Genomic DNA, 55,295 nt, shown 5'->3' on the forward strand with positions numbered 1-55,295 from the left:
GGCGAAGGGCGGGACTTTCACCACACGCCCCACAGCCTCTCGTTCGGATCATGCCGGGCCCGCATGCCGACAGCAGAGGGCCCCGCCGCGTGCCGGGGGGACATCGGCGGGGCCGACGGCTCCAGGCACCAGGGGGGAGGGCGCCCACGAGCGGTCTGAGGTTCTGCTGCCCGGCTTCCCGGGAAGTATGCGTGGCCGATTTCCGCGTCTTGTGTCACCCATCCGTGAGGGCTGGGTGTAGGCGGAGGTTTAGGGGGTACTCGGGGGCGAACTCGCTGTCGGGTGCCACTCCGGCAGCGAGATGTTGATCACCTCCGGAGCGCGGGTCGCGGTGCATCTGTTGTCCGCCCCGGGGTAGGCGAGCCCCGCCACGCCGTACGGATGGGAGGACATTGTGTCGGCTGAGCAGACCCCGCTCTCCATCGATGTGACGATGCCCCGGGAGGATGTCGCGCTGGTCACTGTGAAGGGTTTCCTGGACGTCGACACAGCGACGGAGTTGCACCACCACCTGGCCAACCAGATGCACCACGGCCGGCAGCACCTGTTGCTCGACCTGTCGGAGGTGCCGTTCATGGACTCGTCGGGCATCAACATCATTCTCAACGCCTACAAGGAGACCCGTCAGGTGGGCGGCTCGATCGGCCTCATCGACCCTGCCCCGGCCGTCCAGCGGATCCTCGACCTGACGGGTGTGAGCCTGACCGTCCCGTCCTACAAGACCGTTCAGGACGCACTGGACGACACGGGCGACGCGTTGAGCCGGCCCTAGGCTCGTGGGCGGGGCGTCGCTCTCAGGCGCGGGCCGGACCGCGGGTGTGCCGACGAGGCCGGTCACCGGCTGGGTGTGCTGACGGCCGGTCAACCGGGGCGCCTCCGTCGGGGAATGTCGTCCGCCCGAGTGGTCTCCGTGTTCGTCGTCGCCCGCCTCCAACGGTCCGACGCCGTGCATGCGGACGGCAGTTGGCCGGGTCCCCCGCTCGTCGGATGATCTCCGGGGCGCCCTCGGGTGCCGGGGGGAATCTCCCATGATTACAGTGGTCGCGCGACAAGGAACCGCGCTCTCCGGGCAGGCTCCCCAGCCGTCGGGGGAGGGTACGTACGAAGGAGACAGGGACGTGACGGACCAGGAGTCGGCAACGAACCCAGGAGCGTCGACACGGGTCGTGGGGGACTTCCTGCTACGCCGTCGGGAGCAGATCTCTCAGCGCTGGGCCGACCAGACGCTCTTCCGTACGGTGTTCACGGTGTCGCGCGACGAGGCCGTGGAAGCCGCGGGCTCTCTGGTGGAGGCGCTCGCCGCGGTGGCCGCCTCCGGACGGATCGAGGATCTTCGGGCCCCGGGCTTCGCGGGGATGCGCGAACAACTCACGCGCATGGCGGCCTCGCGGTCCCGCGCGGGCGCGACGCCGTCGCAGATCGCCGACGAGGTGGCGGCCCTGGGTCCCTCGATCAGGGAACTGCTGGGCGCCGAACTGTCCGGGGCGGACGGCGAGGCGAGCGGATGGCACGCCGTCGCGCTCACCGCCCTGATGGGCACGTTGCGGGTGCTGGTCATGGAGACCGCCCTGAGCACGGGCGAGGAGATCATCGAGCGGCAGCGCATGCAACTGCTCGAAGTGGCCACGCCCGTCATCAAACTGTGGAACGGCATCGTCGCCGTACCGCTCATCGGCACCCTGGACAGCGCCCGCAGCCAGGTCGTGATGGAGAGCTTGCTGGACGCCGTCGTCGCCCAGCAGGCCCGGTTCGCCATCCTGGACATCACCGGAGTGCCCACCGTGGACTCCCTGGTGGCGCAGCACCTGATGAAGACGGTCGCGGCGGCCCGCCTCATGGGCGCGGAGTGCATCGTCTCCGGTATCCGGCCGGCGATCGCCCAGACCATCGTGCATCTGGGGATCGACCTGGGCTCGGTCCTCACCCGGGCGAGCCTGGCCGACGCCCTCGCCTACGCCCTCCACGAGCTGGGCGCCGTGATCGTCGACCGGGCGGGCCACGGAGGAGGCCAGCGGTGACCGGCGGTGTCAGGGACCCGGCGGGTGCTTCCGTCCCCGTACTCAAGCTCGGTGACGTGCTCCTCGTCACCCTCCAGGGCGAACTGGAGGACAAGGCCGCCGAACAGTTGCAGCAGGACATCAGCGAGGCCATCGCGGGCAGTTCCGCCACCGGAGTGGTCATCGACGTCTCCGGTGTCGAGATCGTCGATTCCTTCCTGGGGCGTGTGTTCGCGGAGATCGCGGCGAGCGCCAGGCTGCTCGCCGCGGAGACCGTGGTGGCCGGCATGCGACCCGCGGTGGCCATCACCCTGGTCGAACTCGGCCTCACGCTGCCGGGTCTGCGCACCGCGCTCGACACCGACGAGGCACTGAGGATGCTGACACAGGCGTCCACGCCCCTGTCCCACGGTCCAGCACGCCAGGAGAACGTGTGACGGAGACATCGGGCCGCGTCACCACATGCCTGCCCATCCGCACGGACATGGATCTGGCGTGGGTGCGGCAGCATGTGCGGCAGGCGGCTGCCGAGATCGGTTTCGGGCTGGTGGAGCAGACCAAACTGATCACCGCGGCCAGCGAGCTCGCACGCAACACACTCGTCCACGGCGGAGGCGGGCAGGTGGAGTTCGCCTTCCTGGACAACGGCCGCGCCCGTGGACTGCGCCTGTCCTTCGTCGACGAGGGGCCGGGCATCCCCGACATAGAGCGGGCCCTCACCGACGGCTACACCTCGGGCGGCGGTCTCGGCCTCGGGCTCGGCGGAGCCCGGCGGCTGGTCCACGAGTTCTCGATCGACTCCCGTCCCGGCGAAGGCACCCGGGTCACCGTCGTCTGCTGGGCCGCCGGACCGCCGCGGCCCCGCGAGGAGGTCCGTTGACCCACGTCTGGGACGTGCCCGTGTACGACTCGACCCGGGTTCGGGACGTCGCGGTGGCGGCGCATGAAGCCTGCGGCCACGGGGGGTTCGACGACGCCCGTACGGCCGCGGCCGTGCTCGTCGCCACCGAGCTCGCCACCAACCTGCTCAAGCACGCGGGCGGTGGTCGGGTCCTCATCGAGACGGTGGACGCGGACCTCACCTCGGAGGCGGCTGCTCGAGGGCCGGCGCTGCAGATCGTCGCGATGGATCACGGTCCGGGCATCCCCGACCTCGCGGCGGCCCTGGGCGATGGCTTCTCCACCACGTCCTCGCTGGGTGCCGGCCTCGGCACCTGCCGGCGCATAGCGGACGACTTCGACCTGCACAGCGCGCTCGGGAGGGGCACCATCGCCCTGGCCCGGATAAGGGCCGGGTCCGGTCGCCGGCGGCACGGGCACGCCCGGCAGGACCACGGCCCGGTGCGGGCCGGCGGCGTCAACATCGCCCTGGCGGAACCCCAATCCGGTGACGCCTGGGCGTGTGTGAGGTTCGGGGAGCGGGTCACGCTGCTCCTCGCCGACGGACTGGGGCACGGCCCGGCCGCCGCCGAGGCGTCCGACGCGGCGGTCCGGCAGCTGCGGGACAGCGCCCATCTGCCGCCGGCCGAGCTGCTCGGCGTCCTGCACACGGCGCTGCGCAGCACCCGGGGCGCCGCCGTCGCGGTCGCCCAGGTCGACCTCGCAGAAGGGAGTCTGGCCTTCTCCGGCATCGGCAACATCGGCGCCCGGTTCCGTTCCGACGGCGGCTGGCAGCACCTGCTGTCCCATCCCGGCATAGTCGGCGCCCACCGACCGGCGCGCATCCCCTGTCGGCGGCTGCCCTGGTCGCCCGACTGTCTTCTCGTCCTGCACAGCGACGGACTGCCCAGCCGGTGGTCCCTGCGTGAGGACGTGCCCTCCGCGGAGCTGGACCCCGGGGTGACGGCCGCTGTGATCGTGCGGGACGCCAGCAGTGCCGCCCGGCCCGTCCGCGACGACACCACGGTGACCGTGCTGTCCCCCACACCGCCGAGGCGTGAACCATGACCCACACCTGGCAGATCATCACCGTCGTCGATGCCGCCCGGGCCCGGATCGCCACCGCCCGGATCGCGGCCGATCTCGGTGTCTCCGTCGTCGACCGCACCCGCCTGGTCACCGCGCTCACCGAGCAGCTGCGCCAGTGCCTCACCAAGGGCGGCGCCTGGCGGCTGACCCTCGGGACCACTCCCCCGTCGGGTGGCGAGGAGCAGCCAAGGCTGTGGGTCACCGTCCGTCCCGACCCGGACGAGCGCCCCCACGAGGAACCGACGTGGCAGGCGCAGGTTGCGGCACCGGAGCGGGGTGGCCGGGCGGACACGGTGGCGTTGCGCGCCTCCCCGCCGGCCCCAGGGCCCCAACAGGCGACGTTCGCCCCATCGCGACGCCCGGCACTTCCCCAAGCTCTCGGCTTCGCTCGAGCAGGGGGGACCCCCACCCCCAATCTCTTCGAGCAGGGGGGACCCCCACTCACCGCACCGGCCGAAAGCCCAAGTACATCCAGTACGAGGACTTCCGTCCGGCACTCCCCCAAGCTCTCCGAGCAGGGGGCCCCAGAGAGCACGCACCGGACGCCGCTCCTTGACGTGCGAACGTTGCCTGCCGAGGCCCTTGCCGAGGCGCTGTTCAGCGCCGACGAGGACACCGCGCGCGTCCTGGACGCGCTGACGGAGCAGGAGGCGCTGGTCGCCTTCCACCGTGAGGAGCTGCACCAGACGAACCAGGGCGTCCTCGCGCTGCACGCCGAGCTCGACGCCGCCGGACAGGCGCAGCGCGAGCTGTTCGCCGCCGAGCGGGCCGCGCGCACGGAGGCCGAGGAGGCGCGCCGCCGGCTCACCTTCCTCGCCGACGCCAGCGCGGCACTGACGGCGTCCCTGAACCACGGCGAGATCGTCCGCCTGCTCCCCGAGCTGCTCACACCGACGTACGCGCGGACCGCCGACGTATGGCTGCTGGGCGACGACGAGGCGGAGCCGAGCCACGCGCCCCGCCCGGCCGCCGCCGTGCTCGCCGCACGCACGGGCCGCCCGCAGTACGCGGCGCCCCAACCGGGCGGTCTGCCCGGCGTGGACGACCGGCCGCCCTCCGCCCTGCACCCCACCCGGCCGCTGCTGTGCCTCCCGCTGTCGGCCCGGCAGGTGCCGCTCGGCGTGATCACCCTCACCCCGCCCGGCGACCGGTGGGATCCGGACGACGCCGTGATGCTGATCGAACTGGCCCGCAGGGCCGCCATCGCGATCGACAACGCCCAGCGCTTCGAGCACAGCCGCGACATCGCCGAGACCCTGCAGCGGGCGCTGCTCACCGAGCTGCCCGCCACCCCCGGGCTCCGGCTCGCCGCCCGCTATCTGCCGGCGACCCACGGTCTCAACATCGGCGGCGACTGGTACGACGCCTTCCGGCAGCCCGACGGGAGCCTGATCGCGGTCATCGGCGATGTCACCGGGCACGGGCTGCACGCGGCGGTGATGATGAGCCAGCTGCGGACGGCCCTGCGCGCGTACGCCGTCGACGGGGGCAGCCCGGGCCGGCTCCTCACCCGGCTGCACCTGTTCCTGCACCATCTGCAGCCGGATCTGTACGCCACCGCGGTGATCGCCCGTTTCCGGCCGGGCGAGCCGGTGCTGACCTGGGCCGCGGCCGGTCATCCGCCCCCGGTGCTGCGCACGCCCGACGGCCGGGTGCACACCCTCGACGCCAAGCCGGGCGCCATGCTGGGCGTTCCGGTGCAGCAGGAGATCGAGGACCACACCGCGCCCCTGCCGCCCGGCTCGACGCTGGCCCTCTACACGGACGGCCTGGTGGAGCGGAGGGCGTACGGCATCGACCCGGGCATCGAGCGTCTCACCGAGGCGATGTCCACGCTGGCCGTACCGGACCGGAACGGCGGCCTGGAGGGTGCCGCGGACCGGGTACTCGAGCCGATGCTGAGGGACTCGGAGGGCGAGGACGACGTGTGCCTCTTGTTGTGTCACGTGGACGGCGAGACCGCCGAGAACGCCGGTACGGCCGGGGAGCCGCCCGTACCGTGATCCTGGATGCGTATCCTCCGGCTTTCTGGCAACCGTCATAAGGGCGCCGGGCGACAGAGCGACGAACGACGAGAACCGGCCGGGGTGCCGGCCGGGGGAAGGACGGCATGGCAACCGAGCCGCGTTGGGACAAGGCCTGGCCGTTCGAGACGGTCGAGGCCCTGGTGGCGGATTTCGGCGGTGACCTGCCCGATGTCACCGGGGCACGGCTGGCCGCCGAGGAGTTTCTGCGACGGCTGGCGCGGGCTTCGCCTCCGACGAGTCCCGAGTACTGGAACGACATACTCCTGGTGGTCGACGAGCTGGCGGCGAACGCCGTCCAGTACGCGCCCGGGCCGTTCGGCCTGCGGATGCGTCCGACGTACGACGGTGTCCATGTGACGCTGCACGACACCAGTACGACGCCTCCGGCACCGCGTCCCTTCAAGCCGGGCCAGAGCGGAGGCATCGGCTGGCACCTGGTGCACACGCTGTGCCACCAGGTGAGCGTGGTCGTCCAGCCGGAGGGCAAGGACGTGCACGTGTTCCTGCCCTGGTAGGGCGGGGGCCCTTCAGGTCCGTGCCCTGCCGAGGCGGGAGCCCGCCGCGGTGCCGTCGGCCGGCCGACGGTGAGCGCGGGGCGCCTCGTGGGATCAGGCCGCCCGCCACCGCGACCCGGAGCCGTCCGGGGCGGTGCTGTCGGCGGCCCGCGTGTCTCCGGCCTTCTGCGCCGTGGGCTTCTCGCGGACCCGGGACCCGGTGTCGGCGCCGTCCGCGCCGTCCGGGGAGGAGCGGGGCACGGCGCGCAGCCGGCGGCGTCCCGCGCCGCGGGCCTTCCTGGTGCCGCCCGGGGTGAGCAGACGTTCCTCGTAGCTGCCGAGCGCGAGCACGAGGCACAGCATGGACACCGGCATGAGCAGGGCTACGGCGATCATGTGGGCTCCTTCACAGGGCGTCCTGTTCCGCGTTGCCCCGCTTCGCCCTTGGAAACACGATTCAGCCGAGTGGCACGAGCACGCTGACGGTCTTGCCGTCCACGCGGGGCTCGATGACGATGTCGCGCGCCAGCTTGATGATCAACGGCCAGCCGAACCCGCCCCGGTCGTGCCTGTTGGGAAGCTCGCCGGTACCGAACGCCACGGAGGGGATGTCCGGGCTGCGGTCGCGCACGACGAGGCGGACGCCCTCCCGCGTGGGGACGGCCTCGAAACCGGCGAGTCCGCCCCCGTGGCGGATGGCGTTGGACACCAGTTCCGAGGTGACGAGCAACAGGTCGGTGACGGCCTGCTCGGCCGGCCGCACGGGCGCGGCGTCCCAGTGGCTCCGGACGACCGCGAGCACGTGCGCGCGCGCCGTGGCCGCGCTGGTCACCGGGCCGCCGGGCGGGGACGGGCCGCTCTGCCGCACGCCGTCGGGCGTGTGCGCGCGCCGCGGGCGTACGGAGGCGCTGGTGTCACGCTCGTCGGCGGCTCCCGGGTTCCCGCCGTCCCGCGGGGGAAGGTCCACCGGTTTCATCGCGCGCGCAAGGAGTCCGGCAGGCCTGCGGGGCCCGTGGCGTCGCGGGGACGGCACCGGGCCCCGGAGCCTGTGTCGAGGGTCGGCGTGGCGTGGTGTGGTTCGTTCATCGCCCCACGCATACCCGTCCGTGGGCGAGCCATGAGTGCGAAAAAATGCTCGGCGCGGGATCTGCCGGCCTCGGCCGACCGGTTCGCAGGGTCGGCGAGCGTTCCGCAGCCCCTGGCGACCGGTCCGCAGGCCTCTGGTGACCGGTCCGATGCCTCACCCGGCCAGTGCGGCGGCGAGTTCGGCGGCGGCCTCGACCAGTTCGACGTCCTGCTCCGCGAGCAGTTGACGCAGTACCCCCCGGTCGGCGCGCACGGCACGGCGGGCCGCGCGCTCCCACCCCACGTAGTCCTGGGGGTAGTTGAGCAGTTTGGGGTAGGCGGAGGCGGTGCTCTCCCACTGGTGGGCGTCGGCGATGCTCCTCAGCAGGTGAAGGATCTCCACACGGCAGGTCACCTGGGGAAGCCGGGCCAGCTCCCACAGGAACGGGACCGTGGCCGCCGTGGCCTGGTCGACGACGAAGCCGTACTGGCAGATGCGCTCCCGCAGGTGGCCGAGCGCCGCCCGGGCGGTGGGCTCGTCACCCCGGGCGACGTCGTGGAGCAGGACCGGGATGGCCTCGGCGGAGCCGCTGGAGTCCTTGATGGAGTCCCACGGCACATGCCCCAGGTCCTTCAGTGATGTGGCCATTTCCACTCCCGCAGACAGTGTGGGGCCAAGAACGACACGGCATTGCTACGACACGGCACCGCTCTGATGGGACGTCAGCAGGCGGACGTCTGTGAAGCGGTGGACGCCGCCGCTATTATCCACGCAGTCAGTACCGTCGTGCAATTGCATGGGAAATTGCACGACGGAGAACGGAAGGAGACTGTGGTGCCTTCAGTGCCGAACGGAGTGCAGGCGGGCTCGTTGGACGCCCGCTGGATCAAGAGCGGGCACAGCAACGCCGAGGGCAACTGTGTCGAGCTGGCCCGCCTGGCCGACGGGGCCATCGCGGTGCGCAACTCGCGCGATCCGGAAGGACCAGCGCTCGTGTACACGCCCGCCGAGGTGGCCGCGTTCCTGGCCGGCGCCAAGGACGGGGAGTTCGATCATCTGGTGTGAGCCGGATCCCGTCGGTTGAGTCCTGCCGTCCCCTGCGACACGGCGCGACGGGGTGCGATAATGAGGGCCTGTTGTCCGTCGGCTGACCGGGAGTCAGGATGTCCGCCTCGTCGCACCGCGTCTCCCGTCTCGAACCGTATCTCACTCGGACCCAGCCCGCTCCGACTCTCCTGAAGATGCTGGTCGGCGTGCAGTTGGCGGGCATGCGCGAGGACGCCGGCCTCTCCCAGGAGCAGGCGGCGCGGGCTCTCGGGTTCAGTCCCGCGAAACTGTCGCGCATCGAGGCGGGCAAGGGACGCAGGCCGCCCACGGAAGACGACGTCCATGCGCTGCTGCGGCTGTACCAGGCCGACGACCACGAGGCCTCGGTGCTGGTCCAGTTGCTGCGGCGGGCCGGTGAGCCGGGCTGGTGGCAGCGCTACGACAAGCGGCTGATGCCCGAGTGGTTCGACCGCCTGGTCGGACTTCAGGAGGCGGCCACAGCGATCCGCACCTTCGAGATCCAGTACGTACCCGGGCTGTTGCAGACCCCTGCCTACACCAGGGCCGTGGTGGAGCGCGGTCTGCCGACGGCGTCGGCCGCCGAGGTGGAGCGCCGGGTGGAGCTGCGGATGCGGCGGCGGGAGCTGCTGTCGCGTCCGGACGCCCCTCGAGTGTGGGCCGTCGTCGACGAGTCGGTGTTGCTGCGGGTGCTGGGCGGCCGCGAGGTGATGCGCGAACAGCTCGAGCACCTGGTCGAGATGGCGCAGCGTCCGCATGTGACCGTGCAGGTCGTACTGTTGGACGTGACGAACGCGTCGGCCCCGGCGATCCCGGTCACGTATCTGCGCTTCGGTGGCGCGGACCTGCCGGACATCGTCTACCTGGAGCACATCAGGAGCGCCAACTTCCTGGAGGACCTGGACGAGACGGAGGAGTACCGGGTGGTACTGGACCGGCTCGCCGACGAGGCGCTCGACCCGCGTGAGTCACTGGCCCTGTTGCGCAGGACGCTTCGGGAGCGTTACCCGGCCGGGTGATGCTTCCCGGCCGGGTGACCGGGGGCGTGGGCGTCGGCGGACGCCCCCGGTATGGGTGGCCCGTCAGCGGATACGTCCCACTCCCCCGAACTCGATCCACTCCTGGGTGAGCTGGCGGGGGGCGACCTCGGAGTCCGGCCGCCAGGTGGAGACCTCCACGAGACCGGGCTCCAGGATGTCCATGCCGTCGAACCAGGCCTCCACGTCCTTCTCCTGGCGCACCCGCCCCCAGTGTCCCTGCGTGGCCTGGTCCATGAAGTCGGTGACGAAGTCGCGGACTTGGGCGTCCTCGCTGACGAGCTGGCACATCACCATGAAGCTGCCGGGCACGAGCCGCTCGGCCACCCGGCGGACCAGGGCGGGCGGTCCGTCGGCCTCACTGTCCGGGATGCAGTGCATCACCGAGTTGAAGAGCACGGCGACCGGCTGCGAGAAGTCGATCAGGCGTCGGGTCTCCGGGTGGTTGAAGATCGCCTCCGTGTCCCGCATGTCGGCCTGGATCACGACGGTGCGCTCGTCCTGCTCCAGCAGGGCACGGCCGTGCACCAGGACCATCGGGTCGCTGTCGACGTACACGACGTGCGACGTCGGGTCGATGCGCTGGGCGACCTGGTGGACGTTGTCCTGGGTGGGCAGTCCGGATCCGTGGTCGAGGAACTGGCGGATGCCGTGCTCCTCCGCCAGCGTCCGCACGACCCGTTGCAGGAACCGCCGGTTGTTCAACGCGAGCGCCCGCGTGCTGGGCGCGACCTTGTCGAGCTCTTCACACGCGGCCCGGTCGGCCGCGTAGTTGTCCTTGCCGCCCAGGTAGTAGTCGTACATACGGGCGGCCGTCGGCACCGTGGCGTCGATCGACGTGGACAACTGCCTGCCAGGCTGCATCGTTCCCCCAGATCCGGGCCGCGCCGTCGAACCGGCTCGGCGGGCACACCATCCTAGGGAACCGGTGTTCGCCGGTGCCAGTCCCCGAACGAAGGACACCGCGCCAACTCCGTTACCACTCCCCCGTGTTACGGAAGAGGGCCGGAGGGACTGCCGTGGCCAGTGCGCGGTATCCCTCCGGGTTGAGGTGCAGCCAGTCGCCGACCTCGAGACCCGGCCTGAGCCGCCGGGGGTTGTCGGGGTCACGCACGACGCTGCGTACGCTCGCGGCGTCGAGCGGGACCTCGCGTCCGAACCGGGCGCTGACCCGGTGGGCGATCGTCTCGAGGTCGCGGCTGCCGTCGATCGACGACGCGACCAGGCGGCTAGCTCTCCTGACGCGCCGCCATCAGGACGGACTGCGTCGTCCGCAGGAAGCGGCGGACGGCGTCCAGTTCGTTCTCGTCGAACTCCCCTTCCGCCGCGAGCAGCCGGCTGATCAGCGGACCGAAGAAGGACCAGCCGAGGTCGGTCGCCTGGTCGGTGACGGTGAGGAGGACCCGGCGCCGGTCGCGCGGGTCGTGTCCGCGGTCGACAAGGCGCCGCCGCTCCAGCCGGTCGATGACGGCCGTGACGGCCGAGGAATTCAGTCCCAGCTGCGCACCCAGCCGACCGGGCGTGGCGTCGGTCCCCGTCCGGTCGAAGTCGAGCAGGTGGATCAGTGCGCGCAGATCGGTGGGGTGCAAGCTGTTCCGCGCGGCGAACTCGGCACCGAGCAGGTCGAGTTCGACGGTGATGCCGCGCAGCAGGTGCACCAGCTGCAGACGCGGGTCCCGGTGGTCCACGTGGCGCCTTTCCGTCGGTTAATACCTCAGTGAGTGAGTATATCGTTCAGTGAGTTAGTCTCGAATGCCGCTTCGACCGGGGAGGTCCCATGTCCGGTGCGCCGCGTTTCCGCAGCTCGGAAGCCGAGGAACGCTTTCTGTCGGCGTACGACGCCGTGCTGGGGAGCTGGCCGGTGCCGGTCGAGTCCGCCGACGTACCCACCACGTACGGGACGACGCGCGTGAACTCCTGCGGCCCCCACGACGCACCGGCGCTGGTCCTGCTGCCCGGCGGAGGCGCCACGTCGACGGTCTGGCTCGCCGATGTCGAGAGGCTCAGCGCCCGGTACCGGGTCCACGCGGTGGACACCATCGGCCAGGCCGGGCGGAGCATCGCGGACGGCCGCGTGGCGCGCGGCACGGGCGATCTGATGGCATGGCTGGACGAGGTGCTGGGTGAGCTCGGGATCGAGCGGGCGGCGTTCTGCGGGCATTCCTACGGGGCCTGGCTGTCCCTCACCTACGCCCTGCACGCGCCGCAGCGGGTGAGCGGGGCTGTGCTGCTGGATCCCACGCGCTGCTTCGGCGGATACCGGGCGCAGTACCTGCTGCGGGCCGTGCCGCTGTTCCTGAAGCCCGGCGAGCGGGCGGCGCGCGGATTTCTGGAGTGGGAGACGGGTGGGACGCCGTTGGACGAGGGGTGGCTGGAAGTCACCGCTCGCGGCACGGCCGGGTACGTCCCGGAGATCGTCGACCCTCGCCCGCCCGGCCCGGAACTCCTGCGCCACTCCGCAGTGCCCCTGCTGGTGGTGCTGGCGGCCCGCAGCCGCGCGCACGACACCCGCACGATCGGTGAGCGCGTACGGGAACGAGCGCCGCACGCGCGGATCCATGTGCTGCCCACGGCGACCCATCACACGCTGCCTCTCGCCCATGCGCAGGAGATCGACCGACTGGTCCTCGACTTCCTCGCCTGAGCGCCGTCCGCCTTCGCCGAGTGGCACGGCGGCACGACCCGCTAGGGTGACGGGCCATGACGCATCCGCATCTGCCCACCACCGAGTCGGCCGTCACGGCGATACGTGAGATCGCGCGGGAGTACGACCTGGCGATGACCGTCACCCACGACATCGGTGCGGACCAGACCTCCCGCCGCGCCTCGGCCGGGGCGTTCGCGGTTCTCGATCCGGACGGTTCGCTGCCGCACGAGGCGTTCGTCGAGCTGGGAGGCTCACCGGCCGTCACGGCCCAGCTCTTCCCCGACGACGACGCGAAGATCACTGTCGACGACGTGGACTTCGAGGATCTCCCCCGGGACGTGGTCCCGGCGTTCCTGCGGTCCGTCTACGGCGGCCTTGCCTATGTGACGGGGCGATTCTTCCCGCCCGGTCAGTGGCTGATCGTGCCGCTGCCCGGGGACGAGACGTACAAGGAGCTGATCCTGCGCACCTCGCTCACGCCGTGGCTGGCCCGCGCCGTCCGAAGCTAGCGCCCCCCCACAGGCACCGGAACCTCCGGCGCTCAGTGCTGGCCGCGCTCCGCCTGCTCGCGCAGGAACGTGCTGATCTGGCCGGCCAGGGTCTCGGAGATGCCGTCGGCTCGGGTGGCCGTGCCCTGCGGGCCGTCCGGGACGGTCATGTCGCCGGACCACAGATACCGGTCCGTCCATTCGTCGTCCGCCTTCAGCTGGACCTGGATGTCCACGAGGCTCAGAGCGGGTTCCGGGGCGGCTGCGTACAGGACGGCGGTCGCACGGCGCAGCGGATAGACGTCGAAGCCCTCGATGAAGTGCGAGTTGCGCCAGTCGAGAAATGCGCTCTCGCCGTCGGGACCGGTCCTCACATCGAGTTGACCGTCTTCCAGATGGATGCCGACCGGTTCCGCCGACCGGTTTTCCACGGTCACCCGGAAGCGGAAATAGGTGAGGCCTTCGGCCGAATCGTCACGCCCACGCGGCGGCTCCGCCTTTTCCAGCCCGTGGACACGGACACGAAGACCGGCATGCTCGTCCCCGCATTCCTGCCAGTCGCCGATCACATGGGGCTCGTGCACGGTCCACCTCTCCACTTCCGGCCATGTTCCTATCCGCGCACGCAACAAAGTGTCAAATGCAAGCAAGATCGGACGGCCGATGGATTTGCCTGGCTAGATCACCGATCAAGCCGTGCCCAGCATGAATCGCTTCAGGGCCGCGGGAAAGGCGATCGCGTACGTGTCGCACATCACGCGCACGACAGGCCGGGCACCGGGCCCCCGCACCGCTGGCACACTGCACGTCATGGCCCCGATCACGCCCGCCCGCGCGCTTCTTCTGCTCGTCACCGGGCTGGTCTGTCTGACCACCGCGAGCGGTGCCCTGATCGGCGCCCTCTTCGGTGGCGCACGGGTCGCCCTCGTGGCCGGGGTGTGCGCGGGCGCGGCGGGCGCACTCGGCGCCCTGGTCTTCCGCCGGCGTGCGCTGGCGCACTTCGCCGCGGCCCGGCGGCACGCGGGAATGCGTGGTTACGCGGAGGGGATCGCGCACGGGGTGCTCGTGCACGTCGCCGCGTACGAGGCCGCGGTCTTCCCCCGTACGGGCCCCCTCGGGGTCACCCGAGAGGAGCGTGCCGCACGGCGCACCCTCGCCTATCGGATGGCCGCCCTGGACGAGGTGCCCCAGCGCGTCCGGGAGGTCGCGGCGGACGCGCTGGCGGTGCTCGACTCCGCCGACCGCACCCGCGCCGAGGAGGCCCTCGCCCAACTCGCTGCCGTCGTCCGGGAGGAGTACGCCCGCCCCTGACCGGGCACACGGCTCCGGAGGATCTTCGGCCGACCGCAACGCCCGTAAGTCAATTCGGCGACACACTGCGCAACAGGCCGCCGGGGCAATAACAGCCCATTGCCGCGAGGGAATCGGATCCTGGGCGTTCCGGCCCCCGGGCATTCGCGGCAAGGGAGCCGCCGCTTCCGTGATCCGCACGGTCAGCCCCGGCGGCGTGCGCGCATCCGCGTCCTTCCGAACACGACACGCGCGCGATTGAGCAAGGTCATGCCGTGTCGACGTAGCAAGGGTCATGGCAGCATGCAGGGGCACGGACGGCTCGGACGCGACGTACGACCTGGGGGCGCGGACGATGACGCACGACCAGCGGCCGCCCGCCACGTCCGACGGCGACGGGCCCCCGGAACCGGCCGGCACCCCCTCCCGGACGGACGCCGGAGGCTCGGGTCGCTGGGCGGCTCTGCGGCGGCACCGGCGGCCGCTGCTCGTGCTCGCGGTGTGCGCGCTGCTGGTCCAGATGGCGTTCGCCATGGCCACCACCGCGGTGCGGCAGACCCCTACCATCGACGAGCCCGTGTACGTCGGCACGGCCGTCGTGTACGTGCGGGAGCACAGTCTGCGCTTCAACCCCGAGCACCCGCCGCTCGGCAAGCTGATCATCGCGACCGGCACGGTCTTCGCACACCCGCACCTCGAACCGGGTTTCCGGGGCGATGAGGGGCAGTTGGGGCGGCGGCTGCTGTACGCGTCGGGCAACGACCCGTGGCGGGTGATGTTCTGGGCCCGGCTGCCGGTCATGGTGGTGACGCTGCTGTTCGGGCTGGCGGTGTTCGGTTTCGCCCGCGAACTGACCGGGTCGGTCGGCGGGTTGGTGGCGCTGGGCCTGTACGCGTTCTCGCCCGACCTGATCACGAACGGCTCCCTCGCCACCCTGGACGTGCCAGCGGCGGGGTTCGTGGTGACGGCGGCCTGGATGGTGTGGCGGGCGCGGCGGCGGCCGCTGACGTATCTGCCGCTCGCCGGCGTGGCGACCGGGGCGGCCGTGGCCACGAAGATGAGCACGCTGCCCGCGGTCCCGGTGCTGCTGGTGCTGGCCGGGTGGTCGTACTGGCAGGCACAGGGCGCCGGCGTGCCACGGCCGCGGCGTGCGACGCGTGCCGGGGCGGCGGCCGTGGGGGTCGCGCTGGTCCTCGTCGCCGTCGTGTGGTCCGTCTATCTCGTCGTCGACCCCCGGCTGCGGTGGACGACACCCGCGCACACGCCCGCGGTGCACGGTCCGGGTGCCCTGCTCGTCCACGCGTTGCCGTTCCCGGAGCCGTACCGCGACGGGATGCGGATCCAGTTCGGGTTGGAGAGCGCGCAGTGGCGCGGCTATCTGTTCGGCCGGCTCTACACCGGCAACCGGTGGTACTACCTGCCGGCCGCGCTGCTCGTGAAGACGCCGCTCGGCATGCTCGCGCTGTGGCTCGGCGGGGCGGTGGCCATGGCGGTGGTGCCCCGGCTGCGCCCGGCCGTCCCGTACGTGCTGCTGGTGCCGGGGGTACTGCTGGCCGCGGCCATGCAGGGCTCACGCGACCTCGGGGTGCGCTACGCGATCTTCGTCCCGGTGTTCCTGGCCGTCGCGGCGGCCTGTGTGCTCGCGCTGCGGCGGCGGTGGGTGTACGCGGTGACGGCGGCCCTGGTCGCGTTCGTGGCGGTCAGTTCGGTGCGGACGTACCCGTATTATCTGCCGTACTCCAACGAGGCGTTCGGCGGGCCGGCGAAGACGTATCTCAGGCTGCACGACTCGAACGTCGACTGGGGTCAGGACCTCGGACGGCTGGCGGACCGGCTGCGCGAGCGGTACCCGGACGAGAAGAGCGTCTGGCTCGTCTACAAGGGCAGCGGTGAGCCCTCCTGGTACGGCATCCACGGGCGCGACCCGCTGAAAGTGCCTCCGAACCGGGTCCACGGGCTGCTCGTCGTCTCCGACACGTCGATCGCCAAGGCCGATGCCCGGCTGAAGCAGCTGATCCGCGGCAGCAGGGCGATCGACGACGTCGGTCACTCCGTCACGATCTTCCGGCGGCCCTAGGGTCCTCACAGCCGACCCGATCCGGACAGCGGGGCCCCGTTCGGGGGAAAACGCAGGGCCGGGACGCGTGAGGGTGTGCGGCGGTGTCCACAACTGACCCGTGAGACTCCCGCTGATCGCCCCCATGCTCGCCTGCCCCGGCACGCTGCCGCCCGCCGGGCAGGACGCGCAGTGGGCGTACGAGACCAAACAGGACGGCCAGCGGGTGGTGGTCTATCTGCCGGGCGACGGCAGCCTGGAGCTGCGGGCCCGCTCGGGCGAGGTGATCACCGGCGCGTACCCCGAACTGCGGCCTCTGGGCGGCGTCCTGGGTGCCACACCCGCCGTGCTGGACGGCGAGGTGGTGGCGCTCGACGAGCGGGGGCGCGGTGACTTCCAGCGGCTGCAGTCCCGGATGGGCCTCGCCCACTCCCCCGCGCTGGCGGCGCGCCGCGCGGCGCAGATCCCGGTGCACCTGGTGCTGTTCGACGTCGTGTTCTTGCGCGGCGAGCGCCTTCTCGCGCTTCCCTACGCCCGGCGGCGGCAGCTGCTGGAGGGGCTGGCGCCGGCCGGTGCGTACTGGTCGACGCCGGGCGCGATCGTCGGCCACGGGGCGCGGGCGCTGGAGGCGACCCGGGAGGCGGGTCTGGAGGGGCTGGTGTGCAAGCGGCTCGACTCGGTCTACGAGCCTGGGGTGCGGTCCCGTTCCTGGATCAAGATCCGCAATGTACGGGCCGTCGATGTGATCGTCGGCGGCTGGCTGCCCGGCCAGGGGCGGCTGCGGGGACTGCCCGGGGCGCTGCTGGTGGGGCAGCGGGCCGAGGCCGGGCGGCTGCGCTACGTCGGGCGGGTGGGCACCGGCTGGAGCGAGGGCGAGCGCGCCGAACTCGCCCGGCTGCTGGAGGCGGTGAAGACCTCGCGGTGTCCGTTCGAGCGGGACCCGCGGGTGGCGGGGGCCCGCTGGGTGCTGCCGAGACTCGTCGGCGAGGTCCGCTACAGCACGCGCACCCGGTCGGGGCTGCTCAGACAGGCCTCATGGCTGCGGCTGCGCCCGGACCTGGCGCCGGAGGACGCGGCGGCCGACCTGCCCTCGCAGGACCTGCGGTGAGGTGTCGGCGGCCGGCTCACACGTGGCCGGGGCCGCCGCTGCCGAAGCCGCCGCTGGAACCCGGCAGCCAGCGCCTGCGGTGCTGGTCGCCGCACCGCCGGGACGCCGCGTGGTGGAGCTGGTAGGGCATGAGCCGCTCGCTCTCCTGTCCCGCGAGCGGCATCTCCTCGGGCTCCCGGACCTCGCGTTCCTCCAGGACCGCTCCGCCGTCGGGCAGGTGTGGCTGCTCCTCGGGGCGGGGCGGTGCGGGTTCCCGGTCGTGTACGGACATGCCGAGCCGCACCGCCCAGATCAGCGCGCCGGCGACGACCACGCCCACAAGGATGAAGAACACGCTGAGCGTCCACTGGGAAGCAACGCGATCGTCGCGAGCAGCCGCCTGTATTGCAAAGCTCACCGTATTCATATGTTGACGATACCCCGGTCGGAGGAAATGCGCGCCTGGAGTATTTCCTGGTCAACCCGTAAATCACTGTGCAATTACCGGGTGCCGTGTATTGGGCTCGGATTTCGGATTCAGATCCGGTACGTGCGCAGTGCGGGCGTCGCCAGGGCCAGGACCAGGGTCGCCGCGATGACCAGGAGGCCGCCGCCCGCGATGGCGGCGCGGGCGCCGAGGACCGAGCCGGCGGTGCCGTGCAGCGCGTCGGCGAGGCGCGGCCCGCCCGCCACGACGACCGTGAACACGCCCTGCATCCGGCCGCGCATCTCGTCGGTGGCGGCCGACAGCAGGATCGCGCCGCGGAAGACCATCGAGACCATGTCGGCCACGCCGGCGAGCGCGAGGAACGCGACGGCCACCCAGAGGTTCGTGGTCAGGCCGAGGCCGGTGATGGCCGCGCCCCAGCCGATCACCGCGGCGATCACCATGAGGCCGTGGCGGCGGGCGCGGGAGAACGTGCCGGACAGCAGGCCACCGAGCACCGCTCCGATGGGGATGGCCGCGAACAGCAGGCCGAGCGCGAGGCCTTCCCCGTAGGGCGCGAACGTCTGCGCGGCGAGCTGGGGGAACAGGGCCCGGGGCATGCCGAGCACCATGGCGATGATGTCGGCGAGGAAGGACAGCAGCAGCACCTTGTGGAGGGAGATGTAGCGGAAGCCCTCGGCGATCGCCTGCCAGCCCGCCCTGCTGTTCGCCGCGGCCGCCCGGGGCGGCAGGGCGGGGAGCCGGACGACCGCCCACACCGTGACGCACAGGGCCACGGCGTCGATCAGGTACAGCTCGGACAGGCCGATGACGGGGATCAGGGCGCCGGCGAGGAGGGGTCCGGCCACCAGGCCGGTCTGCATGACGGTGGAGCCGAGGGCGTTGGCCGCGGGGAGTTCGTCCGCCGGGACGAGACGGGCGATGGAGGCGTTGCGGGCCGGGGAGTTGAGACCGAAGAAGGCCTGCTGGAGGGCGAGCAGCACCATCAGGACGACCACCGATTCCAGGCCGGTGGCGGCCTGCACCCAGAAGAGCACGGAGGTGACGGCGAGGCCGGAGTTGGTGATCAGCAGCAGCCTGCGGCGGTCCATGCTGTCGGCGATCGCGCCGCCCCACAGCGCGAAGAGCGCGAGCGGCAGCAGGCCGGCGAGGCTCGCGTACCCCACCCACGCCGACGAGCCCGTGATGTCGTAGATCTGCTTGGGCACGGCGACCGCGGTGAGCTGGCTGCCGACCGCCGTGACGATCGTCGAGGACCACAGCCGGCGGTAGGCGGGGCGGCGCAGCGGGCGGGTGTCCATCGCCCAGCGCCGCCAGCCGCGAGCCCCGGCCTGTGCCGGTTGCGGGCCCTCTTCCGGGGCCGCTCCGTTGTCGGTCGTGCTCTCGCTCGTGTCCACGGACTTCCTTGCATCGTACACGTTTCCGGGTTCACTATCACCGATCCGCCCGACGGACGGACACCCGGGTCGCTCCTACGGCCTCGGCGGGCGGGGACTGGCCGCGCCTCAGGCTCCGGCGACGAGCATGCCGCCGGTCGCGATCATCGTCGCCGCCACCAGGCCGTCCAGGACGCGCCAGGAGGACGGGCGGGACAGGAAACGGGCGAGCAGCCGGGCGCCGAAGCCGAGCGAGGCGAACCAGCACAGGCTGGCCAGGGCCGCGCCGAGGCCGAAGGTCCAGCGCAGCGCGCCGTGGCCGGCCGCGATGGAACCGAGCAGGAAGACGGTGTCGAGGTAGACGTGCGGATTGAGCCAGGTCATCGCCAGGCAGGTGAGGACCGCACGCCTCCAGGAGCGCTCGGAGGCGCCCTCCACCCGCATCGCGGAGGGCCGCAGGACCCGGCGGGCGGCCAGAGCGCCGTAGCAGAGCAGGAAGGCGCCGCCGATCCAGCCGACCGCGGTCAGCGCCGCGGGCCAGGCGACGACGACCGCGCCGACCCCGCCGACGCCCAGCGCGATGAGCGCCGCGTCGGACAGGGCGCAGATGCCGACCACGGCGCGCACGGCCTCCCGCCGGATGCCCTGGCGCAGGACGAAGGCGTTCTGGGCGCCGATCACGACGATGAGGGACAGGCCGGTGCCGAACCCTGCGGCCAGGGCGGTCAGTGCGTGGGTCATGCAGGGGACGCTAAAGAGGAGCGGCACCCGAAGTACAGCTAAAGCTTCTTACGCCGACGTGATGACGGAGCTTCCCCTGGACCAGGTGCGGACCCTGCTCGCGGTGGTGGACGAGGGCACCTTCGACGCCGCCGCCCGTGTCCTGCATGTGACGCCCTCGGCGGTCAGTCAGCGGGTCAAGGCCCTGGAGCAGCGCACCGGGCTGGTGCTGGTGACCAGGACCAAGCCCGTGCGGCCCACCGAGTCCGGCGAGGTCGTCGTGCGGTTCGCGCGCCAGCTCGCCCAACTGGAGGGGGACGCCCGCACCGCGCTGGGCATGACCGGCGCCGGGGAGACGACGCGCCTGTCGATCGCGGTGAACGCCGACTCGCTGGCGACCTGGTTCCTGCCGGCGCTCACCCGTGTGGCCGAGGGGCTGGAGATCGGGTTCGAACTGCGCCGCGAGGATGAGGCCCGTACGGCCGCCCTGCTGCGCGAGGGCCAGGTGATGGCCGCGGTCACCTCGTCGCCGGACCCGGTCGCGGGGTGCGGTGTGCGGAGCCTGGGGCGGATGCGGTACATGGCCATGGCGAGCCCCGGGTTCGTCCGGCGGTGGCTGGCGGGCTGGCCCGAGGTACCGCTGCGGGACGTGCTCGGCGGGGCGCCGGTCGTCGCCTTCGACCGGTACGACGACTTCCAGGACCGGTTCCTGCGGGAGCTGCGGCCGTTCGGTGGTGCGCGTGGGCGGCGGCACCTCGTCCCTACGTCGGAGGGTTTCGTGGACGCCGTCGCGGCCGGAATGGGGTGGGGCATGGTGCCCCTACAGCAGGCCGGGCCGCTGCTGCGCGCGGGGCGGCTGGTGCACCTGGCCGAGGACCGGCCGGCGGACGCGCCACTGTACTGGCAGCAGTGGAAGCTGGACTCGCCCGCGCTCGCGGCGGTGGCCGCGGCGGTCGCGGCCGCGGCTGAGGAGGCGCTGGGCTAGGGCCTGCCTTTCGGATCAGGTCGGCCGTAAGGAACGGGCCTTTTCGGCCCAGCCGAGCGGGGTCTGGTGCGTGCAGCTGCAAGGCGGAGGAGGGAGTCGACGCGGAGCGTCGAGGACCGACGACAACGCCGCAGATGTGCGTGCCAGACCCCGCGACGCCGAGCTGATCCGAAAGACAGGCCCTACGGCTGACGCGCCGGGCGGCAGCCCGTCAGCCCTCCGCCACGACGAGGACGAGCGGGATGTCGTCGCACGGGACCAGCCGCAGCCCCTGGTGGCGGCCCGGTCGCGCGTCGGCGAGGAGGGCGCCGAAGTCGGGGCCCTTGGTGAGCGAGCCGACCAGGTGGGCCGGGTCGGCCGAAGCCGCCACCCGGCCACGGGCGTTGACCAGGTGGGCCGGTGCGGGCAGCCGTCGCAGCAGGGGCATCACGGCCGCCTCGAAGTGCCGCAGATACACGTCGGCGGCGGCGACCCCGGCGAAGCGGCCCTCGACGTGGACCGGCGCGGACAGGGTCAGGCTGTACTCGTCGGAGCAGAGGTAGTCGACGTAGGGCCCGGCGACCGCGCGGCGGCCGGTGTCACGGGGCAGCGCGAACCAGTCCCAGTGCGTGTAGTCGGAGTACGCCGACTGCCGCGGGTCCAGATCGAGCAGCAGCGGGCGTACCGAGCCGTCGGCGCGGGTCTGCCACCACTCCAGCCAGGCCGGGACGTCGGTGAGCAGACCGGGTGCCGCGACGAAGCCGACGCCGGAGACCAGCTCCTGCCGGGCGAGGTGGAGATGCAGGCCGGGGCGCAACGCCGCGAGGTCGGCGGTCGCCGGGCGGCGGCCCCGGGCGCCGATGCGGGCCAGCAGCGCCGTGGTGTCGGCGCGGACCTGGGCGACGGTGTCGAAGACGGCCTCCAGGGTGCCGCGCACCCGGGCCGCGACACCCGTGTCCGTGACCGGATCGAGGAGTGCGGTCGCCGCGCCCGTACGGCTGCTGCCGACGCTCGCGGCCGTGCTCGGACCCGTCGGGACGGGGGGCGGGACGAGGCAGGGCGAGGAGCCGGGCTGCTTCAGGGAGTCGGACATGACCGCGACCGTATACGCCCGGTTCGCCTCGCCGCATCTTGACTCAGCGTCAACTCCCTTGCCACCTCCTGAAGTTGAACCGGACGGCAACGCTCCGTAAGGTATTGGCCACGCCGATCGCCCGAAGGCACCACCCCGGCCTGCGGACGAAACCCTGGCAGGGTCACCGACCCGCCCCCGACCTGGAGCGTTGTCCACGTGCGCCACCCCACCCGGTGGTGACCGCGGCCGCTCCGGTCACCGCGCCACCCCCACTCCGGGTGCGTGCGCGGCCGACCGCCGTGCCGTTCACCCGGGTCGCATCCTGTACGCCAACGCACCCGCTGTCACCCGCCGTCACAACTTCGCCCCCGATTCCCCCCACTGTGGAGATTCCCTTGCGTCTGAACAGATCCCTCAAAGCGACGGCCGCCGTTTCCTCCCTTCTGCTCGTCAGCGCCTGCGGGCTGTTCGCCGAGTCGAGCGCGTCCTCCTCGGCCGGCTTCAACCCGCCGGACCTGAAGGCACAGTCGGGACTGGGCCGGACGGAGGGGCAGGTGAACCTGATCTCCTGGGCGGGCTATGTCGAGGACGGTTCCTCGGACCCGAAGGCGGACTGGGTCACTCCCTTCGAAAAGCAGACAGGATGTCAGGTTCACAACAAAGTGGCGGCCAGCTCGGACGAGATGGTCAAACTGATGAAGACCGGCGCCTATGACGCCGTCTCCGCGTCGGGCGACGCCTCCCTCAGGCTCATCGCCTCCGGCGAGGCGGCCCCGGTGAACACGGACCTGGTGCCCAATTACAAGGACGTCTTCTTCGGACTGAAGAACCAGAGCTGGAACTCGGTCAATGGCACGGCGTACGGCATCCCCCACGGCCGCGGCGCGAACCTGCTGATGTACAACACCAAGGAGGTCTCGCCGGCCCCCGTCTCCTGGTCCGCGGTCTTCGACGACGCGGCCAAGTACAAGGGTCACCTCACCGCGTACGACTCCCCGATCTACATCGCGGACGCGGCCCTGTACCTGCACGAGACCCAGCCGGGACTGGGCATCGAGAACCCCTACGCGCTCGACCAGAAGCAGTTCGAGGCGGCCGTGGACCTGCTGAAGCGGCAGCGCGCCAACGTGGGCGAGTACTGGAGCGACTACCTGAAGGAGATCGCCGCCTTCAAGAGCGGCGACTCCGTCATCGGCACCACCTGGCAGGTCATCGCCAACCTCGCCCAGAGCGAGGGCGCCAAGGTGAAGGCCGTGCTGCCGCAGGAGGGCGCCACGGGGTGGTCCGACACGTGGATGCTCTCGTCCAAGGCGAAGCACCCCAACTGCGCCTACAAATGGATGAACTGGATCATCTCCCCGAAGGTCAACGCGGAGGTCGCCGAGTACTACGGCGAGGCGCCCTCCAACATCAAGTCCTGCGACCAGACCAGCGATCCGGCCTTCTGCGACACCTTCCACGCCACCGACGAGAGCTACTGGAAGGACATCGCGTTCTGGACGACGCCCATCGAGCAGTGCCTCGACGGCCGTACGGACGTCAAGTGCGTGCCGTACGCGAAGTGGGTGCAGGCCTGGACCGAGATCAAGGGCTGAGCCGGCTCTGAAGGGCGTCCGCCGCGCCGTCCCAGCGCGGCGGACCTCACGTCGGCGGGACCTTCGCGGTCGCGCGCTGGTGACGGGCGAGCGCGTGCCCGATGTCACGGGTCGCCGGGTACAGCCGCAGATACAGGTCGTAGAGGTCGTCGTAGCGGGACCGCAGGCGGGTGTCGGGGGTGACGCGCTCGCGCACCGGGTTCCAGCTGTCGATGTCGGTCCTGCCGATCGCGCTCGCCGCCAGGAACGCGGCACCGTAGCTGGCGCCGAGCGTGACCGTCCTGATCTCCTGTTCGAGGCCGGTGACATCGGAGACGATACGGGTCCACAGGCCGCCGCGGGTGCCTCCGCCGACGGCGACCACCCGGCGGATGTCGGCACCGGCCGCGCGCATCGCCTCCACGTTGTGCCGTACGCCGAACGCGGTGGCCTCCAGCGCGGCGCGGTAGAGGTCGCCGCGGGTGTGCTCCACGGTCAGTCCGGCGATCACTCCCCGTGCGTCCGGGTCGGCGACCGGGGTCCGCTCCCCCGCGAAGTACGGCAGCATCAGCAGGCCCCTGGCGCCGGCTCCGGACGCCTCTGCCTCGGCGAGCAGCGCGTCCGGGTCGCCCTCGCCGAGCAGGTCCCGCAGCCAGTCGGTGATCATCCCCGAGGTGGCCATACCGCCCGCGAGGCTGCGCGTTCCCGGCAACGCGCCGACGGTGCTCCACAGTTCGGGCACGAGCAGCCGCTCCGACACGGTGTTGATGAGGAACATGGTGCTGCCATACATGAGCATCAGGTCACCGGTGTGCTGGGCGCCGACGCTCAGCGCCTCCGACCAGGCGTCGATCGTCCCCGAGACGACCGGGATGCCGGCGGGGAGCCCGGTGGCCGCGGCCGCGTCGGCGGTGACGTGGCCGGCGATGTCACCGGGCCAGCGCAGGGGCGGCAGCTCGAGGTCCGGTGCGATACGGCGGGCCCAGGGCCGGTACCAGTCCTGGGCGGTTGAGTCGTACAGCGGCACGGACTGGCTCGCCGAGTGGTGGTCGAGGACGTAGCGGCCGGTGAGCCGGTTGACCAGGTAGGAGCTGGGCATGTACAGCCGCCGGGCGCGGGCGGCGACGTCGGGGCGGTGCTCCGCGAGCCAGGCGATCTTGGGGCCCACCGCCTGGGTGGACAGCAGGGATCCGCAGCGCCGCAGGACGGTGTCGCGGCCCAACTCGGCGTCGAGACGGGCGATCTGGGCGGTGGCGCGGGTGTCGACGCCGTAGAGGATCGCCGGGTGCAACGGGGTGTCCGTCTCGTCGGCGAGGGCGACGCAGGGGCCCATGCCGCTGACGCCGACCGCGTCCACGACGGTGCCGGGGGCCAGCAGTTCCTGGGCGAGTGAGACGAGCTCGTCCCACCAGAGGCGGGCGTCCATCTCGACGTGGCCGGGCGTGGGGCGGCTGACCGTGTGCGGGCGCGTGGCCGTGCGGAGAACCGTTCCGTCCTCGTCGACCAGCACGCCTTTGCCGCTGGACGTTCCGATGTCGACACCGAGCACCGTCATGCGTTCCCGTCCTCCCGCATCGAGACTCCCGGGACATCGTTCCCCGCTTCGCCGCCGATCACCGGTCGAACGGGAGAAGCCGGCGCTGAGCGGCGTGGCGTCGGCCCCCGACCCCGCGGAAGGGGCGTGTCGGCGTCTGCGCGGCCGGGTCAGACGTCCGCGGGTGCGGGCGTCGCCGGCAGCCGCAGGGTGAAGACCGAGCCTGTGCCGACCTCTGAAGTGACGGTGACGGTTCCGCCGTGGGCCGAGGTGAGTTGGCGGACGATGGGGAGTCCGAGACCACTGCCGCCGGTGCGCCGGCTGCGGGACTTCTCCGCTCGCCAGAACCGGTCGAAGACGTGGCGCAGGTCCTCGGGGGCGATGCCGCTGCCGGTGTCGGCGACCTCGAAGACCGCACTGGCGTCCTCCGCGCGGGCGGCGAGCGTGATCGTGCCGTCGGCCGGGGTGGGCGGATCGCGTTGGAGACCAGGTTCCCGAGCGCCTGCCGCATCCTGACGGGGTCGGCGTCCAGCCACGGCTCGCCGTCCACCCGGGTGACCAGGCGGATGCCGGCGGTGTCGGCGGCGACCTTGTGGGCGGCGGCCACCTGGGCGAGGAGTTCGGCGGCGCGGACGGGTTCGCGGTGCAGCCGCAGGGTGCCGGCGTCGGCCGCGGCGAGGTCCTGGAGGTCGTCGATGACCCGCTGCAGGATCAGGGCCTCCTCGTGCAGCGAGGCCAGCAGTTCGGCGTCGGGGGCGACGGTGCCGTCGCGGGTCACTTCCAGCCAGCCGCGGATGTTGGTGAGCGGGGTGCGCAGTTCATGCGCGACATCACTGACCATCGCCCTGCGCTGCGCCTCGAGTCGTTCGCGGCGCTCGGTCAGCGCGTTGAACGCCTCGGCGAGGATTCCTGTCTCGTCGCGGGTGGTGACGGGCACGCGGACGTGCCGGTCGGGCGGCTGCTGTGCGGCATGGGTGAGAGCGCGCAGCGGCCGTACGAGCCGGGTGGCGACCACGACGGTGACGGCCACGGTCAGGGCGAGGACGAGCCCGGTCACGGCGATGACCTCGGCCTTGTTGGCGGGCGACATGTCGAAGCGGGGCAGGGTGCTGCCGCCGGTGCCGAGGAACAGCTCGGCCGTCGGGGCGACGTAGGGGTCGAGCTGCCGGCGACGGGCCTGGGCGATGCAGTCGCTGCCCTTCTTTTCCGCCGCGGTGGGCCGCGCGTTCCCTGCCTTCCTGGCGGAGAGGTTGCTCAGCTCGGCGCCCTTGACGGTGAAAGCCACCGAGAGGGACAGCCGCGAGGGCATGCCCTCCCGCTTCAGACACGTCCGGACCAGGCTCGTCAGCGCGGCAATGGCCTTGTCCTCGGTGGGCGTCGGGGTGTTCAGCCTTCCGTCGGCGCACTCGGCCGACACATGGGCGTCGGAGACGGCTCCCTCCGCGCCCGTGAGCACGGACCGGCCGCTCGGCGCGGTCTCGACCGTCGCCTCGTAGCCGCCGCGCCGGTAGCACGCCTGCCGTTCCAGCGCGAGCTCCCGCACCCGTGCACGCTCGTTCGCCGTCAGCCGGTACGGTCCCACCGCCCGGGGATCGATGCCGCTCAGCTGGGCCCCGGGTTCCGAGTACGTGTCGGTGCGCAGCGGGTCGACGGTGGCGGCGGCCTGCGGCGGCAGGGGGGTGCCGTGGCGCGCGGAGTCGGCGATCGGGACCCGGTCGGGCGTGGTCAGGGCGATGCGCCGGCGGGTGCGGGCGGACAGCGCGCGTACGGTGGCGCCGACGCCGGACCAGTCGGTGTGCGTGGCGGCGTATTGTCGTCGTCGCGGCGCAGCACCCGGCACACGCCGAATCCGTCGATCACCGGCAGCATCAGATCGAGGACGACGAGGTCGGGCCGGTGCCGCCGGACCGCCTCGAGGGCGGTCCCGCCGTCGTGGACCACGGTCGCGGTGTGGCCCTCCCGCACCAGCGACAGACGTATCAGCTCGGCCTGCATCTCGTCGTCCTCGGCGACCAGCACATGTGCGCACACGCGGCCGATGCTAGGCGCAACGGACCGTGGACGGCCCGCGGACGGCCCGCGAAGAGGGTCTTCCCACAGGCTGACAGCTTCCTGACATCCGTGTGCGGATCCGGCCGCGGGACGGTTCAGCGCGCGAGGGACGTCGCGTCGCCCATCACGACCACCGGGTGCCGATCCGGGTCCAGAGCGCGCAGCAGCGCCTTCATGTCGGCCTCCTTCAGGGTGACGCACCCGTGGGTGGGGCCGCCGTGGTCGACGTGGAACCAGATGCCTCCGCCCCGGCTGCCCCCGAGCGGGCGGGTCCAGTCACGCGGTGAGGTGCCCGGCTTGCGGTTGTAGTTGATGGCCACCACGTAGTCGAAGGCGCCGCCGAGGGACTCGCCGTCGAAGCCGGTGCCGAGGGCGGTGAAGCCGTGGGAGTGGTCGTACGGCAGCCGGGTGCCGGGGTCGGGCAGGCGCCCTCCGGCGTCGGTGAGAGCGTAGACGCCGATCGGTGAGCGCAGGTCACCGGACATGTGGTGGTCGGTCCAGCCCTTGAGGGCGTTGTGCGCGGGCCACTGCCGGCCGGCCTTCCAGCCTGAGTCGGTCCGCTCGTACAACACGACGGTGGAATCGGACGAGTTCCGGCCCTTCCCGGTCACCACGACCATCTGGCGTGCGTTCGACGGTATCCCGGCGCGGGTTCTGAGCCCGAGGCCGGGCAGTTCCTCGGGCGCGTCCGGTGTCGCCGCGGGTGCGGGCGTGCCCTCGGCCCCGTCGGCGGCGACGGCCGCGCGCGTCTGTGCCGCCCCGCCGTCCGACTGGCACCCGGCCAGCAGCAGGGAGGCGGCGAGCACGGCCGCCGGTACACGTATTGCTGTGATCATGCTTCGACAGTGGCTGAAACATGTAAGGAAGTGGTCAGGAAGCGACCCGTTCGAACCGAACTACTCCTGACCCAACAATGAGTTGTTGCCGTTTCAGAACAGCCGTGATCTTGGCGGAGGGGAGCCCTCCGGGACAGGATGCCCGCATGAAGGGTGATCTCTTTTCCAGTGACCACATGGTGCAGCCCGCCGCCGCCCCGGGCATGTCCCTGCAGAACGCCAAGTCCATCCGGTACGTCGTCGGCGGCGAGATGTTCGCGCGGCAGGGCTCGATGGTCGCCTACCGCGGGGACCTGAGGTTCGAACGCAAGGGCCAGGGCGTCGGCGGAATGCTCAAACGGGCGGTCACCGGTGAGGGGCTGCCGCTGATGTCCGTGCGCGGGCAGGGCGAGGCCTGGTTCGCGCACGAGGCGCAGAACTGCTTCATCGTGGACGTCGAGCCGGGTGACGAGTTCACCGTCAACGGGCGCAACGTGCTCTGCTTCGACGCGAGCCTGTCGTACGAGATCAAGACCGTGAAGGGCGCCGGGATCGCCGGTGGCGGGCTGTTCAACAGCTTGTTCACCGGGCAGGGCCGGCTCGGTCTGATCTGCGAGGGTAATCCGCTGGTGATACCCGTCTCGCCCGAGCTGCCGGTGTTCGTCGACACCGACGCGGTGGTGGGCTGGACGGCCCGGCTGCGCACCTCGCTGCACCGGTCGCAGTCCATCGGCTCGATGCTGCGCGGCGGCTCGGGTGAGGCGGTGCAGCTGAAGCTGGAGGGCGAGGGGTACGTCGTCGTACGACCCAGTGAGCTGACTCCGCAGAAGGAGCACTGACGGAAAGGGGCCCCGCTCTCAAAAGCGAGCGGGGCTTCTACTGATCAGCGTCCGGCCGGGTGGATGTGACCGAGATCGCACCACCGGGATGCGACTGAACAGATTTTCGAATTAGCGGAGTACGCTGCCTGTATGGCCACGCATCTCCAGGGCTCGCTGTTCGACCAGACCGACGATATCCGTCTCGGTCCGCTCGACGGGCTGCGGCGGACTCATCTGGGCGCGGGGGCGTGGATCGATGTGCTGCCGGGCTGGCTCAGCGGGGCCGGCGCGCTGTTCGTGCAGCTGGCCGAGGAGGTCCCCTGGCGCGCGGAGCGGCGGCACATGTACGACCACACGGTGGACGTGCCGCGGCTGCTGGCCTTCTACCACGCCGGGGACCCGCTGCCGCACCCCGTCCTGGAGGAGGCGCGCGACGCCCTGTCCGCGCACTACGCGACGGAGCTCGGCGAACCCTTCGTGACGGCCGGTCTGTGCTACTACCGGGACGGCCGGGACAGCGTCGCCTGGCACGGGGACCGCATCGGCCGGGGCGCACGCGAGGACACCATGGTCGCCATCCTGTCCGTGGGCGTGCCGCGTGATCTGGCGCTGCGGCCGCGCGGCGGCGGGCAGGCCGTCCGGCGTCCGCTCGGGCACGGGGACCTGATCGTGATGGGCGGCTCCTGCCAGCGGACGTGGGAGCACTCGATCCCGAAGAGCAGCCGGACGACCGGACCCCGGATCAGCATCCAGTTCCGGCCGGCCGGGGTGGGCTGACCCGGATCAGGGCGTCAGCTGTGCCTGTACGGCCGGTGCCCAGCGGTAGGCGATGTCGTCGAGTTCCGCTGCGCGCAGGTGGGTGCCGCGTGCGATGCCGAACATCACGCCGAGGCCCAGCAGGGCGCTCACCGCGAGTTCGGCGCGCAGGCCCGCGTCGGGACCGCTCAGGCGCGCGGCGAGGCGGTCGCTGACCTGGGTGCGGAAGTTGGCGCGCAGGATGTCGCCCTGCTCACCGTGCAGGGGCGCGAAGACGATGCGCAGGAGCGGGTCGGCGCCCTGTCGCGTCTGGCTGAGCAGCACATGGCGGACCATGTGCCGGCCGAGGTTCTCGAGCGGTGCGTCCAGCAGGGCGGCGGCATCCGCCTCGAAGGACATCACCTGGGAGAAGAGGGTGTCCTTGTTGCCGAAGTACTTCAGGATGAGCGGCGGGCTGACCCCGGCCCGGTCGGCGACCGCCTTGAGCGTGATGTCCGCGTGCGCGTGCCGGGCGAGCAGATGGCGGGCGGCGCGCAGGATGGCGGCCTTGGTGGTCTCGGCGTCGCGGCGGGCGGGGGCGGTGGCCGGTGACGTGGTCACGGTGCTCAGGCTCCTTCCAGCGCCGTGTCGGGCGACGGCGTCCTGCGCGCGGAGGTGCCGCCCGGGGTACGGTCCCCCGGGATGGCGAGGGCGGTGGCACACGCCACGAGGGCGACCGTACCCGCCATCGCGAACGCCAGCAGATAGCCGTGCAGCGTGGGGACGGGGGCGCCGCCCACCAGGGCGGTGTGGTGGACCAGGACGGCGGCGACGCAGGCGCTGCAGCTGGCCTGGCCGATGGTGCGCATCAGCACGTTGACGCCGTTCGCGGAGGCGGTCTGCCCCGCCGGCACGGCGCGCAGGATGAGGGTGGGCAGCGCCGAGTAGGCGAGGGTCGTGCCGGTGGCGACGACGGACGCGCCCACGATGATCATCCACAGGTGGCGGCTGTCCGCGATGCGTACGGCGTATCCGAGGGTGAGCACCGCCGCGCCGACGGCGAGGGTGGTCCGGGGGCCTCGGGCCGCCGAGATGCGGGCGGAGACCGGGGAGAACAGCAGCATGATCACACCGCCGGGCAGCAGACACAGACCGCCGCCCACGATGGACAGGCCGAGCCCGTAGCCGGTGGCCTTCGGTGCCTGGACGAGCTGTGCCGTCACCAGCGAGTTGGCGTAGAAGCCGAAGCCGACCAGCAGGGCGGTGAGGTGCGGCAGGGCGACGCGGGCGCGGGCGGCCAACCGCAGGTCGACGAGGGGCCGTTCGGCGCGCAGTTGGTGCAGGCACCACAGCGCGAGGATCAGCACGCTGCCCGTGAACAGGCCGAGGATCCGCGCGCTCCCCCATCCCCACTGGCCGCCCTGCGACACGGCCAGCAGCAGACAGACCAGCCAGGCGGCGAGGCCGAGTGCGCCGAGGACGTCGAAGCGTCCGGGGGCGCGGACGGGCGACTCGCGCACCGCCCACCGCGCGAGAGCGAGACCGACGGCGCCGAAGAAGCTGGTCACCCAGAACATGGCGTGCCAGTTCACGTACTGGATGACGAGCGCGGCCAGCGGCAGGCCGAGGGCCGCGCCGATGCCGACGGTGGAGCTCATGAGGGCGACCGCGGATCCGGTGCGCTCGGGCGGCAGTTCGTCGCGCAGGATGCTGATCGACAGCGGGACGACCGCGGCGGCCGTGCCCTGGAGCGCCCGCGCCGTGATGAGCACGCCGATGTCGGACGAGAGCGCGCAGAGCACCGAGCCCAGCGTCATCAGGGCCAGTGCGGTCAGCAGCACCCGTCGTTTGCCGTACATGTCCCCGGCGCGCCCGAGCACCGGGGTGAGCACCGCTCCGGACACCAGGGTGGCGGTGACCATCCAGGAGACGGCGCCCACGGAGGCGCCGGTGAGCCGGGGCAGGTCGGGCAGCAGGGGCACGACGACCGTCTGCATGACGGCCATGAGGATGCCGCCGAAGGCCAGCGCGGGGACCGCGGGCCGGTCGCGCACTTCCGGCCGCCCGGCCGGTCCGGCGGGTATGGGGACCATGCGCACTCCAGTGGATCGGCCAGGGGCAATCGTGGTGAATGGCAATTCACCGTAGCGGGTGAATGACCATTCACCAAGGCTTTGCCGCCGGTGATGCCCTCCGGACCCCCAACCACCCGGCCGGGAACGGCAGTTCGCGTCACATGCAGGGCGTGAGCCGGGCCACGAGACGGCCGCCAGGAGAGAAAGATCCACTTCCAAACCCGCCGGAGAGGGCGGAATTTCCTGTTCCGACGCGCCCGCGATCCGGCGCGACAGCAAGATCATCTTCGTTCAACTTTATAGGACATGGCGGCAATTGTCCTGATCGTAGCCAACCGTCTTCCGTCGATTTCCAGGGCTCACCGGTCGGCGGATAGGCAGGACGCGTCACACCAACCCCCTTCGACCGGAGGATTCGTATGCCCCGACTCACCCGCCGCCGCACCCTCGCGGCAGGCGCCGCCGTCGCCGCCACCGCCGGCCTGCCCGCCCCGTCGGCCGCGGCCACGGGCCACGACCACGGCCACAGCCACAGCCACGACCACGGTGTGCCGGAAGCCTTCGACGAGGTCTATCTGGGCCGCCGGATACAGGGCCGCCCCGTGGCCGGCGGGCACCACCACGGTGGTGGATACGGCGTCTTCATCGACGGTGTGGAGCTGCACGTGATGCGCAACGCGGACGGCAGCTGGATCAGCGTGGTCAGCCACTACGACCCGGTGCCGAGCCCGCGAGCCGCCGCGCGCGCAGCCGTGGTCGAACTGCGGGGCGCCCCGCTCGTCCCCCTCACCTGACCGCCCGCACCCAGCACCTCTCGGAGCCTCCCGCACATGACCGTACGCAAGAACCAGGCGACCCTCACGGCCGACGAGAAGCGGCGGCTGGTCGCCGCGCTCGTGGAACTCAAGCGCAACGGCCGCTACGACGCCTTCGTCACCACCCACAACGCCTTCATCATGGGCGACACCGACACAGGGGCACGGACGGGGCACCGCTCGCCGTCGTTCCTGCCCTGGCACCGCAGATTCCTGATCGAGTTCGAGCGGGCGCTCCAGTCCGTCGACACCTCCGTCGCCCTGCCGTACTGGGACTGGACCGCCGACCGCTCGCCACGCTCCTCGCTGTGGGCTCCGGACTTCCTCGGCGGCACCGGGCGCCCCCTGGACGGACGGGTGATGGACGGGCCGTTCGCCGCGTCCACCGGCAACTGGCCGCTCGCGGTACGCGTGGACGGCCGCACATATCTGCGGCGCTCGCTCGGCGGTGGCGGACGCGACCTGCCGACCCGGGCCGAGGTCGACTCCGTGCTCGCGATGTCCACGTACGACATGGCGCCCTGGAACAGCGCGTCGGACGGCTTCCGCAACCATCTCGAGGGATGGCGGGGCGTCAACCTGCACAACCGCGTCCATGTGTGGGTGGGCGGTCAGATGGCCACCGGGGTCTCTCCCAACGACCCGGTCTTCTGGCTGCACCACGCCTACGTCGACAAGCTGTGGGCCGAGTGGCAGCGCCGCCACCCCGGCGCCGGCTACCTTCCCACGGGCGGCACGCCGGACGTCGTCGACCTGGAGGAGCCGATGAGGCCGTGGAACGACGTGCGCCCCGCCGACCTGCTGGACCACAGGGCGTACTACACGTTCGACACCGACTGACGGTCGGGGCCCGGACGTTCGCCACCGACTGACGCCCGGCGCCCGGGCGGCGGACAGCGGAGAGCAGGCTTTCGCGCGGTTGTGACAGAGTTTCCGGGCTCTGTCAGCGCGACGACGACGCCCAGGGCCCGACGCCGCCGATGCGCTCGATCGTGTAGCGCACGATGAACCCGGGTCCCCTGGGCGCCGGGAACCCGGCGTCCGGGGCCATGTAGACCTTGGCGAGGCGGTTGAGCAGGTCCCAGGCGCCGTGGCTCGGCTCCACCGCGGCCCGCGCCCGCAGTACGGCGTACTGGTTCAGGAAGACCCCGGGCACGCGTGGGGCGTCGAAGGACAGCACGACCCGCGGGTCCCGGTCGATGTTGCGCAGCTTCACGTGCCGCGCCATATGGCCGCTGACGATGTCGTCGCCGTCCAGTCCGATCCAGATGACGGTCACCTGAGGGCTTCCGTCCGGGTTGATGGTGCTCAGATGCGCCATGGGGCCGGACTCGATCAGCTCCCGCAGCTCCTCCGGCAGACGGCTGTTCCCGTTCATGACTCAGGAACGTACCGCTCCGCGCGCGAGGGCGTCTGAATGCCCGGAAAAGTCGTATCAGGTGTCGTCGGCCGTACGGCACTCCGGGTGGCCCCAGCCCTGGGCGTTCTTGGCGATGGGTTCGCCCGCCGCGTACGGGCGGCCGCAGACGCAGCGGCCCGGGAACTTCGCCTTGATCGTGCGGGAGGTGGTCCGCTTCCGCGCGGGCGCGCCACGGCGGGCCGGGGCGGCGGTGGCCGGCTCGGGCGACGGCGGCGGCTCCGGGGAGCCGTAGGCGCTGCCCGCCGGTTTCTGCACGGTGGCCGCCTGGCTGGCGGCGCGGTCCGCGAAGTCGTTGAGGCGGTCGCCGCCGACCTGGTGGGCGGGCACGTAGCGGAACTCCACCTCGCGACCCGCGAGCAGCTCGTCGATGCGGACGACCAGTGCCTGGTTGGCGACGGGCTTGCCGGCGGCGGTCTTCCAGCCGTTGCGCTTCCACCCGGGCAGCCAGGTGGTGACCGCCTTCATCGCGTACTGGGAGTCCATGCGGATCTCCAGCGCGATGCCTGGGTCCACCGCGCTCAACAGCCGTTCGAGCGCGGTGAGTTCGGCGACGTTGTTGGTCGCGGTGCCCAGCGGGCCGGCCTCCCAGCGGCTCGGGATCTCGTCGACGTCGGCGACGACCCAGGCCCATCCGGCGGGTCCCGGGTTTCCCTTCGAAGCCCCGTCGCAGGCGGCCACAACACGTTCAGGCATGCCCCTGATCATGCCACGCCCCGGCCGCCGCCCCGGTCGCGGGCCGGGCACCCGCGCTGTCCGGAAGACACAGGCCGATCAGGGCGGCGGTGTGCGGGACGCTCTTGCCGTCGCGGTGGCCGGCCACGAGTCCCGCCGGTCCCGTGGGGATCGGCCAGGGCGGTGGGGCGACGCCGGCCGGAGCCCGGGCCCTGCCACGCTCCGGCCGTCCCGAGCGCGGGGCCGTGTCGCGCGACGGACCGCCAGGGTGGCGACACTGGAAGGAGGCAGTCGTGGACGGGACGGGGCATGTGATGCGCGCATGGGTGGTGGTCCGACCGGGGCCCGTCGAGCGGGAGCCGCTCGCTTTCGTGGAGCGGCCGGCCCCGGTGCCGGGCCCCGGTGAGCTGCTGGTGCACGTGCGGGCGTGCGGTGTGTGCCGTACGGATCTGCACGTCGCCGAGGGTGACCTGCCGGTGCGGCGGCCGGGGGTGACGCCCGGGCACGAGGTGGTGGGCGTGGTGGTCGGGATCGGAGGGGGCGTGAGCGGGTGGGCGAGCGGCGACCGGGTGGGCGTGGCGTGGCTGCGCCGTACGGACGGCACGTGCCGGTACTGCGTGCGCGGCGCCGAGAACCTGTGCCCGGCCTCCGAGTACACCGGCTGGGACGCCGACGGCGGCTACGCGCAGTACACGACCGTGCCGGCCGCCTTCGCCTACCGGCTGCCGGAGGCGGTGGACGATGTGGCGCTGGCGCCCCTGCTGTGCGCCGGCATCATCGGCTACCGGGCACTGCTGCGGACGTCCCTGCCGCCGGGCGGTCGCCTCGGGCTGTACGGATTCGGCGGCAGCGCGCACCTGTGTGCGCAGGTGGCGCTGGCGCAGGGGGCCACGGTGCATGTGCTGACCCGGGACGAGGCCTCGCGGGGGCTCGCGCTCGAGCTCGGGTGTGCGTCGGCGGGCGGTGCCCACGACGCGCCGCCGGAGCCGCTGGACGGGGCGATCCTGTTCGCGCCGGCCGGTGATCTCGTCCCGGTGGCGCTGCGGGCGCTGGACCGGGGCGGGGTGCTGGCGGTCGCGGGCATCCATATGAGCGACGTCCCGGCCCTGCGGTACGAGAGCGAGCTGTTCTACGAGAAGGAGTTGCGCAGCGTCACCTCGAACACGCGCGAGAACGGCCGGGAGTTCCTGGACCTCGCCGCCCGGTACGGCGTGCGGGCGACCACGCACCCGTACCCGCTGCCGGAGGCGCAGCGGGCGCTCGGCGATCTGAAGGCGGGGCGCTTCGACGGGGCGGCCGTGCTGGTGAACGACCTCTGAGGGTCAGCCGGTGGGCAGGTGCATCAGGCGGGTGATGGTGCGCAGAACGCCGTTCTCGGTGTTGGGCGGCGCGAGGTAGCGGGCGCGGCGGACCACGTCCGGGTGGGCGTTGGTCATGGCGAAGGACCACTCGGCGGCGTCGAGCATCTCCAGGTCGTTGAGGTAGTCGCCGAACGCCAGCGTCTGCGCGGGTGTGATGCCGAGGTCGCGCTGGAGCCTGAGCAGGGCGGCACCTTTGTTGGCGGTGCGGTTCATGATGTCGACCCAGTGCTCGCCCGAGACCACGACCTGGTGGGTGGCCGTGAGCGGCTCCAGGGCGGGGGCGGTGGTGCCCTCGACGGGTCCGAAGTCGAAGAGGGCCACCTTGAGGAACTCGTCCTCCACGGTGGTGAGGTCGTCGACGGGCTTCAGCAGGGCGTAGTACCTGCTCGCCTCGGCCATGAATGCGTCGTCCCTGCGCTCGACGTAGGCGGAGTTCTTCCCGCACAGGACCGCCCCGACGTCCACGCCGTCGGCCGCGAGCCGCCGTGTGGTCCCGATGACGCGGGCGGCCACCGCGGGGTCGAGGGGGTCGGAGCTGAGCTCCACGCCGTCGCGGACGACGTACGTGCCGTTCTCGGCGACGAACACCATGCCGTCGTCCGCGTCGGCGAACTGCCGGGCGAGCGTGGCGTACTGGCGGCCGCTGGCGGGGCTGAACAGCACACCGCGGCGACGTAGCTCGGCGAGGAGGGGCCACAGCCCGTCGGGGACGCGTCCGCTGCCGTCGAGGAGCGTGCCGTCCATGTCGGTCACGACGAGCCGGATGTCGACGGGGTCGCTCGGCAGTTCGGGGGCGGTGAGGAGGCAAGCGGGCGTGGCGGACATGTCCTGCTTTCTGTGGGGGCCGAGGGAGGGGGTTCGGCCGGGGGGCTGCTGTCCTCGGCGCCATTGCCTCGTCAGGCACCCGATGATAGTCGGCGCTCTTCTTCGAGGTGAGCGAGGGTGCTCCTCGGGACCGGCAGCCCGACGCGACCTCGGCCGGGATACCGAACGGTCGAGGACTAGGCTCGGGCGCGCAGGACGTCCCTCTCATGCGGCTTCACACGACCGCCTTTTTTCCGGAAGACTTCTGCAAAGTTTCGAGAGGGCGTCCCGGAGCAACGGAGGTGGGGCAAGTGGCAGCGCACGAGGCCGACGCGGAGGAGGCACACGAGGAGCGCGGCAAGGTCACGATCACGGAGATCGCCCGGCGGGCGGGGGTCTCGGTGCCCACCGTGTCCCGTGTCGTCAACGGACGCTCCGACGTGGCCCCGGGAACCCGTGCCCGGGTCGAGGACCTGCTGCGCCGGCACGGCTACCGCAAGCGCGCCTCGGCGGCCGGCACCCGCGCCGCCCTGCTCGACCTGGTCTTCAACGACCTCGACAGCCCCTGGGCCGTGGAGATCATCCGGGGGGTCGAGGAGGTGGCCCACGCCGCCGGGGTGGGCACGGTGGTGTCGGCGATCCACGGGCGCTCCGGCGACGCCCGGGAGTGGATGCAGAACCTGCGGGCGCGGGCCTCCGACGGGGTCATCCTCGTCACCTCGGTGCTCGAGCCGGTCCTGCACGAGGAGCTGCGCATCCTGGGCGTGCCGATCGTGGTCGTCGACCCGGCCGGCTCCCCCGCCCTGAACGCGCCCACCATCGGCGCGGCCAACTGGTCGGGCGGCATGGCGGCCACCGAGCATCTGCTGAGCCTCGGGCACCGCCGCATCGGCCTGGTCGCGGGCCCGCCCCGGCTGCTGTGCTCGCGGGCCCGGCTGGACGGCTACCGGGCGGCGCTGGAGGGCGCCGGGATCGCCGTGGACGAGTCCCTCATCGTGCCCGGCGACTTCTACCACGAGTCCGGCTTCACCGGCTGCAACGCCCTCCTGGACCTGCGGGAGCCGCCGACCGCGATCTTCGCGGCGAGCGACCAGATGGCGCTGGGCGTGATCGAGGCGCTGCGGCGGCGCGGGCTCCGGGTGCCGGAGGACATGAGTGTGGTGGGTTTCGACGACCTTCCGGAAGTCCGCTGGTCGGCTCCGCCGCTGACCACCGTGCGCCAGCCGCTGGCGGAGATGGGCAAGCTCGCCGTGCGTACGGTGCTGCGACTGGCCCGCGACGAGCAGCCGGACTCGCCGCGCGTGGAGCTGGGCACGGAGCTGGTGGTGCGGGCCAGCACGGCGCCACCGCAGAAGGCGGGCTGACGCGCGTGGCCCGGCGGTGCGGACACCGCCGGGCCACGACGCGGGACGCGCTTACTCCCCTCCCAGCGCCTCCCGCAGCGCGAAGTACGCCGGCTTGGGCCGCAGTTGCTCGTCCCACGGAAGGGCGGCGCCCTCGCCGGGGAAGTACGCCGGGATCCACGAGTACTTGTCCGTGTAGTCCCACACCGTGATCCCGACGCAGCGGCGCGCCGCCAGGCACGCCTTGGTCAGGTCGCGGTACCAGGTCGCCTGCTGGGCCGGCTTCTCGTCGGTGGCGGGCAGTTGCATACGGACGTCGACCTCGGTGAGCGCGGTGTCGAGGCCGAGCCGCGAGAAGCGGCGCAGGTTGTCCTCCAGCGTGGACGGATAGCCGTACTGCAGGGCGAGATGCGCTTGGAAGCCGATGCCGTCGAGCGGGACGCCCTGCGCCTTGAGGTCCTGGGCGAGTCGGTGGTAGGCGTCGCTCTTCGGGCCGGTGCCCTCGATGTTGTAGTCGTTGAGGTACAGCTTGGCGTGCGGATCGGCCCGGTGGGCCCAGCGCAGCGCGTCGGCGATGTAGCCGGGGCCGAGCGTCTTGTACCAGATGGTCTCGCGGTAGGTCCCGTCCTCGTCGAACGCCTCGTTGACGACGTCCCAGGAATAGACCTTGCCGCGGTAGTGCCGTACCTCGGCGGTGATGTGCTTCTTCAGCACGGCGCGCAGCTCGTCGGGCGTCCAGTCGCGCGAGGTGAGCCAGTTCGGCAACTGGCTGTGCCAGACCAGCGTGTGAGCGCGGACGCGCTGGTGGTTCCTCCGGGCGAGGTTCACGATCTCGTCGCCCTTGGTCCAGTCGAAGACGCCCTGCTCGGGCTCGGTGGCGTACCACTTCATGCCGTTGCCGGGGGTGATCATGTCGAACTCGCTGCCGAGGAGCGCGGTGTAGGCACTGTCGGTCAGTTCGGGGTTGTCCGTCGCGCTGCCGAAGTAGCGGCCGTGCCGCTGGGCGAGTTCGGCCAGGGTCGGCGGCTTCTCCTTCGCCTGGGCCGCCGGTCCGGTGGCGAGGCCGGCGCCCAAGAGCAGCGCGGCGAGGGCGCCGGCCAGTCCGAGCCGGGTGCGGGACGGAGTGGTGGTGCGCATGGTGCGACTCCTCACAGTCAGGTGTGTGCTTGAGCCGTACGTTCGCGGGAAGGGTGCGTCATCCTTTGGTGGCGCCCGCGGCGAGGCCGCCGACGAGCTGGCGTTCGGCGACCGCGTAGAAGGCGAGGGCGGGGACCATGACCAGGACGAGGTAGGCGAAGACGCGCGCGGTGTCCGAGGCGTACTGGCCCTGGAACTGCTGGACGCCGACCGGGATGGTCCACCACTTGGGCTCGTTGAAGACGAGCAGCGGCAGCAGGAAGTTGTTCCAGCTGCCGACCACGGCGAGGACGGAGACGGTGCCGAGCGCGGGCCGCGCCATAGGCAGCAGCACCCGCCAGAAGAAGCCGAACGGGCCGCAGCCGTCGAGGGTGGCCGCCTCCTCCAGTTCACCGGGGATCTCCCGGAAGAAGCCGCGCAGGACGACGATCGTCATCGGCAGTCCGAAGGCCGCCTGCGGGAGCCCTTGCCGCCCTCGACCGCGGGGAAGGGGAAGAACCCGAGATCCTTGCCGATGCCCTTGCCTTCGCTCTGCTCCGTCTGGGGCGCCCACTGGCCCATCAGCTCCATGGCCGCCTTGCCGTTGCCGACGGCCGCGGCCTGGCCGGTGGGGGTGGAGTAGGCGGCGCCGAGGAAGCCCGTCTGGAACGGCTGCAGTTGGACGAGGTCCTTCAGGTGCTGACCGGCCTGCACGAACCCCGGTTCCGTGAAGTCCTTGCTGTCACTGGCCTTCTGCAGGGCGTCGATGCCGGCGGTGCGCATCGCGAGGTAGGCCCAGTAGTACATGCCGGGCCACTTCTCCTTGCCCGCGAGGGCGATGGGCGTGATGCCGGCGGACTTCAGCTTGCGCACGGCGTCGAGGAAGGCGCTCCAGGTGGTCGGTGGCGTGCTGATGCCGGCCCGCTTGAAGAGCGCCTTGTTGTACCAGAAACCGACCATTCCCATGTCGAACGGGATGCCGTAGACCTTGTCGTCCAGCAGGTACGGCTGCCGTGCGACCGACAGCAGCGAGTTGCTCCACGACTTGGTGCTGTCGTCCGTGCTCGACGTGGTGCGCGATCCCCGCTGGGGCCGTACCGAGGAGTCGATCGGCGAGGACCCGTATCTGGTCGGGACCATCGGCACGGCCTATGTACGCGGCCTGCAGTCGGCCGGGGTCATCGCCACCCTGAAGCACTTCGCGGGCTACTCCGCCTCGCGCGGCGCCCGCAACCACGCGCCCGTGTCGATCGGCCCCCGGGAGCTCGCGGACGTGATCCTGCCGCCGTTCGAGATGGCGGTGCGCGACGGCGGGGCACGGTCGGTGATGCCCGCCTACAACGACCTGGACGCGCTGCCCGCCCACGCCCACATCCCTCTGCTGACCCGACTGCTGCGGGAGGCATGGGGGTTCGAGGGCACGGTCGTCTCCGACTACTTCGGCGTGACCCTGCTGGAGTCCGCCCACCGCGTGGCGGACTCGCCGGGCGGGGCCGCAGCGCTGGCCCTGACCGCGGGCGTCGATGTGGAACTGCCCGCCGTACGCTGCTTCGGCGCCCCCCTGCTCGAGGCGGTCCGGTCGGGCGAGGCGCCCGAGCCCGCGGTCGACCGGGCCGTGCTGCGCGTACTGACCCAGAAGTGCGAACTCGGGCTGCTGGACCCGGACTGGGAGCCGCAGCCGCCACCGGTCCTCGACCTGGACCCGCCGCGACTGCGGGAGTTGGCGGCGCGGGTCGCCGAGGAGTCGGTGGTGCTGCTCGCGAATACGGGCGGTGTGCTGCCGCTCGGCGACGGGGGGCGGATCGCCGTGGTGGGCCCGCTCGCCGACGATCCGGCCGGAATGATGGGCTGCTATGCCTTCCCGCGCCACGTCGGCGTGGAACACCCGGACGTGCCGATGGGCGTGACGGTGCCGACCGTACGGGAGGCACTGGCGGCCGAGTTCCCGGGCGCCCGGCTCGTCGACGACCCCGCCGGGGCGGATCTGTGCGTCGCGGTGCTCGGGGACCGCTCCGGGCTGTTCGGGCGCGGCACCTCGGGCGAGGGCTGCGACGCACCCGACCTCCGACTTCCCGAAGGACAGTGCGAGTTGCTGGACGCCCTGCTGGAGAGCGGGACTCCGGTGGTCCTGGTCCTGCTGACGGGGCGGCCCTACGCGCTCGGCCGCTGGGCCGACCGGCTGGCCGCCGTGGTGCAGGCGTTCTTCCCCGGCCAGGAGGGTGGCCGGGCCGTCGCGGGGGTGCTGTCCGCGCGGGTCAACCCGTCGGGGCGGCTGCCGGTGAGCGTGCCGCGGGACCCCGGTGGGCAGCCGTGGACGTATCTCACCCCGCCGCTGGGACAGGTGCATGACGCGAGCTCCATCGACCCGACGCCGCTGTTCCCGTTCGGGCACGGGCTGTCGTACACGCGGTTCGACTGGGAGGCGCCGCAGGTCGACGACCCCGCTCCGGCCACGGACGGCGAGACGTCGCTGCGGCTCACGGTCCGCAACACCGGTGACCGGGCCGGCACGGAGGTCGTGCAGGTCTACCTCCGCACCCCCGTGGCGCGGGTGGCGCGTCCGGTGACGCGGCTGATCGGTTACGCGCGGGTGCCGCTGCGGCCGAAGGAGTCCGCGGTGGTCCACGTCACGGTCCCGGCCGACGCGGCGGCGTACACGGGCCCCGACGGCTCAAGGGTCCTCGAGCCGGGGCGCCTGTTCGTCGATCTGGCCACCTCCAGCACGGACACCCGCCATACGGTCGAGCTGACGCTGACTGGCGAGAAGCGGGTGGTCGGGCACGACCGCCGGTTCGGGTGCGAGGTGAGCGTGAAATAGCCGAGCTGTCCCGGCCACCTGGGTGCAACGATGACCGCGGGACACATCGTCACCATGAAAAGGGAGGCGCCCGCGTGAAGTTCGTCCTCGAGGTCGACATGGGCGAGAACGGCTGGGACGGGAACGCCGCCGAGGAGCTGGGGCGGATCCTGCGGTACTGGGGCGGGAACCTGAAGCACTACGAGTTGAAGCCCGGAGACGAGTCGGCCGTATACGACTCCGCCTACCGGGAGGTGGGGCGCTGGGCCGTCACGGCCGAGTGATTCCGGGGGCCGGCCGGCAGCCCCACTCTGTCCGGCCGGCCCCCGGCGGGGGATCGCGTGGCGTGTCGCGACAGGGCTCGCACTCCCCAGTCACGAGCCTTGGATCCATGCTCGCGTCAGTCCGCGCGACCCCGGTCCGTCAGAACTCGAAGACGGCGGTCCCGTAGGAGTTCTTCACGCACTCGTTGGCGAAGGTGCGCTGGTAGTCGACACGCTTGCCCTGCCACACGCCCTGCACGGTGACGACCACCGGGCTGTACAGCTTGGTGCACATCACGCCCTCCTGGTACGACAGGGCGTCCAAGTCGCCGCCGACGGCGCGGAGTTCCGCGCAGGCATCGGGGGCGTCCGGATGACTGCCGGAGGCGGTCGGGGCGCAGTTCAAGGTGACGGCGCGCTCGGGGGTGGCGGTGGTGGCCTGCTGACCGTGGCCCATGGTCAGCACGAGCGCCGACGGGGCGTAGAGGGTCGCGGGGGCAGCGGTCGGGGCGGCGAGCGCGGACCCCGTGAGGGGGCCGCAGACGGCGGTGGCCGTCAGGGTGAGGGTCGCTGCCCAGCGCGCGGTGTTCGGCATTGTGTGCATCCTTCCGCTCGGGTCGGGTCGCCGGCACAGCCCCGACGGAGCCTGTGCCGGAGCCGTCCGGTCGGGTGCCGGTTCGGCGAGCGCGAGTCTGCCGACTCCTGACACGAAACTCACATCGACCCCTCACATTTCAGTAACTTTGAGTGTTGAATCAGTGGCGTGATGTCACAGAGATCGAACACTTGAGGCCCGAAACTGAGCGGGTGTGGGTCGCTGGAATCGGTCGGATGGCCGGATTCCCCCGGCTCGGCAATCGGCCTGAAACATTCCGCTTATCGGCTCGAGCAAGCGCTGTCTTCCGTCGGGGCGAACGGCCGGCCGCCGCCACGGCTCGCCGAGGCCCGCGCCCGTCAGGAAAGAGGCGGCCCAGAAAGGGGGCCGAACCCGCCGCCGCCGGGTCGGCCCCCTCCTCCACGGACTTCTGCGTCACCCTGTCAGCCTGCGGCGGGATCACCCCGTTCGGCACCGGCCCGCTCCCCCGCGCTTCCCTCGCCGACCCGGATCGCGCCGGACGGCGGCGGTCCCGTGACGGTCACGCGGGCCGGGCGCAGCAGGCGGTCGCCGACCCGGTAGCCGGGCGTCAGGATCTCCGTGCAGGTCAGGCCGTCGGCGTCCGGGGCGACCACATGCGTGACCGCCTCGTGCCACTCGGGGGCGAAGGGCTCGCCCTCCTCCCCGAACGCCTGCAGGCCCACCGAGCCCAGCTGGGTCTCGAGGGCCTCCGCGACGGCTTTGAGGCCCGGCGTCATCGCCTCCTGTCTGCGGGCGGCCTCGACGGCGTCCAGCACGGGCAGCAGTGAGCGCAGGACGTTCTCGACAGCGATCTCGCGCACCGCCATGCGGTCGCGCCGCACCTGCTTGCGGTAGTTGTCGTACTCGGCCTTCACCCGCTGCAGGTCGGCGGTGCGCTCGTCGAGCAGACGCCGCAGCTCCGTGCTCTGCGGTCGGCTCCGGTCCATGGTCAGCCCGCCCGTGACGTGTCGTCGTCGTCCACGACCTCGGCGTCCACGACCTCCTCGTCGGCCTTGGCGCCGCTGCCCGCCGCGGCACCCTGCTCCGAAGTCGTGCCGCCCTCGGCGCGCGCCTTGTCGTACATGGCGGTGCCGATCTTCTGGGCCGCGGCGGCGGCCTTGTCGACGGCCTGCCGGATCGCCGCGGTGTTGTCGCCCTTGAGCTGCTCCTTCAGTTCGGCGATGGCACTCTCCGTCTCGCTCCTCGCGTCGGCGGGGATCCGGTCCGCGTTGTCGGCGATGAGCCTCTCCGTCTGGTAGACGAGTTGCTCGCCCTGGTTGCGGGTCTCGGCCGCCTCGCGCCGCTTGCGGTCCTCCTCGGCGTGCTGCTCGGCCTCGTGGACCATGCGGTCGATGTCGTCCTTCGGCAGGGCGGAGCCGCCGGTGACGGTCATCTTCTGTTCCTTGCCGGTGCCGAGGTCCTTCGCCGTGACGTGCATGATGCCGTTGGCGTCGATGTCGAAGGACACCTCGATCTGCGGCACTCCGCGCGGCGCCGGCGGCAGACCGGTCAGCTCGAACATGCCGAGCTTCTTGTTGTACGCCGCGATCTCGCGCTCGCCCTGGAAGACCTGGATCTGCACGGACGGCTGGTTGTCCTCCGCCGTCGTGAAGATCTCCGAACGCTTCGTCGGGATCGTGGTGTTGCGCTCGATCAGCTTGGTCATGATGCCGCCCTTGGTCTCGATGCCCAGCGACAGCGGCGTGACGTCCAGCAGCAGGACGTCCTTGACCTCACCCTTGAGCACACCCGCCTGCAGCGACGCGCCGACGGCCACGACCTCGTCCGGGTTGACACCCTTGTGCGGCTCCTTGCCGGTCAGCTCCCGCACCAGGTCGGTCACCGCGGGCATCCGGGTGGAACCGCCCACGAGGATCACGTGGTCGATGCCGGACAACTCGATTCCGGCGTCCTTGATCGCCTGGTGGAACGGCCTCTTGCAGCGCTCCAGCAGATCGGCGGTCAACTGCTGGAACTGGGCGCGCGTCAGCTTCTCGTCCAGGTGCAGCGGGCCCTCCGAAGAGGCCGTGATATAGGGCAGGTTGATGGTGGTCTCGGAGGAACTCGACAGCTCGATCTTGGCCTTCTCGGCGGCCTCACGCAGCCGCTGCACCGCCATCTTGTCCTTGGACAGATCGACGCCGTAGGCGTTCTTGAACTGCTTGACCAGGTGGTCGACGACGCGCTGGTCCCAGTCGTCGCCGCCCAGGCGGGTGTCGCCGTTGGTGGCCTTGACCTCGATCACGCCCTCGCCCATCTCCAGCAGGGACACGTCGAAGGTGCCGCCACCGAGGTCGAAGACGAGGACCGTCTGGTCGTTCTCCTTGTCGAGTCCGTACGCCAGCGCCGCCGCCGTCGGCTCGTTGATGATCCGCAGGACGTTGAGCCCGGCGATCTCCCCGGCCTCCTTGGTGGCCTGCCGCTGCGTGTCGTCGAAGTACGCGGGCACGGTGATCACGGCGTCGGTGACGTCCTCACCGAGGTAGGCCTCCGCGTCCCGCTTCAGCTTCTGCAGCACGCGCGCGGAGATCTCCTGGGCCCGGTACTGCTTGCCGTCGATGGTGCCGCTCTCCGGGAAGCGCCAGCTCTGGTCGTCCATGTGGCGCTTGACGGAGCGCGCGGTGCGCTCGACGTTGGTCACCGCCTGCCGCTTGGCGACCTCGCCGACCAGCACTTCGCCGTTCTTGGCGAAGGCCACGACCGAGGGCGTGGTCCGGGCGCCCTCGGTGTTGGTGATGACGGTGGGTTCGCCGCCCTCGAGGACCGAGACCACCGAGTTCGTGGTGCCGAGGTCGATACCGACCGGACGTGCCATGGGGCTTCCCTCCTCGTCGTCCGTCTTCCTCCAGCGGGTCAGAGGGTCCGTTCCACCCGAACCGGGCCCGCGCGCAGCAGGGGCGTTCGTGCCGGGAACAGCCCCGCGGCAGTCGTCACGACGGCCGTGACACCACGCACCGGGGCGGGGGACGCAGCGGGCGTGGCGCGCCGCCGGCGGTCCAGGGCCGCGCGTGCGGCGGGGTCACGGAGCGTCTCGTAGGCGTCGAGCACCCGCGCGAGCGCCTCCTCGGTCACCTCGTCCGACCGGGTGTCGGGGTGCAGTCGGCGCACCAGACGCCGGTACGCCGAAGTGATCCGCTCGGCCGAGGCCGAGGGGTCCACCCCGAGGACGTCGTAGTGGTCCGGCGCGGCACCGGTGGCCTTCCACGTGTCCACCGTCCCACCTCCTCGCCGAGTGCGAGCGGCCCGGCGGCTGCCCCTCCGGGCTGCGGGTTCGCACCTGACTTCCTCACTAGTCTGGATAAAACTTGAGTCGCCTCTTGTCAAGCCTGGCCTGGCGAGGTATACGGGTGTCCGTAGGCACCGGTGGACGCCCATCGGAGCGAGGGGCTCTTCCATCGTCCGCTTCGATCCGCCGGGCGTCGATCCGGAGTCCGTCGACGTGAGCGTGGAGCGCGATGTCCTGACCGTCCGCGCCGAGTGTCCCGCCGCCGACGTCAGGGAGATCGCCGCGTGACAGACATGACACCGGGCGCGGCGGGCGACCGCGGGCACACGGTGCGCGAGCGGGTACCGTCCAGGTCGTCCCTCCGTCCGCTCCCGACCGACCGGAGGTGGTGTGTGTGATCACCGAACTGGCCGTCGAACGTGTCGAGTTCACCTGTGGCTCGTGTTGGCACCGCTGGAGCGTCGACTACGACGTCCAGCGGTCCACGGACGGCCACGGGGACGAGTGGGAGTACTTCTACCGGGACAACACCCCCGTGCCCTCCCCGTACACGCTGGAGGGCGCGCCGCCGTGCGTGCACTGCGGCCGCCGCTGGGTCGGCCGTCTGGTGGCACGCCGTCCCGTGCCGCTGCCCGGCGGCTCCGACGCCCCGCGCAGCCCGGTGCCCGGGGAAGGCAGCCACCGCCCGGAGCGGCACGACGCGCCGCTGCTGCCGGCCGACGCCCACCCTCAGCCGGAGACGGCTCCCGGCCGCTCGTCCGGGTGACCGTCCGCCCGGCTCCGTTCCCCGGGCGGCGCGGCCGCGGCGCGCGCGGCGGCCAGGTCCTCCTCCAGGACCCCCACCCGCTCGCGCAACGTCAGGACGCGCCGCACCCCGGCCAGGGTCACCCCTTCCGCGACCAGGTCCATCACCTCGGCGACCCGATCGATCTCGCGCCGGGAGTAGCGGCGCTGGCCGCCCGCGGAGCGGGCCGGGACCACGATGCCGTGGGCGTCCAGCCGCCGCAGGAAGGCGGGCTGGACGCCCAGCATCCCGGCGACCTGGCCGATCGTGTACAGCGCGGCATCGGCATCGTCGATGGAGAGGGCCATCCTCGACTCCTCGGTCCGATGGACAGACCTCCACCTCAGGTTACAGATTTCCTGTCTGCCCCAGAACAGGGTGGAAGGCCATCTGGTCGCATCGTCCGTAGTGGATGAATCATCCACCGAGCGCTCCCGAACTGGATGAAGAATCCTCTGGTGCGGGCCGTGTCCGCGGATTTAGCGTCGGCGAATCCCCATGGACGGCTTCCTCGCGCACCGCGCTCCCCTGCGGTGGCCCGGAGCCGTCCGCCCCCGCAGCGCCACGAACCGCTCCGCCGTCCCTCCCCCGCTGGAGCCCCGTTGCCCGAGAATTCCGCCTCCTCCGCCTCCTCCGCCTCCTCCGCCGCCGCGCCGCCCTCCCTCACGGAGGTCGAGGCGTACGGTGTGGAGCGCATCCCCGACGCCGACCGCACCGCGACTCCGCTCGACCTGTTCCGGGTCGCCTTCGGCGGCGCGAACACCTTCTCGACCTGCGTCCTCGGCGCCTTTCCGATCCTGTTCGGCCTCTCCTTCCGGCAGGGGCTCGCGGCGACGGTCCTCGGCGTGGTCGCCGGTGCGCTGATCCTGTGTCCGATGGCGGTGTTCGGCCCGGTCAACGGCACGAACAACGCGGTCTCCTCGTCCGCGCACCTCGGGGTGCACGGCCGCGTGGTCGGCTCGTTCCTGTCCCTGCTCACGGCCATCGCGTTCTTCTCGATCTCGGTGTGGAGCTCCGGCGACGCCCTGGTCGGCGGCGCGCACAGGCTGTTCGGGCTCGAGCGCAGTACACCGTCGTACGTCGTCGCGTACGCGCTGTTCGCGGGCCTGGTGCTCGCGGTGTGCGTGTACGGCTTCCGGTTCATGCTGTTCGTCAACAAGATCGCGGTGACGTCGGCGACCGTCTTGTTCCTGCTCGGCGCGATCGCGTTCGCCGGGGACTTCGACCCGTCGTACGCGGGTGTCTTCACCGCTTCGGCCGATCCGGCGACCAAGGCGTTGTTCTGGCCGTCCTTCATCGGCGCCGCGCTGATCGTGCTGTCGAATCCGGTGTCGTTCGGCGCCTTCCTCGGCGACTGGTCGCGCTACATCCCCGCGGACACGCCGCGCCGCAAGGTGGTCGGGGCCGCGTTCCTGTCGCAGATCGCGACGCTGCTGCCGTTCGTGTTCGGGCTCGCCACCGCGAGCATCATCGCCAAGCAGGCGCCGAAGTACGTCGACCCTGCGGCCCCGGACTTCGTGGGCGGACTGCTCGCGATCTCCCCGACCTGGTTCTTCCTGCCGGTGTGCCTGCTCGCGCTGATCGGGGGCATGTCGACGGGCACGACGTCGCTGTACGGGACGGGCCTGGACTTCTCGTCCGTCTTCCCGCGCCTCACGCGGGTGCAGGCGACGCTGGTGGTGGGCGTGCTGTCGATCGCGTTCATCTTCATCGGCCGTTTCGGGCTGAACCTGGTGCAGTCGATCTCCACGTTCGCCACAATGATCATCACCTGTACCACTCCGTGGATGGTCGTGATGATGCTCGGCTTCTACACCCGGCGCGGCTGGTACGACCCGGACGCGCTCCAGGTCTTCAACCGCCGCCAGCGCGGCGGCCGTTACTGGTTCGCGCACGGCTGGAACTGGCGGGGCATGACGGCCTGGTGGGTGGCGGCGGTGATCGGCGTGCTGTTCACCAACATCCCGGGCCAGTTCGTCGGCCCGCTCGGAAACCTGGCGAACGGCGTCGACATCAGCCTGCCGCTGTCACTGGCCGTCGCCGCGGTCCTGTACCTGGCGCTGCTGCGGCTCTTCCCCGAGCCCCGGGCGGCGTACGGGCCCGAGGGCGCGCGGCTGGCCCGTACGGCCGAGGTGCCCGTGCCGCCGATCACCGTTCCTGGCGCGCCGCAGGGCGACTCCGCCCCCGCACTCGCGGTCGAGGGCGGCTGATGGAGTCCTGGCTCGACCTGTCGGTGCCCGTGGTCACCGGGATGCCCGTGTATCCCGGTGACCCGCAGGTCGAGGTGGAGCGGGCGCTGCGGGTGGCCACGGACGGGGTCAACGTGCTGGCGCTGCACCTGGGTTCGCAGTCCGGGACGCACGTCGACGCGCCGTACCACGTGGACTCGGCGTGGCCCGCGCTGGACGCGCTGCCGCTGGAGCGGTTCGCGGGCCCGGCGGTGGTGGCGGACGTACAGGGCCTGCCGGCCCGGACGCCGATCACACCGGAACTGCTGGCGCCCGCGCTGAGCCTGCTGCGGCTGCGGCCGGGCGCGATCCTGCTGGTGGCCACGGGCTGGTCGGCGTACTGGGGCACGGACGCCTACCTGGCCCATCCCTGGCTGACGCCGGAGGCGATGGAGGCGGTGGTGGGCGCAGGCGTCCGCACGGTCGGCGTGGACGCGCTGAGCGTGGACGCGACCGGCGACCCTGACCTGCCCGCGCACCGGGTGCTGTGCGGGGTGGGCGGCGTGATCGCCGAGAACCTGAGGGGCCTGGACCAGGTCGCCGCCGCGCAGGCGGCGGGCCGCCCGGTGGACGTGTTCCTGTTCCCGCTGCACCTGCCGGGCGCGGACGGCGCACCGGTCCGGGCGGCGGCCCGTGTGGGGGCCGGGGCCAGGACGTGAAGCCGGTCAGGCCTTGAGCGTGCGGGCGATGTCCAGGGTCAGGCGTTGCCAGGGGTCGCGTGGATCGCGGGACGCCAGGGCGTGCACGCGGCGCAGGCGGTAGCGCAGGGACTGGGGGTGGAGGTGGAGGGCGCGGGCGGCGGCGGTGGCCGAGCCCGCGTCGATGTACGCCGTCAGGGCCTGGAGCAGGTGGCGTTGTTCCGGGTCGGTGAGCGGGCCGAGGACGAGACGGGCGATGTGGTCCGGGGTGGCCGCCGGGTGGCCGGCGAGCAGGGCCAGCACGTGTGCGTCGGCGTCGTTGAGGATGCGGCCGGGCCGGTGGGCGTGGGCGGGGGCCGTGTCGAGGGCGTCGGCAGCCAGTCGGTGCGCGACGGCGACCCGGTCCAGGCCCTCACCCGTGATGGCGCAGCCACGCCACGCCCGGGCGTCCAGGAGGGCCGGTGCCCGGCCGACGGCCGTGGCGGGCAGCAGCAGAACCGCGCGGGAGCCGCGCACCGTCGACAGCGACCCGGCGCCGCCGCCGAGCGCACCGAGGAGTCCGGCGGCGGCCTCGTACGACATGTCGGGGCCGCCACCCGTCGCGGGCTCGGCCACCAGCAGGCAGTACGGGTCGGGGAGTTGGACGCCCAGCCGGGCCGAGCGGTCCGTCAGCGCGCCCACCGAGGCGTGCCGGCCGGCGATCAGGTCGTCGAGCAGCAGTCGCAGCGCGCGGTCCCGGTCCCCGGCCAGGTCCTCGGTGGTCGCCGCGTACGCCGTGGCCATCTCCTCCGACAGGGTGTCCAGGGCCGTCAGCAGGACCCGGGCCAGCGCGAGGCCGTCCGCCGCCGTGAGGGCGCGGCCACGGGCGGCGACCTCATCGGTGAGGACGGCCGCGGCCACCCGGTAGGCGCGCAGCACGGCCTGCACGGGTCGGCCGTCGGCCGCGCGGGCCGCCGCGATCCCACGGAAGCGGCGCAGATCGGCCGGTCCCAGGGTGCCGTCGGTGGCCCACAGGTGCAGCAGCCGGTCCACGCCCCAGGCCGCGATGGCCCGCACCTCCGGCAGCCGGCTGTCGTCGAGCGCGGCGTACACCGGCACCGTCGCGTGCACGGCGGCGACGACCGCCTCCACCACCCGCGGGTCGGCGACGATCTCCGCCCGGACGGCGCTGCGGGCCTTGAGCGGCTCACTTGTCACAGGGTGATGATTCCAGCCGCGCGATGTGCGCACCACGGTGGACGGACCTTGTCACGGTCGCCAGGATCATCGGCGTACAGCGTGGTCGTACCACGCGGTCTCAGGGACGAGAGGCGGGACGTACGGGATGGCGAAGCACTGGGCGGACTTCCAGTACGAGATCTATCTGAACGGCATGACGGGCGCCGTACCGCGGCTGCCCACCGATCTGACCCGGCTGGAGGCGCTGACCGAGCAGCGGCTCGGTCCCGGCCCGGTCGGTTACGTGGCGGGCAGCGCGGGCACCGGCAGCACCGCCCGGGCGAACCGGGCGGCGCTCGAGCGACGCCGGATCGTGCCGCGCATGCTGCGGGACGTGCACGACCGCGACCTCTCCGTGGAGGTGCTGGGACGGCGGCTGCCCGCACCGCTGGCCCTGGCTCCGATCGGCGTGCTGTCGATCATGCATCCGGACGCCGAATCGGCGGCGGCGCGTGCCGCGGCCGCGCAGGGCGTGCCGTTCGTCCTCTCCTCGGCATCCAGCACGCCGATGGAGCAGGTCGCGCAGGCGTCGGGTGACGGCGAGCGGTGGTTCCAGCTGTACTGGGCCAAGGACCGCGAGGTCGCCCGCAGTTTCCTGACCCGGGCGAAGGCGGCCGGGTTCACGGCGCTGTTCGTCACGCTGGACACCCCGCTGCTGGCCTGGCGGCCCCGCGACCTCGACCAGGCGTATCTGCCGTTCCTGCACGGGGTGGGCACCGCCAACTACTTCTCCGACCCGGCGTTCCAGGCGGGTCTGGCGAAGCCGGTGCACGAGGACCCCGACGCGGCAGTGCTGCACTTCGTGAACATGTTCGCCGATCCCGGAAAGACCTGGCCGGACCTGGCGTTCCTGCGGGAGCACTGGGACGGCCCGATCGTCCTGAAGGGCATCCTGCATCCCGACGACGCCCGCGCGGCCGCCGAGGCCGGGATGGACGGGGTGGTGGTCTCCAACCACGGCGGCCGGCAGGTGGCCGGTTCCGTGGCCGCCGCGGACGCGCTGCCGCGAGTGGTGGAGGCGGTCGGGGACCGGCTGACCGTGCTGTTCGACAGCGGGATCCGCACCGGCGACGACGTGTTCAAGGCGCTTGCGCTGGGCGCGCGGGCGGTGCTCGTGGGACGGCCGTACGCCTACGGTCTCGGGCTCGACGGCCAGGCGGGCGTCGAGCACGTGATCCGCTGTCTGCTCGCCGAGTTCGACCTCACCCTCGCCCTCGCCGGGCACGCCCGCCACGCCACGCTCGGCCCCGCCGACCTGATCGAGGAAACCGCATGACCGACACGACCGGTACCGACGACACCACGGCCACCACAACCACCACCGCCACCACCGCCACCACCGCCACCACCGCCACCACCGCCACCACCGCCACCACCGCCACCAACAACGTCCTGGCCGTCGTCTCGCCGCACGTCGGCGGGCGGCAGGCGGGCGCCGCGCTCGCCACCGTCTTCCCCGGCGAGGCCCGGGTGACCGTGGTGGAGAGGACGGACGAGGATCCGGCGTCGCTGCGCGAGGCCCACGTCATCGTCACCGGGCTCGGCCCGGTCACCGCCGAACACATCGCCGCCGCGCCGGAGTTGAGGCTGATCCAGTGCGCGAGTCACGGCTTCGACTACGTCGACCTGGACGCGGCGCGTGCCCGGAACATCCCGGTCTGCAACATCGGCTCCAGCGGCGCCGAGAAGCAGAACGTGGCCGAGCAGACCTTCGCGCTCATGCTCGCCCTGGCCAAGCAGTTGGTCCCGGCGCACACCGCGCTCGTCGACGCCGACTGGGCGCTGCCCCGGCTGCAGCAGTCGATCACGGAGCTGTCCGGCAAGACCCTCGGCATCGTCGGGCTGGGCCACATCGGCCAGGAGGTGGCGCGTCGGGCGGCCGCCTTCGACATGTCGATCGTGTACGCGGGCCCCGAGCCGTTGGACGCGGAGACGGAGGCACGGCTCGGGGCCCGGTACGTGGGGCTCGACGAACTGCTGCGCACCTCCGACTACGTGACGCTGCACGCGCCCCTCACCGACGCGACCCGGCATCTGCTGAACGCCGAGCGCCTCGCGCTGCTGAAGCCCACCGCGTTCGTGATCAACACGGCGCGGGGCGCCCTGATCGACCAGGACGCGCTGGCGGACGCGCTGGAGGCAGGCGCGCTGGCCGGGGCGGGGATCGACGTCTTCGACCCCGAACCGCCCACCCCGGCCCTGAGGTTGCTGAAGGCGCCGAACGTGGTGCTGTCGCCGCATGTCGCCGGTGTCACCCGGGAGACGCTGGTGCGGATCGCGCTGGCGGCGGTCCGCAACGCGGCGGACTTCCTGGCGAGCGGGGAACTCCGCGACGTCGTGTCCTGACATTGCTGACGCTGAAGATTGCGGCTGTGTCCCCGGGTGTTCCGGCCTGGGGCGCGGCCCCTTTCTTCTGACGCCAGGTCAGGACTGCAGCTGACCCTGGGTGTGGCGTACGCACTCCAGGACGACGTCGCGCAGGCTCCCGGTCCGCTCCATGAGTTCCCGCTGCACCCGGGCGCCGTTCCCCCGCTCCAGCAGCCCGGTCACGGCCTGGTCCGCTCGGTCGAGGTCATCGGTGCCGGCCAGCGCGTCACCGACGTGGTCGAGCAGGTCCCGCACCACCGACTCCGCCGGCATGCGCCGCATCGTCCTCGGGTGCAGCAGCTCACTCGCCAGGCCTGACCGGGCCGCCTGCCAGGCGGCCAGCCGCAGCAGACTCACGCTGTGGTCCACCGGCTCCCGGCCCGCCCGCCACTCGCGCGCCGCGGTCTCCACCAGCCCGCGGGCGAGGGTGGCGATCAGCTGCGCGGTGTCCGCGTGCAGGCAGACGTCGGGGACCCGGATCTCCACCGTCGGGTACCGCTCGGACAGACGCGCGTCGAAGTAGACCATGGCCTCGTCGAGGACGACTCCGGTGGCGACCATGTCGGCCACCCGACGGTGGTACCGCTCGGGCGACCCGAACAGCTCGGTCGGCCCCGCGGAGGGCCAGCGCCCCCACACCCGGCTGCGGTAGCTCTCGTAGCCCGAGTCCCTGCCCTGCCAGAACGGGGAGTTGGCGCTCAGGGCGACCAGTACGGGGAGCCAGGGCCGCACGCGGTCGACCACCGCGACGGCCTCCTCGTCCGACTCGACCGAGACGTGCACATGGCAGCCGCAGACCAACTGCTCCCGCGTGGCGATTCCGTACTGCTCGGCCATCCACTGGTAGCGGCGGTTCATGCTGATGGACGGGCTCACCGGCAGCGGTGAGGTGGCCAACGCGGCCACGGCGCAGCCGATCGCCCCGGCGTGTTCGGCCGCCTCCCGGCGACAGCGGACGATCTCGGCGCCGAGTTCCGCCATGTCCGTCTGCGGATGCGTGGCGAACTCCAGCATCTGACCGTAGAGCTCCTTCTCGAACAGGCCCTCGTCCGCCTCGTCCTGCGCGGCGCGGGCGAGCACCGCGGCCGACAACGCCTTCGGCTCACCGGTCTCCGGGTCGACCAGGAGGAGTTCCTCTTCCACTCCGACGGTCCGCACGTCATGCCGCCTCTCTGTCCGTCTGCCGCGACCACTGGTGATCACGGGATCATCCGCCCACCCCGACTACCCTCCCGGACGGACGGTAGTCGGGCATGAGGACGCGGCCCTCGGCTCGCCGGTGTGTCGCTCGGAGCAGGGCGCTGGCTCGGACGGGATCGAGGGTGGGTGCGTCCACGGCCGCCGGCTGCCCGTACGAGCGGGCGTCGGTCGCCCACCGCTGGGCGTCGGAACCGTCGCGGTCCTTGACGACGATGTCGGCGTCGGCGTCGGGGTCGGGGTCGGGGCTCGCGGGCGTGACGGCGAGGCCCATGCCCCAGCGCGGGAGCAACTCGCCCCCCACGGTGAGGTCGTAGCGGACGTCGTCGGCGTGCGCCTGGCCCGCCTCGACGCACGGGGCGAGCGTGACAGCTCCGTCGGTGGCGTGGGAGTCGAGGCACAGGCCCGGGTCCGCGACACTGCGCAGCAGGCCGTCGCTCTCGTACGACCACTTCTGGGTCCACGCCGAGGAGCAGGTCGCGAGCCGGGTGCCCGCACCGTCCCTGACCGCGCCGCGGATGTCGAGGCAGAGGCCGGCGGCGACGGCGTGCAGTCGGGTCTCCTGCGGGGCTGTGGGCAGTCCGGCCGTGTCGGGCGGCGCTTGGGGGCCGGAGCGGGGCGAGGGGGTGTTGGGGCCGCCGCCGGCGCTGGTGGAGGCGACCGGGTCGGCGCCGCTTCCGTCGTCGGTCCAGACCCCGGTGACCAGCAGGGTCAGCAGGACGGCGACGGTGGCGAAGCCGACGCCGGTCAGCAGCGTCCTCATGTTCCGCTCCCCCGCGGTGATCCTGCGGCCCGCCGCGGGGATCTTTGTGAGCAACCGGTGGCGTCCGCCGCCGCCCGGGCGCCGGCCGCGGGAGCCGGTGCGCGCGGGGTGCGAGGTGCGGCCGTGCCGGGAGTCGAGGTAGCGCCGGGCGCCCCAGCCGAGGACCGCTTCGGTGCGTCGAGGCCGTCCTCGCAGCGGCGCAGTTGTTCGGCGGCGGAACGGCAGTGGCGGCACTGGAGGACATGCTGGTGCACCT

54 protein-coding genes and 5 pseudogenes (1 of these 59 running past the window's edge) are annotated in these 55,295 nt (G+C 72.0%); 29 read left to right on the forward strand and 30 right to left on the reverse strand.

Features of this window, described 5'->3' with window-relative positions:
• Positions 1–433: 433 nt before the first annotated feature.
• The 7 genes from AB0N14_RS31045 (at position 434) to AB0N14_RS31075 (ending at position 6,507) form a co-directional block, all read left to right on the forward strand.
• Positions 434–772 carry an STAS domain-containing protein gene (locus AB0N14_RS31045; protein ID WP_366029078.1) on the forward strand — a complete coding sequence of 113 codons (339 nt, stop codon included), beginning with the start codon at positions 434–436 and terminating at the stop codon, positions 770–772.
• Positions 773–1,118: 346 nt separating this feature from the next.
• Complete coding sequence (locus AB0N14_RS31050) at positions 1,119–2,018, forward strand: STAS domain-containing protein (protein WP_366029013.1); 900 nt, start codon at positions 1,119–1,121, stop codon at positions 2,016–2,018.
• The gene (locus AB0N14_RS31055; protein WP_366029014.1) at positions 2,015–2,434 is read left to right on the forward strand and encodes an STAS domain-containing protein; all 420 of its coding nucleotides are present in this window, start codon (positions 2,015–2,017) and stop codon (positions 2,432–2,434) included. The genes AB0N14_RS31050 and AB0N14_RS31055 overlap by 4 nt, the downstream gene beginning before the upstream one ends.
• A gap of 47 nt (positions 2,435–2,481) precedes the next feature.
• Positions 2,482–2,877: an anti-sigma regulatory factor gene (locus tag AB0N14_RS31060; protein ID WP_366029079.1), complete on the forward strand. Its 396-nt coding sequence runs from the start codon at positions 2,482–2,484 to the stop codon at positions 2,875–2,877.
• Positions 2,874–3,944 (forward strand): ATP-binding SpoIIE family protein phosphatase, encoded by a 1,071-nt coding sequence (locus tag AB0N14_RS31065; protein WP_366029015.1) that lies wholly within the window; start codon positions 2,874–2,876, stop codon positions 3,942–3,944. The genes AB0N14_RS31060 and AB0N14_RS31065 overlap by 4 nt, the downstream gene beginning before the upstream one ends.
• The gene (locus AB0N14_RS31070) at positions 3,941–5,968 is read left to right on the forward strand and encodes a SpoIIE family protein phosphatase (RefSeq protein WP_366029016.1); all 2,028 of its coding nucleotides are present in this window, start codon (positions 3,941–3,943) and stop codon (positions 5,966–5,968) included. The genes AB0N14_RS31065 and AB0N14_RS31070 overlap by 4 nt, the downstream gene beginning before the upstream one ends.
• A gap of 107 nt (positions 5,969–6,075) precedes the next feature.
• On the forward strand, positions 6,076–6,507 hold the full coding sequence (locus AB0N14_RS31075) for an ATP-binding protein (RefSeq protein WP_200422979.1): 432 nt from the start codon (positions 6,076–6,078) through the stop codon (positions 6,505–6,507).
• 93 nt (positions 6,508–6,600) lie between these two features.
• On the opposite strand, the gene AB0N14_RS31080 is transcribed toward AB0N14_RS31075, so the two are convergent.
• From AB0N14_RS31080 to AB0N14_RS31090, 3 genes are all read right to left on the reverse strand, one after another.
• On the reverse strand, positions 6,601–6,882 hold the full coding sequence (locus AB0N14_RS31080; RefSeq protein WP_366029017.1) for a hypothetical protein: 282 nt from the start codon (positions 6,880–6,882) through the stop codon (positions 6,601–6,603).
• A 61-nt stretch (positions 6,883–6,943) separates the two neighbouring features.
• The gene (locus AB0N14_RS31085) at positions 6,944–7,453 is read right to left on the reverse strand and encodes an ATP-binding protein (protein ID WP_366029018.1); all 510 of its coding nucleotides are present in this window, start codon (positions 7,451–7,453) and stop codon (positions 6,944–6,946) included.
• A 273-nt stretch (positions 7,454–7,726) separates the two neighbouring features.
• The gene (locus tag AB0N14_RS31090; RefSeq protein ID WP_366029019.1) at positions 7,727–8,200 is read right to left on the reverse strand and encodes a hypothetical protein; all 474 of its coding nucleotides are present in this window, start codon (positions 8,198–8,200) and stop codon (positions 7,727–7,729) included.
• Between the two features lie 186 nt (positions 8,201–8,386).
• Between AB0N14_RS31090 and AB0N14_RS31095 the strand changes: the two genes are divergently transcribed.
• Both AB0N14_RS31095 and AB0N14_RS31100 read left to right on the forward strand, forming a co-directional pair.
• Positions 8,387–8,617, forward strand: a complete 231-nt coding sequence (locus tag AB0N14_RS31095; RefSeq protein WP_200422981.1) for a DUF397 domain-containing protein — start codon at positions 8,387–8,389, stop codon at positions 8,615–8,617.
• Positions 8,618–8,715: 98 nt separating this feature from the next.
• Entirely contained in the window at positions 8,716–9,636 is a 921-nt protein-coding gene (locus AB0N14_RS31100) for a helix-turn-helix transcriptional regulator (RefSeq protein ID WP_366029020.1), read from the forward strand.
• Positions 9,637–9,699: 63 nt separating this feature from the next.
• Here the strand turns inward: AB0N14_RS31100 and AB0N14_RS31105 are convergent, their stop codons facing one another.
• Together AB0N14_RS31105 and AB0N14_RS31110 are read right to left on the reverse strand one after the other, a co-directional pair.
• Positions 9,700–10,518 (reverse strand): SAM-dependent methyltransferase, encoded by an 819-nt coding sequence (locus tag AB0N14_RS31105; protein ID WP_366029021.1) that lies wholly within the window; start codon positions 10,516–10,518, stop codon positions 9,700–9,702.
• A 365-nt stretch (positions 10,519–10,883) separates the two neighbouring features.
• A complete protein-coding gene (locus AB0N14_RS31110; protein WP_366029022.1) occupies positions 10,884–11,342 on the reverse strand; it encodes a MarR family transcriptional regulator in 459 nt (152 codons plus the stop codon).
• An 89-nt stretch (positions 11,343–11,431) separates the two neighbouring features.
• On the opposite strand from AB0N14_RS31110, the gene AB0N14_RS31115 reads away from it, so the two are divergent.
• Entirely contained in the window at positions 11,432–12,298 is an 867-nt protein-coding gene (locus AB0N14_RS31115; RefSeq protein WP_366029023.1) for an alpha/beta hydrolase, read from the forward strand.
• A gap of 56 nt (positions 12,299–12,354) precedes the next feature.
• Entirely contained in the window at positions 12,355–12,810 is a 456-nt protein-coding gene (locus tag AB0N14_RS31120) for a hypothetical protein (protein ID WP_366029024.1), read from the forward strand.
• A gap of 32 nt (positions 12,811–12,842) precedes the next feature.
• On the opposite strand, the gene AB0N14_RS31125 is transcribed toward AB0N14_RS31120, so the two are convergent.
• Positions 12,843–13,373 (reverse strand): hypothetical protein, encoded by a 531-nt coding sequence (locus AB0N14_RS31125; protein ID WP_366029025.1) that lies wholly within the window; start codon positions 13,371–13,373, stop codon positions 12,843–12,845.
• 226 nt (positions 13,374–13,599) lie between these two features.
• On the opposite strand from AB0N14_RS31125, the gene AB0N14_RS31130 reads away from it, so the two are divergent.
• The 3 genes from AB0N14_RS31130 (at position 13,600) to AB0N14_RS31140 (ending at position 17,243) form a co-directional block, all read left to right on the forward strand.
• A complete protein-coding gene (locus AB0N14_RS31130; protein WP_366029026.1) occupies positions 13,600–14,100 on the forward strand; it encodes a hypothetical protein in 501 nt (166 codons plus the stop codon).
• 499 nt (positions 14,101–14,599) lie between these two features.
• On the forward strand, positions 14,600–16,156 hold the full coding sequence (locus AB0N14_RS31135) for a phospholipid carrier-dependent glycosyltransferase (protein WP_366029080.1): 1,557 nt from the start codon (positions 14,600–14,602) through the stop codon (positions 16,154–16,156).
• A gap of 100 nt (positions 16,157–16,256) precedes the next feature.
• A complete protein-coding gene (locus AB0N14_RS31140) occupies positions 16,257–17,243 on the forward strand; it encodes an ATP-dependent DNA ligase (RefSeq protein ID WP_366029027.1) in 987 nt (328 codons plus the stop codon).
• Between the two features lie 16 nt (positions 17,244–17,259).
• Here AB0N14_RS31140 and AB0N14_RS31145 read toward each other — a convergent pair whose 3' ends face one another.
• The 3 genes from AB0N14_RS31145 to AB0N14_RS31155 form a co-directional block, all read right to left on the reverse strand.
• Positions 17,260–17,649, reverse strand: a complete 390-nt coding sequence (locus AB0N14_RS31145; protein WP_366029028.1) for a DUF6479 family protein — start codon at positions 17,647–17,649, stop codon at positions 17,260–17,262.
• A 110-nt stretch (positions 17,650–17,759) separates the two neighbouring features.
• Positions 17,760–19,067, reverse strand: a complete 1,308-nt coding sequence (locus AB0N14_RS31150) for an MFS transporter (protein WP_366029030.1) — start codon at positions 19,065–19,067, stop codon at positions 17,760–17,762.
• A gap of 108 nt (positions 19,068–19,175) precedes the next feature.
• Positions 19,176–19,787, reverse strand: a complete 612-nt coding sequence (locus AB0N14_RS31155) for a LysE/ArgO family amino acid transporter (protein ID WP_366029031.1) — start codon at positions 19,785–19,787, stop codon at positions 19,176–19,178.
• A 58-nt stretch (positions 19,788–19,845) separates the two neighbouring features.
• Between AB0N14_RS31155 and AB0N14_RS31160 the strand changes: the two genes are divergently transcribed.
• On the forward strand, positions 19,846–20,751 hold the full coding sequence (locus AB0N14_RS31160; RefSeq protein ID WP_366029032.1) for a LysR family transcriptional regulator ArgP: 906 nt from the start codon (positions 19,846–19,848) through the stop codon (positions 20,749–20,751).
• A gap of 211 nt (positions 20,752–20,962) precedes the next feature.
• On the opposite strand, the gene AB0N14_RS31165 is transcribed toward AB0N14_RS31160, so the two are convergent.
• Positions 20,963–21,823 carry a hypothetical protein gene (locus AB0N14_RS31165; protein ID WP_366029033.1) on the reverse strand — a complete coding sequence of 287 codons (861 nt, stop codon included), beginning with the start codon at positions 21,821–21,823 and terminating at the stop codon, positions 20,963–20,965.
• A gap of 377 nt (positions 21,824–22,200) precedes the next feature.
• On the opposite strand from AB0N14_RS31165, the gene AB0N14_RS31170 reads away from it, so the two are divergent.
• Positions 22,201–23,400: an ABC transporter substrate-binding protein gene (locus tag AB0N14_RS31170; RefSeq protein ID WP_366029034.1), complete on the forward strand. Its 1,200-nt coding sequence runs from the start codon at positions 22,201–22,203 to the stop codon at positions 23,398–23,400.
• Between the two features lie 46 nt (positions 23,401–23,446).
• On the opposite strand, the gene AB0N14_RS31175 is transcribed toward AB0N14_RS31170, so the two are convergent.
• The 4 genes and pseudogenes from AB0N14_RS31175 to AB0N14_RS31190 all read right to left on the reverse strand — a co-directional run bounded on the left by AB0N14_RS31175 (position 23,447) and on the right by AB0N14_RS31190 (position 27,801).
• The gene (locus AB0N14_RS31175) at positions 23,447–24,934 is read right to left on the reverse strand and encodes an FGGY-family carbohydrate kinase (RefSeq protein ID WP_366029035.1); all 1,488 of its coding nucleotides are present in this window, start codon (positions 24,932–24,934) and stop codon (positions 23,447–23,449) included.
• 149 nt (positions 24,935–25,083) lie between these two features.
• Positions 25,084–26,723, reverse strand: a pseudogene (locus AB0N14_RS31180) (HAMP domain-containing sensor histidine kinase); the annotation flags it as partial.
• A gap of 2 nt (positions 26,724–26,725) precedes the next feature.
• Positions 26,726–26,944 (reverse strand): annotated as a pseudogene (locus AB0N14_RS31185) (response regulator); the annotation flags it as partial.
• Positions 26,945–27,060: 116 nt separating this feature from the next.
• Complete coding sequence (locus AB0N14_RS31190) at positions 27,061–27,801, reverse strand: L,D-transpeptidase family protein (protein WP_366029036.1); 741 nt, start codon at positions 27,799–27,801, stop codon at positions 27,061–27,063.
• Positions 27,802–27,947: 146 nt separating this feature from the next.
• Here AB0N14_RS31190 and AB0N14_RS31195 point away from each other — a divergent pair, with 146 nt between their 5' ends.
• Together AB0N14_RS31195 and AB0N14_RS31200 are read left to right on the forward strand one after the other, a co-directional pair.
• On the forward strand, positions 27,948–28,619 hold the full coding sequence (locus AB0N14_RS31195) for an AIM24 family protein (protein WP_366029037.1): 672 nt from the start codon (positions 27,948–27,950) through the stop codon (positions 28,617–28,619).
• A 132-nt stretch (positions 28,620–28,751) separates the two neighbouring features.
• Positions 28,752–29,378, forward strand: a complete 627-nt coding sequence (locus AB0N14_RS31200) for an alpha-ketoglutarate-dependent dioxygenase AlkB (protein ID WP_366029038.1) — start codon at positions 28,752–28,754, stop codon at positions 29,376–29,378.
• 6 nt (positions 29,379–29,384) lie between these two features.
• On the opposite strand, the gene AB0N14_RS31205 is transcribed toward AB0N14_RS31200, so the two are convergent.
• Together AB0N14_RS31205 and AB0N14_RS31210 are read right to left on the reverse strand one after the other, a co-directional pair.
• On the reverse strand, positions 29,385–29,966 hold the full coding sequence (locus AB0N14_RS31205) for a TetR family transcriptional regulator (protein ID WP_366029081.1): 582 nt from the start codon (positions 29,964–29,966) through the stop codon (positions 29,385–29,387).
• Positions 29,963–31,429, reverse strand: a complete 1,467-nt coding sequence (locus AB0N14_RS31210) for an MFS transporter (protein WP_366029039.1) — start codon at positions 31,427–31,429, stop codon at positions 29,963–29,965. The genes AB0N14_RS31205 and AB0N14_RS31210 overlap by 4 nt, the downstream gene beginning before the upstream one ends.
• Positions 31,430–31,830: 401 nt before the next feature.
• Here AB0N14_RS31210 and AB0N14_RS31215 point away from each other — a divergent pair, with 401 nt between their 5' ends.
• Together AB0N14_RS31215 and AB0N14_RS31220 are read left to right on the forward strand one after the other, a co-directional pair.
• Positions 31,831–32,205: a tyrosinase family oxidase copper chaperone gene (locus AB0N14_RS31215; RefSeq protein WP_366029040.1), complete on the forward strand. Its 375-nt coding sequence runs from the start codon at positions 31,831–31,833 to the stop codon at positions 32,203–32,205.
• 36 nt (positions 32,206–32,241) lie between these two features.
• Positions 32,242–33,066, forward strand: a complete 825-nt coding sequence (locus tag AB0N14_RS31220) for a tyrosinase family protein (protein WP_366029041.1) — start codon at positions 32,242–32,244, stop codon at positions 33,064–33,066.
• Positions 33,067–33,169: 103 nt separating this feature from the next.
• Here the strand turns inward: AB0N14_RS31220 and AB0N14_RS31225 are convergent, their stop codons facing one another.
• Both AB0N14_RS31225 and AB0N14_RS31230 read right to left on the reverse strand, forming a co-directional pair.
• A complete protein-coding gene (locus AB0N14_RS31225) occupies positions 33,170–33,604 on the reverse strand; it encodes a PPOX class F420-dependent oxidoreductase (RefSeq protein WP_366029042.1) in 435 nt (144 codons plus the stop codon).
• A gap of 57 nt (positions 33,605–33,661) precedes the next feature.
• Positions 33,662–34,351 carry a ribonuclease H gene (locus AB0N14_RS31230; RefSeq protein WP_366029043.1) on the reverse strand — a complete coding sequence of 230 codons (690 nt, stop codon included), beginning with the start codon at positions 34,349–34,351 and terminating at the stop codon, positions 33,662–33,664.
• A gap of 281 nt (positions 34,352–34,632) precedes the next feature.
• Between AB0N14_RS31230 and AB0N14_RS31235 the strand changes: the two genes are divergently transcribed.
• Positions 34,633–35,637, forward strand: coding sequence for a zinc-binding alcohol dehydrogenase family protein (locus tag AB0N14_RS31235; protein WP_366029083.1), 1,005 nt, complete (start codon positions 34,633–34,635; stop codon positions 35,635–35,637).
• 3 nt (positions 35,638–35,640) lie between these two features.
• Here the strand turns inward: AB0N14_RS31235 and AB0N14_RS31240 are convergent, their stop codons facing one another.
• Positions 35,641–36,504, reverse strand: coding sequence for a Cof-type HAD-IIB family hydrolase (locus AB0N14_RS31240; RefSeq protein ID WP_366029044.1), 864 nt, complete (start codon positions 36,502–36,504; stop codon positions 35,641–35,643).
• 281 nt (positions 36,505–36,785) lie between these two features.
• On the opposite strand from AB0N14_RS31240, the gene AB0N14_RS31245 reads away from it, so the two are divergent.
• On the forward strand, positions 36,786–37,847 hold the full coding sequence (locus AB0N14_RS31245; protein ID WP_366029045.1) for a LacI family DNA-binding transcriptional regulator: 1,062 nt from the start codon (positions 36,786–36,788) through the stop codon (positions 37,845–37,847).
• 51 nt (positions 37,848–37,898) lie between these two features.
• On the opposite strand, the gene AB0N14_RS31250 is transcribed toward AB0N14_RS31245, so the two are convergent.
• From AB0N14_RS31250 to AB0N14_RS31260, 3 genes and pseudogenes are all read right to left on the reverse strand, one after another.
• Positions 37,899–38,963 carry an endo-1,4-beta-xylanase gene (locus AB0N14_RS31250; protein ID WP_366029046.1) on the reverse strand — a complete coding sequence of 355 codons (1,065 nt, stop codon included), beginning with the start codon at positions 38,961–38,963 and terminating at the stop codon, positions 37,899–37,901.
• Positions 38,964–39,021: 58 nt separating this feature from the next.
• Positions 39,022–39,426: pseudogene (locus AB0N14_RS31255) on the reverse strand (carbohydrate ABC transporter permease); the annotation flags it as partial.
• Positions 39,426–39,998, reverse strand: a pseudogene (locus AB0N14_RS31260) (extracellular solute-binding protein); the annotation flags it as partial. The pseudogenes AB0N14_RS31260 and AB0N14_RS31255, both read right to left, overlap by 1 nt.
• Before the next feature lie 16 nt (positions 39,999–40,014).
• On the opposite strand from AB0N14_RS31260, the gene AB0N14_RS31265 reads away from it, so the two are divergent.
• On the forward strand, positions 40,015–41,760 hold the full coding sequence (locus tag AB0N14_RS31265; protein ID WP_366029047.1) for a glycoside hydrolase family 3 N-terminal domain-containing protein: 1,746 nt from the start codon (positions 40,015–40,017) through the stop codon (positions 41,758–41,760).
• A 74-nt stretch (positions 41,761–41,834) separates the two neighbouring features.
• Positions 41,835–42,023: a hypothetical protein gene (locus tag AB0N14_RS31270; RefSeq protein WP_366029048.1), complete on the forward strand. Its 189-nt coding sequence runs from the start codon at positions 41,835–41,837 to the stop codon at positions 42,021–42,023.
• A gap of 139 nt (positions 42,024–42,162) precedes the next feature.
• Here AB0N14_RS31270 and AB0N14_RS31275 read toward each other — a convergent pair whose 3' ends face one another.
• From AB0N14_RS31275 to AB0N14_RS31290, 4 genes are all read right to left on the reverse strand, one after another.
• The gene (locus AB0N14_RS31275) at positions 42,163–42,597 is read right to left on the reverse strand and encodes a protease inhibitor (RefSeq protein WP_366029049.1); all 435 of its coding nucleotides are present in this window, start codon (positions 42,595–42,597) and stop codon (positions 42,163–42,165) included.
• A gap of 443 nt (positions 42,598–43,040) precedes the next feature.
• A complete protein-coding gene (gene grpE / locus AB0N14_RS31280) occupies positions 43,041–43,565 on the reverse strand; it encodes a nucleotide exchange factor GrpE (protein ID WP_366029050.1) in 525 nt (174 codons plus the stop codon).
• Between the two features lie 2 nt (positions 43,566–43,567).
• Complete coding sequence (gene dnaK / locus AB0N14_RS31285) at positions 43,568–45,433, reverse strand: molecular chaperone DnaK (protein WP_366029051.1); 1,866 nt, start codon at positions 45,431–45,433, stop codon at positions 43,568–43,570.
• Between the two features lie 38 nt (positions 45,434–45,471).
• A complete protein-coding gene (locus AB0N14_RS31290) occupies positions 45,472–45,831 on the reverse strand; it encodes a J domain-containing protein (RefSeq protein ID WP_366029052.1) in 360 nt (119 codons plus the stop codon).
• 407 nt (positions 45,832–46,238) lie between these two features.
• Here AB0N14_RS31290 and AB0N14_RS31295 point away from each other — a divergent pair, with 407 nt between their 5' ends.
• Positions 46,239–46,610, forward strand: a complete 372-nt coding sequence (locus tag AB0N14_RS31295; RefSeq protein ID WP_366029054.1) for a hypothetical protein — start codon at positions 46,239–46,241, stop codon at positions 46,608–46,610.
• On the opposite strand, the gene AB0N14_RS31300 is transcribed toward AB0N14_RS31295, so the two are convergent.
• Positions 46,574–46,936 carry a MerR family transcriptional regulator gene (locus tag AB0N14_RS31300; RefSeq protein ID WP_366029055.1) on the reverse strand — a complete coding sequence of 121 codons (363 nt, stop codon included), beginning with the start codon at positions 46,934–46,936 and terminating at the stop codon, positions 46,574–46,576. The genes AB0N14_RS31295 and AB0N14_RS31300 overlap by 37 nt on opposite strands.
• Before the next feature lie 294 nt (positions 46,937–47,230).
• Between AB0N14_RS31300 and AB0N14_RS31305 the strand changes: the two genes are divergently transcribed.
• A complete protein-coding gene (locus AB0N14_RS31305; RefSeq protein WP_366029056.1) occupies positions 47,231–48,838 on the forward strand; it encodes a cytosine permease in 1,608 nt (535 codons plus the stop codon).
• Positions 48,838–49,515, forward strand: a complete 678-nt coding sequence (locus AB0N14_RS31310; RefSeq protein ID WP_366029057.1) for a cyclase family protein — start codon at positions 48,838–48,840, stop codon at positions 49,513–49,515. Before AB0N14_RS31305 ends, AB0N14_RS31310 begins: the two co-directional genes overlap by 1 nt.
• Before the next feature lie 6 nt (positions 49,516–49,521).
• On the opposite strand, the gene AB0N14_RS31315 is transcribed toward AB0N14_RS31310, so the two are convergent.
• Positions 49,522–50,691, reverse strand: a complete 1,170-nt coding sequence (locus AB0N14_RS31315) for a helix-turn-helix domain-containing protein (protein WP_366029058.1) — start codon at positions 50,689–50,691, stop codon at positions 49,522–49,524.
• Between the two features lie 127 nt (positions 50,692–50,818).
• On the opposite strand from AB0N14_RS31315, the gene AB0N14_RS31320 reads away from it, so the two are divergent.
• A complete protein-coding gene (locus AB0N14_RS31320) occupies positions 50,819–51,988 on the forward strand; it encodes a lactate 2-monooxygenase (RefSeq protein WP_366029059.1) in 1,170 nt (389 codons plus the stop codon).
• A complete protein-coding gene (locus tag AB0N14_RS31325) occupies positions 51,985–53,058 on the forward strand; it encodes an NAD(P)-dependent oxidoreductase (RefSeq protein WP_366029061.1) in 1,074 nt (357 codons plus the stop codon). Before AB0N14_RS31320 ends, AB0N14_RS31325 begins: the two co-directional genes overlap by 4 nt.
• A 78-nt stretch (positions 53,059–53,136) precedes the next feature.
• Here AB0N14_RS31325 and AB0N14_RS31330 read toward each other — a convergent pair whose 3' ends face one another.
• Both AB0N14_RS31330 and AB0N14_RS31335 read right to left on the reverse strand, forming a co-directional pair.
• Positions 53,137–54,237, reverse strand: coding sequence for a glutamate--cysteine ligase (locus AB0N14_RS31330; protein WP_366029063.1), 1,101 nt, complete (start codon positions 54,235–54,237; stop codon positions 53,137–53,139).
• A 49-nt stretch (positions 54,238–54,286) separates the two neighbouring features.
• Positions 54,287–55,295, reverse strand: a pseudogene (locus tag AB0N14_RS31335) (RICIN domain-containing protein); it runs 688 nt beyond the window's last position.

The sequence above is a fragment of the Streptomyces sp. NPDC051104 genome, from assembly GCF_040682835.1.
Lineage (GTDB): Bacteria > Actinomycetota > Actinomycetes > Streptomycetales > Streptomycetaceae > Streptomyces > Streptomyces cynarae.

Bases quoted from the DNA above. Each gene is read 5' to 3' on its own strand.
- AB0N14_RS31195 (WP_366029037.1), top strand. From the start codon at position 27,948: ATGAAGGGTGATCTCTTTTCCAGTGACCACATGGTGCAGCCCGCCGCC.
- AB0N14_RS31165 (WP_366029033.1), bottom strand. From the start codon at position 21,823: ATGTCCGACTCCCTGAAGCAGCCCGGCTCCTCGCCCTGCCTCGTCCCG.
- AB0N14_RS31230 (WP_366029043.1), bottom strand. From the start codon at position 34,351: ATGATCAGGGGCATGCCTGAACGTGTTGTGGCCGCCTGCGACGGGGCT.
- AB0N14_RS31190 (WP_366029036.1), bottom strand. From the start codon at position 27,801: ATGATCACAGCAATACGTGTACCGGCGGCCGTGCTCGCCGCCTCCCTG.
- AB0N14_RS31250 (WP_366029046.1), bottom strand. From the start codon at position 38,963: ATGCGCACCACCACTCCGTCCCGCACCCGGCTCGGACTGGCCGGCGCC.
- AB0N14_RS31155 (WP_366029031.1), bottom strand. From the start codon at position 19,787: ATGACCCACGCACTGACCGCCCTGGCCGCAGGGTTCGGCACCGGCCTG.
- AB0N14_RS31145 (WP_366029028.1), bottom strand. From the start codon at position 17,649: ATGAATACGGTGAGCTTTGCAATACAGGCGGCTGCTCGCGACGATCGC.
- AB0N14_RS31075 (WP_200422979.1), top strand. From the start codon at position 6,076: ATGGCAACCGAGCCGCGTTGGGACAAGGCCTGGCCGTTCGAGACGGTC.
- AB0N14_RS31210 (WP_366029039.1), bottom strand. From the start codon at position 31,429: ATGGTCCCCATACCCGCCGGACCGGCCGGGCGGCCGGAAGTGCGCGAC.
- dnaK (WP_366029051.1), bottom strand. From the start codon at position 45,433: ATGGCACGTCCGGTCGGTATCGACCTCGGCACCACGAACTCGGTGGTC.
- AB0N14_RS31080 (WP_366029017.1), bottom strand. From the start codon at position 6,882: ATGATCGCCGTAGCCCTGCTCATGCCGGTGTCCATGCTGTGCCTCGTG.
- AB0N14_RS31105 (WP_366029021.1), bottom strand. From the start codon at position 10,518: ATGCAGCCTGGCAGGCAGTTGTCCACGTCGATCGACGCCACGGTGCCG.
- AB0N14_RS31045 (WP_366029078.1), top strand. From the start codon at position 434: ATGCCCCGGGAGGATGTCGCGCTGGTCACTGTGAAGGGTTTCCTGGAC.
- AB0N14_RS31320 (WP_366029059.1), top strand. From the start codon at position 50,819: ATGGCGAAGCACTGGGCGGACTTCCAGTACGAGATCTATCTGAACGGC.
- AB0N14_RS31070 (WP_366029016.1), top strand. From the start codon at position 3,941: ATGACCCACACCTGGCAGATCATCACCGTCGTCGATGCCGCCCGGGCC.
- AB0N14_RS31130 (WP_366029026.1), top strand. From the start codon at position 13,600: ATGGCCCCGATCACGCCCGCCCGCGCGCTTCTTCTGCTCGTCACCGGG.
- AB0N14_RS31300 (WP_366029055.1), bottom strand. From the start codon at position 46,936: ATGGCCCTCTCCATCGACGATGCCGATGCCGCGCTGTACACGATCGGC.
- AB0N14_RS31325 (WP_366029061.1), top strand. From the start codon at position 51,985: ATGACCGACACGACCGGTACCGACGACACCACGGCCACCACAACCACC.
- AB0N14_RS31115 (WP_366029023.1), top strand. From the start codon at position 11,432: ATGTCCGGTGCGCCGCGTTTCCGCAGCTCGGAAGCCGAGGAACGCTTT.
- AB0N14_RS31135 (WP_366029080.1), top strand. From the start codon at position 14,600: ATGGCGTTCGCCATGGCCACCACCGCGGTGCGGCAGACCCCTACCATC.
- AB0N14_RS31220 (WP_366029041.1), top strand. From the start codon at position 32,242: ATGACCGTACGCAAGAACCAGGCGACCCTCACGGCCGACGAGAAGCGG.
- grpE (WP_366029050.1), bottom strand. From the start codon at position 43,565: ATGGACCGGAGCCGACCGCAGAGCACGGAGCTGCGGCGTCTGCTCGAC.
- AB0N14_RS31100 (WP_366029020.1), top strand. From the start codon at position 8,716: ATGTCCGCCTCGTCGCACCGCGTCTCCCGTCTCGAACCGTATCTCACT.
- AB0N14_RS31275 (WP_366029049.1), bottom strand. From the start codon at position 42,597: ATGCCGAACACCGCGCGCTGGGCAGCGACCCTCACCCTGACGGCCACC.
- AB0N14_RS31175 (WP_366029035.1), bottom strand. From the start codon at position 24,934: ATGACGGTGCTCGGTGTCGACATCGGAACGTCCAGCGGCAAAGGCGTG.
- AB0N14_RS31225 (WP_366029042.1), bottom strand. From the start codon at position 33,604: ATGAACGGGAACAGCCGTCTGCCGGAGGAGCTGCGGGAGCTGATCGAG.
- AB0N14_RS31240 (WP_366029044.1), bottom strand. From the start codon at position 36,504: ATGTCCGCCACGCCCGCTTGCCTCCTCACCGCCCCCGAACTGCCGAGC.
- AB0N14_RS31215 (WP_366029040.1), top strand. From the start codon at position 31,831: ATGCCCCGACTCACCCGCCGCCGCACCCTCGCGGCAGGCGCCGCCGTC.
- AB0N14_RS31310 (WP_366029057.1), top strand. From the start codon at position 48,838: ATGGAGTCCTGGCTCGACCTGTCGGTGCCCGTGGTCACCGGGATGCCC.
- AB0N14_RS31120 (WP_366029024.1), top strand. From the start codon at position 12,355: ATGACGCATCCGCATCTGCCCACCACCGAGTCGGCCGTCACGGCGATA.
- AB0N14_RS31060 (WP_366029079.1), top strand. From the start codon at position 2,482: ATGGATCTGGCGTGGGTGCGGCAGCATGTGCGGCAGGCGGCTGCCGAG.
- AB0N14_RS31090 (WP_366029019.1), bottom strand. From the start codon at position 8,200: ATGGCCACATCACTGAAGGACCTGGGGCATGTGCCGTGGGACTCCATC.
- AB0N14_RS31235 (WP_366029083.1), top strand. From the start codon at position 34,633: ATGCGCGCATGGGTGGTGGTCCGACCGGGGCCCGTCGAGCGGGAGCCG.
- AB0N14_RS31200 (WP_366029038.1), top strand. From the start codon at position 28,752: ATGGCCACGCATCTCCAGGGCTCGCTGTTCGACCAGACCGACGATATC.